The sequence below is a fragment of the Shewanella sp. ENK2 genome (genome assembly GCF_043568515.1).
GTDB classification, from domain to species: Bacteria; Pseudomonadota; Gammaproteobacteria; order Enterobacterales; family Shewanellaceae; genus Shewanella; species Shewanella japonica.
The window spans coordinates 4,548,299-4,605,969 of sequence record NZ_CP171406.1; the positions used below are offsets into that span (position 1 = coordinate 4,548,299).

54 protein-coding genes and 4 pseudogenes (2 of these 58 running past the window's edge) are annotated in these 57,671 nt (G+C 39.4%); 36 read left to right on the forward strand and 22 right to left on the reverse strand.

Features of this window, described 5'->3' with window-relative positions:
* The 7 genes from ACGEDC_RS19800 to ACGEDC_RS19830 form a co-directional block, all read left to right on the forward strand.
* Nucleotides 1-423 carry the 3' portion of a M15 family metallopeptidase gene (locus ACGEDC_RS19800; protein WP_394495293.1) on the forward strand. The gene continues 276 nt to the left of window position 1, outside the view, so 423 of the gene's 699 nt are visible here — the last part of the coding sequence; the start codon falls outside the window, past its left edge; its stop codon occupies nt 421-423.
* A gap of 92 nt (nt 424-515) precedes the next feature.
* The gene (locus tag ACGEDC_RS19805) at nt 516-1,403 is read left to right on the forward strand and encodes an alpha/beta fold hydrolase (protein WP_394495294.1); all 888 of its coding nucleotides are present in this window, start codon (nt 516-518) and stop codon (nt 1,401-1,403) included.
* Nucleotides 1,404-1,636: 233 nt separating this feature from the next.
* Complete coding sequence (can, locus tag ACGEDC_RS19810) at nt 1,637-2,251, forward strand: carbonate dehydratase (RefSeq protein ID WP_055025998.1); 615 nt, start codon at nt 1,637-1,639, stop codon at nt 2,249-2,251.
* A gap of 356 nt (nt 2,252-2,607) precedes the next feature.
* Nucleotides 2,608-3,792 carry an 8-amino-3,8-dideoxy-alpha-D-manno-octulosonate transaminase KdnA gene (kdnA, locus tag ACGEDC_RS19815; protein ID WP_055025997.1) on the forward strand — a complete coding sequence of 395 codons (1,185 nt, stop codon included), beginning with the start codon at nt 2,608-2,610 and terminating at the stop codon, nt 3,790-3,792.
* Nucleotides 3,793-3,886: 94 nt separating this feature from the next.
* Nucleotides 3,887-4,957, forward strand: a complete 1,071-nt coding sequence (gene kdnB, locus ACGEDC_RS19820; protein WP_394495295.1) for a 3-deoxy-alpha-D-manno-octulosonate 8-oxidase KdnB — start codon at nt 3,887-3,889, stop codon at nt 4,955-4,957.
* Between the two features lie 73 nt (nt 4,958-5,030).
* A complete protein-coding gene (kdsB, locus tag ACGEDC_RS19825) occupies nt 5,031-5,768 on the forward strand; it encodes an 8-amino-3,8-dideoxy-manno-octulosonate cytidylyltransferase KdsB (RefSeq protein WP_394495296.1) in 738 nt (245 codons plus the stop codon).
* A 25-nt stretch (nt 5,769-5,793) separates the two neighbouring features.
* Nucleotides 5,794-5,991 carry a DUF2897 family protein gene (locus ACGEDC_RS19830; RefSeq protein ID WP_065107974.1) on the forward strand — a complete coding sequence of 66 codons (198 nt, stop codon included), beginning with the start codon at nt 5,794-5,796 and terminating at the stop codon, nt 5,989-5,991.
* Between the two features lie 104 nt (nt 5,992-6,095).
* Here ACGEDC_RS19830 and ACGEDC_RS19835 read toward each other — a convergent pair whose 3' ends face one another.
* Complete coding sequence (locus tag ACGEDC_RS19835; protein WP_055025993.1) at nt 6,096-7,181, reverse strand: AI-2E family transporter; 1,086 nt, start codon at nt 7,179-7,181, stop codon at nt 6,096-6,098.
* A gap of 54 nt (nt 7,182-7,235) precedes the next feature.
* Complete coding sequence (locus ACGEDC_RS19840; protein WP_394495297.1) at nt 7,236-7,484, reverse strand: sulfurtransferase TusA family protein; 249 nt, start codon at nt 7,482-7,484, stop codon at nt 7,236-7,238.
* A gap of 128 nt (nt 7,485-7,612) precedes the next feature.
* Here ACGEDC_RS19840 and ACGEDC_RS19845 point away from each other — a divergent pair, with 128 nt between their 5' ends.
* The 4 genes from ACGEDC_RS19845 (at nt 7,613) to ACGEDC_RS19860 (ending at nt 12,105) form a co-directional block, all read left to right on the forward strand.
* Nucleotides 7,613-9,082 carry a M48 family metalloprotease gene (locus ACGEDC_RS19845; protein WP_055025991.1) on the forward strand — a complete coding sequence of 490 codons (1,470 nt, stop codon included), beginning with the start codon at nt 7,613-7,615 and terminating at the stop codon, nt 9,080-9,082.
* 95 nt (nt 9,083-9,177) lie between these two features.
* A complete protein-coding gene (gene arsC, locus ACGEDC_RS19850) occupies nt 9,178-9,528 on the forward strand; it encodes an arsenate reductase (glutaredoxin) (RefSeq protein WP_055025990.1) in 351 nt (116 codons plus the stop codon).
* 7 nt (nt 9,529-9,535) lie between these two features.
* Nucleotides 9,536-9,916: a DUF2069 domain-containing protein gene (locus ACGEDC_RS19855; RefSeq protein ID WP_394495298.1), complete on the forward strand. Its 381-nt coding sequence runs from the start codon at nt 9,536-9,538 to the stop codon at nt 9,914-9,916.
* A 233-nt stretch (nt 9,917-10,149) separates the two neighbouring features.
* Complete coding sequence (locus ACGEDC_RS19860; protein ID WP_394495300.1) at nt 10,150-12,105, forward strand: PKD domain-containing protein; 1,956 nt, start codon at nt 10,150-10,152, stop codon at nt 12,103-12,105.
* 113 nt (nt 12,106-12,218) lie between these two features.
* On the opposite strand, the gene hda is transcribed toward ACGEDC_RS19860, so the two are convergent.
* Together hda and ACGEDC_RS19870 are read right to left on the reverse strand one after the other, a co-directional pair.
* Nucleotides 12,219-12,929 (reverse strand): DnaA inactivator Hda, encoded by a 711-nt coding sequence (hda, locus tag ACGEDC_RS19865; RefSeq protein ID WP_394495302.1) that lies wholly within the window; start codon nt 12,927-12,929, stop codon nt 12,219-12,221.
* 152 nt (nt 12,930-13,081) lie between these two features.
* Entirely contained in the window at nt 13,082-14,200 is a 1,119-nt protein-coding gene (locus ACGEDC_RS19870) for a DUF2066 domain-containing protein (protein WP_394495304.1), read from the reverse strand.
* Between the two features lie 205 nt (nt 14,201-14,405).
* Here ACGEDC_RS19870 and ACGEDC_RS19875 point away from each other — a divergent pair, with 205 nt between their 5' ends.
* Nucleotides 14,406-15,635: a uracil-xanthine permease family protein gene (locus tag ACGEDC_RS19875; protein ID WP_394495306.1), complete on the forward strand. Its 1,230-nt coding sequence runs from the start codon at nt 14,406-14,408 to the stop codon at nt 15,633-15,635.
* 152 nt (nt 15,636-15,787) lie between these two features.
* Here the strand turns inward: ACGEDC_RS19875 and ACGEDC_RS19880 are convergent, their stop codons facing one another.
* On the reverse strand, nt 15,788-16,129 hold the full coding sequence (locus ACGEDC_RS19880; RefSeq protein ID WP_065107970.1) for a Grx4 family monothiol glutaredoxin: 342 nt from the start codon (nt 16,127-16,129) through the stop codon (nt 15,788-15,790).
* A 237-nt stretch (nt 16,130-16,366) separates the two neighbouring features.
* On the opposite strand from ACGEDC_RS19880, the gene sodB reads away from it, so the two are divergent.
* From sodB to ACGEDC_RS19900, 4 genes and pseudogenes are all read left to right on the forward strand, one after another.
* Nucleotides 16,367-16,951 (forward strand): superoxide dismutase [Fe], encoded by a 585-nt coding sequence (sodB, locus tag ACGEDC_RS19885; protein ID WP_065107969.1) that lies wholly within the window; start codon nt 16,367-16,369, stop codon nt 16,949-16,951.
* A gap of 333 nt (nt 16,952-17,284) precedes the next feature.
* Nucleotides 17,285-19,218 (forward strand): annotated as a pseudogene (locus tag ACGEDC_RS19890) (PrkA family serine protein kinase).
* Between the two features lie 94 nt (nt 19,219-19,312).
* Nucleotides 19,313-20,583: pseudogene (locus ACGEDC_RS19895) on the forward strand (YeaH/YhbH family protein).
* Nucleotides 20,584-20,593: 10 nt separating this feature from the next.
* Nucleotides 20,594-22,135: a SpoVR family protein gene (locus ACGEDC_RS19900; RefSeq protein WP_394498423.1), complete on the forward strand. Its 1,542-nt coding sequence runs from the start codon at nt 20,594-20,596 to the stop codon at nt 22,133-22,135.
* Between the two features lie 77 nt (nt 22,136-22,212).
* Here the strand turns inward: ACGEDC_RS19900 and fadR are convergent, their stop codons facing one another.
* Entirely contained in the window at nt 22,213-22,929 is a 717-nt protein-coding gene (fadR, locus tag ACGEDC_RS19905) for a fatty acid metabolism transcriptional regulator FadR (RefSeq protein WP_372036970.1), read from the reverse strand.
* A gap of 458 nt (nt 22,930-23,387) precedes the next feature.
* On the opposite strand from fadR, the gene nhaB reads away from it, so the two are divergent.
* Nucleotides 23,388-24,980: a sodium/proton antiporter NhaB gene (gene nhaB / locus ACGEDC_RS19910; protein WP_055023197.1), complete on the forward strand. Its 1,593-nt coding sequence runs from the start codon at nt 23,388-23,390 to the stop codon at nt 24,978-24,980.
* 82 nt (nt 24,981-25,062) lie between these two features.
* On the forward strand, nt 25,063-25,578 hold the full coding sequence (gene dsbB, locus ACGEDC_RS19915) for a disulfide bond formation protein DsbB (RefSeq protein WP_394495310.1): 516 nt from the start codon (nt 25,063-25,065) through the stop codon (nt 25,576-25,578).
* 99 nt (nt 25,579-25,677) lie between these two features.
* Here the strand turns inward: dsbB and ACGEDC_RS19920 are convergent.
* The 3 genes and pseudogenes from ACGEDC_RS19920 to ACGEDC_RS19930 all read right to left on the reverse strand — a co-directional run bounded on the left by ACGEDC_RS19920 (nt 25,678) and on the right by ACGEDC_RS19930 (nt 27,595).
* Nucleotides 25,678-26,117, reverse strand: a pseudogene (locus ACGEDC_RS19920) (YcgN family cysteine cluster protein).
* A gap of 41 nt (nt 26,118-26,158) precedes the next feature.
* A complete protein-coding gene (locus ACGEDC_RS19925; RefSeq protein ID WP_394495312.1) occupies nt 26,159-27,133 on the reverse strand; it encodes a lytic murein transglycosylase in 975 nt (324 codons plus the stop codon).
* A gap of 183 nt (nt 27,134-27,316) precedes the next feature.
* A complete protein-coding gene (locus tag ACGEDC_RS19930; RefSeq protein ID WP_055023200.1) occupies nt 27,317-27,595 on the reverse strand; it encodes a YcgL domain-containing protein in 279 nt (92 codons plus the stop codon).
* 120 nt (nt 27,596-27,715) lie between these two features.
* Here ACGEDC_RS19930 and minC point away from each other — a divergent pair, with 120 nt between their 5' ends.
* Genes minC through minE form a run of 3 tightly spaced genes read left to right on the forward strand, consistent with a single transcriptional unit; the run spans nt 27,716 to nt 29,482 of the window.
* A complete protein-coding gene (minC, locus tag ACGEDC_RS19935) occupies nt 27,716-28,381 on the forward strand; it encodes a septum site-determining protein MinC (RefSeq protein ID WP_394495315.1) in 666 nt (221 codons plus the stop codon).
* Nucleotides 28,382-28,409: 28 nt separating this feature from the next.
* Complete coding sequence (gene minD, locus ACGEDC_RS19940) at nt 28,410-29,219, forward strand: septum site-determining protein MinD (RefSeq protein ID WP_055023202.1); 810 nt, start codon at nt 28,410-28,412, stop codon at nt 29,217-29,219.
* Nucleotides 29,220-29,221: 2 nt separating this feature from the next.
* On the forward strand, nt 29,222-29,482 hold the full coding sequence (gene minE, locus ACGEDC_RS19945) for a cell division topological specificity factor MinE (protein ID WP_055023203.1): 261 nt from the start codon (nt 29,222-29,224) through the stop codon (nt 29,480-29,482).
* A 126-nt stretch (nt 29,483-29,608) separates the two neighbouring features.
* On the opposite strand, the gene rnd is transcribed toward minE, so the two are convergent.
* The 8 genes and pseudogenes from rnd to ACGEDC_RS19985 form a co-directional block, all read right to left on the reverse strand.
* Nucleotides 29,609-30,721, reverse strand: coding sequence for a ribonuclease D (gene rnd, locus ACGEDC_RS19950; RefSeq protein WP_211028833.1), 1,113 nt, complete (start codon nt 30,719-30,721; stop codon nt 29,609-29,611).
* 80 nt (nt 30,722-30,801) lie between these two features.
* Complete coding sequence (gene fadD / locus ACGEDC_RS19955) at nt 30,802-32,475, reverse strand: long-chain-fatty-acid--CoA ligase FadD (RefSeq protein WP_080915858.1); 1,674 nt, start codon at nt 32,473-32,475, stop codon at nt 30,802-30,804.
* A 233-nt stretch (nt 32,476-32,708) separates the two neighbouring features.
* On the reverse strand, nt 32,709-33,626 hold the full coding sequence (locus ACGEDC_RS19960) for an alpha/beta fold hydrolase (protein ID WP_394495319.1): 918 nt from the start codon (nt 33,624-33,626) through the stop codon (nt 32,709-32,711).
* Between the two features lie 26 nt (nt 33,627-33,652).
* A pseudogene (locus ACGEDC_RS19965) lies at nt 33,653-34,527 on the reverse strand (class I SAM-dependent methyltransferase).
* Nucleotides 34,528-34,597: 70 nt separating this feature from the next.
* The gene (locus ACGEDC_RS19970) at nt 34,598-35,284 is read right to left on the reverse strand and encodes a M50 family metallopeptidase (protein ID WP_055023208.1); all 687 of its coding nucleotides are present in this window, start codon (nt 35,282-35,284) and stop codon (nt 34,598-34,600) included.
* Nucleotides 35,277-35,708 carry a hypothetical protein gene (locus ACGEDC_RS19975; RefSeq protein ID WP_394495322.1) on the reverse strand — a complete coding sequence of 144 codons (432 nt, stop codon included), beginning with the start codon at nt 35,706-35,708 and terminating at the stop codon, nt 35,277-35,279. The genes ACGEDC_RS19970 and ACGEDC_RS19975 overlap by 8 nt, the downstream gene beginning before the upstream one ends.
* Nucleotides 35,709-35,861: 153 nt before the next feature.
* On the reverse strand, nt 35,862-36,569 hold the full coding sequence (tsaB, locus tag ACGEDC_RS19980; RefSeq protein ID WP_394495324.1) for a tRNA (adenosine(37)-N6)-threonylcarbamoyltransferase complex dimerization subunit type 1 TsaB: 708 nt from the start codon (nt 36,567-36,569) through the stop codon (nt 35,862-35,864).
* Between the two features lie 53 nt (nt 36,570-36,622).
* Entirely contained in the window at nt 36,623-38,548 is a 1,926-nt protein-coding gene (locus ACGEDC_RS19985) for an ATP-dependent DNA helicase (protein ID WP_394495326.1), read from the reverse strand.
* Nucleotides 38,549-39,090: 542 nt separating this feature from the next.
* Between ACGEDC_RS19985 and hisG the strand changes: the two genes are divergently transcribed.
* Genes hisG through hisIE form a run of 8 tightly spaced genes read left to right on the forward strand, consistent with a single transcriptional unit; the run spans nt 39,091 to nt 46,329 of the window.
* Entirely contained in the window at nt 39,091-39,990 is a 900-nt protein-coding gene (gene hisG, locus ACGEDC_RS19990; RefSeq protein ID WP_055023212.1) for an ATP phosphoribosyltransferase, read from the forward strand.
* Between the two features lie 47 nt (nt 39,991-40,037).
* The gene (gene hisD, locus ACGEDC_RS19995) at nt 40,038-41,324 is read left to right on the forward strand and encodes a histidinol dehydrogenase (protein WP_394498426.1); all 1,287 of its coding nucleotides are present in this window, start codon (nt 40,038-40,040) and stop codon (nt 41,322-41,324) included.
* Between the two features lie 13 nt (nt 41,325-41,337).
* A complete protein-coding gene (gene hisC / locus ACGEDC_RS20000; protein ID WP_394495329.1) occupies nt 41,338-42,420 on the forward strand; it encodes a histidinol-phosphate transaminase in 1,083 nt (360 codons plus the stop codon).
* 47 nt (nt 42,421-42,467) lie between these two features.
* The gene (gene hisB, locus ACGEDC_RS20005) at nt 42,468-43,535 is read left to right on the forward strand and encodes a bifunctional histidinol-phosphatase/imidazoleglycerol-phosphate dehydratase HisB (RefSeq protein WP_394495331.1); all 1,068 of its coding nucleotides are present in this window, start codon (nt 42,468-42,470) and stop codon (nt 43,533-43,535) included.
* 12 nt (nt 43,536-43,547) lie between these two features.
* Entirely contained in the window at nt 43,548-44,174 is a 627-nt protein-coding gene (hisH, locus tag ACGEDC_RS20010) for an imidazole glycerol phosphate synthase subunit HisH (protein WP_065107954.1), read from the forward strand.
* Nucleotides 44,171-44,908 (forward strand): 1-(5-phosphoribosyl)-5-[(5-phosphoribosylamino)methylideneamino]imidazole-4-carboxamide isomerase, encoded by a 738-nt coding sequence (gene hisA / locus ACGEDC_RS20015; RefSeq protein WP_055023216.1) that lies wholly within the window; start codon nt 44,171-44,173, stop codon nt 44,906-44,908. Before hisH ends, hisA begins: the two co-directional genes overlap by 4 nt.
* Nucleotides 44,890-45,663, forward strand: coding sequence for an imidazole glycerol phosphate synthase subunit HisF (gene hisF, locus ACGEDC_RS20020; protein ID WP_394495334.1), 774 nt, complete (start codon nt 44,890-44,892; stop codon nt 45,661-45,663). The genes hisA and hisF overlap by 19 nt, the downstream gene beginning before the upstream one ends.
* A 36-nt stretch (nt 45,664-45,699) precedes the next feature.
* On the forward strand, nt 45,700-46,329 hold the full coding sequence (hisIE, locus tag ACGEDC_RS20025) for a bifunctional phosphoribosyl-AMP cyclohydrolase/phosphoribosyl-ATP diphosphatase HisIE (RefSeq protein ID WP_394495336.1): 630 nt from the start codon (nt 45,700-45,702) through the stop codon (nt 46,327-46,329).
* Nucleotides 46,330-46,425: 96 nt separating this feature from the next.
* On the opposite strand, the gene ACGEDC_RS20030 is transcribed toward hisIE, so the two are convergent.
* Nucleotides 46,426-46,872 carry a DUF4826 family protein gene (locus ACGEDC_RS20030; RefSeq protein ID WP_055023219.1) on the reverse strand — a complete coding sequence of 149 codons (447 nt, stop codon included), beginning with the start codon at nt 46,870-46,872 and terminating at the stop codon, nt 46,426-46,428.
* 264 nt (nt 46,873-47,136) lie between these two features.
* On the opposite strand from ACGEDC_RS20030, the gene ACGEDC_RS20035 reads away from it, so the two are divergent.
* From ACGEDC_RS20035 to ACGEDC_RS20055, 5 genes are all read left to right on the forward strand, one after another.
* Entirely contained in the window at nt 47,137-48,168 is a 1,032-nt protein-coding gene (locus ACGEDC_RS20035) for a Glu/Leu/Phe/Val dehydrogenase dimerization domain-containing protein (protein WP_055023220.1), read from the forward strand.
* A gap of 403 nt (nt 48,169-48,571) precedes the next feature.
* A complete protein-coding gene (locus tag ACGEDC_RS20040; RefSeq protein WP_119968587.1) occupies nt 48,572-49,504 on the forward strand; it encodes a UDP-2,3-diacylglucosamine diphosphatase in 933 nt (310 codons plus the stop codon).
* Between the two features lie 40 nt (nt 49,505-49,544).
* Nucleotides 49,545-51,272 carry a GNAT family N-acyltransferase gene (locus tag ACGEDC_RS20045; protein ID WP_394495340.1) on the forward strand — a complete coding sequence of 576 codons (1,728 nt, stop codon included), beginning with the start codon at nt 49,545-49,547 and terminating at the stop codon, nt 51,270-51,272.
* Between the two features lie 116 nt (nt 51,273-51,388).
* Entirely contained in the window at nt 51,389-51,820 is a 432-nt protein-coding gene (locus tag ACGEDC_RS20050) for a CBS domain-containing protein (RefSeq protein WP_394495342.1), read from the forward strand.
* A 219-nt stretch (nt 51,821-52,039) separates the two neighbouring features.
* Entirely contained in the window at nt 52,040-52,384 is a 345-nt protein-coding gene (locus ACGEDC_RS20055) for a hypothetical protein (RefSeq protein ID WP_055023223.1), read from the forward strand.
* Between the two features lie 87 nt (nt 52,385-52,471).
* Here ACGEDC_RS20055 and ACGEDC_RS20060 read toward each other — a convergent pair whose 3' ends face one another.
* The 4 genes from ACGEDC_RS20060 to ACGEDC_RS20075 all read right to left on the reverse strand — a co-directional run bounded on the left by ACGEDC_RS20060 (nt 52,472) and on the right by ACGEDC_RS20075 (nt 56,640).
* Nucleotides 52,472-52,900 carry a PliI family lysozyme inhibitor of I-type lysozyme gene (locus ACGEDC_RS20060; RefSeq protein WP_394495345.1) on the reverse strand — a complete coding sequence of 143 codons (429 nt, stop codon included), beginning with the start codon at nt 52,898-52,900 and terminating at the stop codon, nt 52,472-52,474.
* Nucleotides 52,901-53,060: 160 nt separating this feature from the next.
* The gene (locus ACGEDC_RS20065) at nt 53,061-54,251 is read right to left on the reverse strand and encodes a class I SAM-dependent rRNA methyltransferase (protein WP_065107949.1); all 1,191 of its coding nucleotides are present in this window, start codon (nt 54,249-54,251) and stop codon (nt 53,061-53,063) included.
* 364 nt (nt 54,252-54,615) lie between these two features.
* The gene (locus ACGEDC_RS20070) at nt 54,616-54,999 is read right to left on the reverse strand and encodes a DUF2057 family protein (protein ID WP_394495347.1); all 384 of its coding nucleotides are present in this window, start codon (nt 54,997-54,999) and stop codon (nt 54,616-54,618) included.
* 708 nt (nt 55,000-55,707) lie between these two features.
* Nucleotides 55,708-56,640, reverse strand: coding sequence for a LysR family transcriptional regulator (locus tag ACGEDC_RS20075; protein WP_394495349.1), 933 nt, complete (start codon nt 56,638-56,640; stop codon nt 55,708-55,710).
* Nucleotides 56,641-56,792: 152 nt separating this feature from the next.
* Here ACGEDC_RS20075 and ACGEDC_RS20080 point away from each other — a divergent pair, with 152 nt between their 5' ends.
* Entirely contained in the window at nt 56,793-57,497 is a 705-nt protein-coding gene (locus tag ACGEDC_RS20080; protein ID WP_394495351.1) for a type 1 glutamine amidotransferase domain-containing protein, read from the forward strand.
* A gap of 64 nt (nt 57,498-57,561) precedes the next feature.
* Nucleotides 57,562-57,671 carry the 5' portion of an iron-containing alcohol dehydrogenase gene (locus ACGEDC_RS20085; RefSeq protein WP_394495353.1) on the forward strand. 1,048 nt of this gene lie beyond the right edge of the window, so the window shows 110 of its 1,158 coding nt (coding positions 1-110); its start codon is at nt 57,562-57,564; its stop codon lies off the right edge, out of view.

The following is a 57,671-nucleotide window of genomic DNA, read 5'->3' on the forward strand; positions in this document are numbered from 1 at the left end:
GAAAATGAACTCATAGATTGTATTTTAACCTGGTCAGCCCTGCCTGGTGCCTCCCGCCATCATTGGGGGACTGATATCGATGTATTTGATGCCAACAATATCCAAAAAGCTGACTTAGCTTTGATTACGGATGAATATACGGGCAATGGACCATGTGCTCAGTTAGCCAGCTGGTTAACGCAACATGCTCATGAGTTTGGTTTCTACCTACCGTATCAGCCTAATAAGAGTGGTGTTAGCCCAGAGCCTTGGCATTTAAGTTATTATCCAGAATCGTCGCAATTTATGTCACATTATCAGGTAGAATCTTTAAGACAGCTCTTGTCTCAATCAGAAATCGCTTTACAATCTGCGCTACTTAAAAGACTAGATGAACTTGTAGAAGAATATGTTTTTTACGTTGCGCAGCCGCCAAATCAATAAACATTGATAATGTTTATTGATTCCAGTAACGATAGCTGCTCATGGCCGTATTCAAATAATCAAACACTATCGCTAAAAACATCGAGAACCACATGACAAAGCCGCTACATTACTTAACTGCCACAATTGATGGCCAATCTATGTATTACTCAGATAGTGATAAACACAATACAGATTCACAACCTATTGTATTCATTCATGGCTTTTTAACAGACAGTAGTATGTGGCAAGCTCAAATCGATGCACTTAAATCACAACATCGGTGTATCGCCATTGATTTATGGTCACATGGTCAATCAGATCCAATGCCTAAGGGAACAACATCACTGGTCACCATCGCTGAGCAATGTTTATCACTGTTATCATCACTTAGCCTTAACCAGTTCAGATTAGTTGCTAACGGTTCAGGTTGTGCAATTGCCGCAGAGATGGCGTTGATATCGCCCACATCGGTTACAAAAATGGTGATGTCGAACGGCTTTATTGGTTTTGAGCCACAAGTTAACTGCATCAAATATCAGCAATGGATTGATCAAATTAGTCAACAACAAAGCTGCTCTAAAGAGATGGCTGACCTTATTACAGAGCAGTATTTCGCTAATCTTGCAATTGAGAGCCATAACAATGAGGTGATTCATTCGGATAATAGCAGTGATGCAAACACGAATAACTCATTAACTCCAGAAAGGTTTTCTCAAGCGCTTCAAAATCTCAGCCCAAATAACATTGCTGAGCTTGTATTGATGGCGCCACTTTTTCTATACAAGCGAGACACACTCGAGTTAGCGGAGCAATTAACTTTGCCTTGCCTCATTTTAGTTGGCGAGCAAAACAAGTTAAGAACAGTTTTAGAAGCTTACTTAATGCAGGATTGCATTACAGGAAGTACCTTAAAACAACTTACTGCAGCAGGCCACTTAGCAAATGTTGAACAGGCTGCCATGTTTAATCAACATTTGATCAATTTTTTCGAAAGCTAACCTAACGGTTAGTCTTGTACGCTGTGCCTCACACTCGTCAATCAATGAAAAATGCGCTTAATAACTCAGCTGTAGTGGCTGAGTTCGCTATTTCTAAATCAGTATTCTCAATCTATTACGAATGGATAGACCAGCATAACAATAAATACTGATATACTCTAAAAATGATATTAATCAGACAGTTTACGAATCTGAATTAGCATACTTTTATTTATTAGGGTCTACCAAACACGATGAAATTACTTAAACCACTTTTTGATAATAACCGCCGCTGGGCCGAACGCATTAACGAAGAAGACCCTGAATTCTTTAAACAGCTAGCACAACAACAGAGCCCTGAATATTTGTGGATCGGTTGTTCTGATAGCCGTGTTCCATCAAATCAAATTATTGACCTAATGCCAGGCGAAGTCTTTGTTCATCGTAATATCGCTAACATGGTCATTCACACCGACTTAAACTGTTTGTCAGTTATTCAATATGCGGTTGAAGTACTAAAAGTCAAACATATCATGGTGGTAGGTCATTACGGTTGTGGTGGTGTTAAAGCATCAATGACTACTGAGCGCTTTGGTTTAATTGATAACTGGTTGGGACATTTAAAAGATATTTATCGTATTCACCGTAGCGATTTAGAGCAGCTTGATGACGAAAAACGATTCGACAGATTGTGCGAATTAAATGTGATGGAACAAGTCGCCAATGTAAGTAGCACCTCAATTGTTCAAGATGCATGGGATCGTGGTCAAGAACTGGCTATTCACGGCTGGATTTACGGCATTAATAATGGATTATTGACTGATTTAGATGTCACGGTATCAAGTGAGCATGCTGACAATAAAGCGTAATAACCAGTAATAATCAATCATAGAGTAAACTTAACGTCCATTTACACATTTACAATAATAGGTATATGGACTTGTTTGCTTTGTATTTAACCCTCTCGTATCGCTAGATACTCAATAAACCCCTTCAAATTTGTCATCTTTAGCTATTATTGAACAACATCAATCTTTAATAACGTCGGTTAAATATTAATCGAAATAGAGAAGGTTTAGCTGTTTATGCATTCTTGAGCAAGTAAACTCACCTACTTCGCTCAGATAAGGTCATATTGTTAATGCATTTAGTTGCCTAACACAGTTATAATCTTCGGGTTTATTTAGCGCGACCTCGCGCACTGCATTTTTAGGAGATAATTTCCATGCCAGGTTTTGAATTATTTGGACCAGAGGAAAAGCAAGAAGTCGCTGACGTGATGGAAAACGGTTTTACCTTTCGCTACAACTTCGATCACATGCGTAACGATCGTTGGAAAACACGTGAAATGGAAGCGCTTCTTTGTGAAAAGATGAACGCAAAACATGCGCATCTTGTTTCTAGTGGTACCGCTGCATTACAAACGGCAATGGCTGCTGCAGGTATTGGCGCAGGCGACGAAGTTATTGTTCCACCGTTTACTTTTGTTGCATCTGTAGAAGCAGTATTTATGGCTGGTGCCGTACCTATTTTCGCTGAAATTGATGAAACACTATGTCTATCACCAGAAGGCATTGAAGCTGCAATTACTCCACGCACTAAAGCAATTAACCTTGTTCATATGTGTGGTTCTATGGCTAAAATGGATGAAATTTTAGCGGTATGTAAAAAACATAACCTAGTGATCCTTGAAGATGCATGTCAAGCTATCGGCGGCAGCTACAAAGGTAAAGCATTAGGCACAATCGGTGATGTTGGTTGTTATTCCTTTGATTCTGTTAAAACCATCACCTGTGGTGAAGGCGGCGCTATCATGACTAACAATGAAACCATCTATAACCATGCGCACATGTTCTCAGATCACGGTCATGACCATGTTGGTAATGATCGCGGCGCTGAAGGCCACCCTATCATGGGACTGAACTTCCGCATCTCAGAAATGAACTCAGCGATGGGTCTGGCACAGCTTCGTAAGCTTGATAAAATTATTGATATCCAGCGTACTAATAAAAAGCTAATCAAAGATGCAATGGCCGAAATCCCTGAAGTCACATTCCGTGAAATCCCAGATCCTGAAGGTGACTCAGCAGGTTTCTTAACCTTCTTAATGCCGACCGAAGAGCGCACAATTGAAATCAACAAGAAGTTAGCAGAAAACGGCGTTGATGGTTGTTTCTATTGGTATGTTAACAACTGGCACTACTTAAACAACTGGAAGCATATTCAAGAGCTTAAATCGCCAGCTGCTTTACCGATCACATTAATTCAAGATCGTCCAGATTACACTAAAGTGGAAACGCCAAAGTCTGATGCAATCATGAGCCGTACTATCTCTATGTTAATCAAGTTATCTTGGACAGAAGAAGAAATTGCTCAACGTATTGAAAACATCAAGCGTGCTTTTGCTTAATTAATCCTACTCTTTCTATTGAGCTAAAGCTTACCAAGCAAGTAATAGCTCAATAGTACTTTTTACAGTACTAATCTCAACGGAGAATGTTGTAATGAGTTTCAAAAATTTTAAGTGTGTGCCAAAAATGATTTTTGGTCGCGGTTCTTTTGCTCAACTTGATGCCGTACTTGCAGAAGAGCGTAAAGAAGCAAACGATTTCGTGGTTTTTTTAGTTGATGATGTGCATCAAGATAAGCCACTTGCAGGCCGTGTCCCTGCAAAGGACCATGATTTATTAATCTACGTGAATGTAGATGATGAGCCGACAACGAAACAAGTTGATGACTTAACCGCACAAGTTCAAGCATATAATTCGAAAGCACCTGTAAGTGTGATTGGTTTAGGTGGTGGTTCAACACTTGATTTAGCTAAAGCTGTGTCACTTATGCTGACCAATGAAGGCGGTAGTGCTGAATACCAAGGTTGGGATTTAATTAAGAACCCTGCTATTCATCATATTGGTATTCCAACTGTATCAGGTACTGGTGCAGAAGCATCACGTACAGCTGTACTTTGTGGTCCAGTACGTAAGTTAGGTTTGAACTCAGATTACACTGTGTTTGACCAAATTATCATGGATTCAGAGTTAATTGCTGGTGTACCAACTGATCAATGGTTCTACACGGGCATGGATTGTTATATCCATTGTGTTGAGTCATTAGAAGGCACTTACTTAAATGAATTTGCTAAAGCATTTGCTGAAAAATCAATGGATTTATGCCGCGAAGTGTTCTTAGACAATCATGAAGAAAAAGATGACAAGCTCATGATGGCTTCATACATGGGTGGCATGAGCATCGCATACAGCCAAGTAGGTGCATGTCATGCGGTATCTTATGGTCTAGGTTACGTGTTGGGTTACCATCACGGTATAGGTAACTGTTTAGCATTTGACGTACTTGAAGAGTTTTACCCTGAAGGCGTTAAAGAGTTCCGTAAAATGATGGAAGTTCACAACATCACTTTACCTAAGAATATCTGTAAAGACTTACCAGATGAAACCATTGCTAAAATGGTTGCTGTAACTAAGAGCATGGGTCCATTATGGGACAATGTTTATGGCGAAGGCTGGGAAGAGAAAGTAACAGACGAAATGCTGACTAAACTTTTCCGTCGTATTTAATAGCCCCCCTCGCTATAATTAAGGGCTCTTTTGAGCCCTTTTGTTTATCGAATAATGATAAGTAGGTTTTTTAATGAAAGTTACCCTTTTAATCCCTGCTAGATATGGTTCTAGCCGTTTTCCTGGCAAACCACTAGCACCTATTAATGGTAAGCCAATGATCCAGCACGTTTTTGAGCGAGCATCATTAGCCAAAGGATTAGATAATATTTACGTTGCGACAGATGACGACCGTATCAAAGAAGCGGTTGAATCATTTGGTGGACAAGTCGTCATGACAAGCCCAGAAGCTGCGTCGGGTACTGACCGTATCAATGATGCCATTAGTCAATTGGGTCTTGATAATGACGATTTAGTCATTAACCTTCAAGGTGATCAACCGCTAATTGATCCTATTTCAATTGAACAAATCATTAGTTTGTTTGAACGTCACCCAGGTGAGTTTGAAATGGCGACATTAGGTTTTGAAATCATTGATAAGCAAGAAAGAGACGACCCACTACACGTGAAGATGGTATTCGACAATGAGTTTAATGCCTTATATTTCTCTCGTTCTTGTATTCCGTTTGGCCGAGATACAGACGACTATCCTGTATACAAGCATTTAGGCGTATATGCTTACACTCGCCGTTTTGTAAATGCTTTTGCAAAGCTTCCTCTAGGTAGATTAGAAGACTTAGAGAAATTAGAGCAACTTCGAGCGCTTGAGTACGGTCACAAGATTAAGGTTGCAATCAGTGCATTTGATTCGCCTGAAGTAGATACGCCTGAAGATATTCGTAAGTGTGAACAACGTTTAGCTGTTGATTAACTGAACATCAAAATTTGAGGCAACTATGGATTTATCTGGATTAGAAGTTTGGATCATTATCATTTTGGTGGTTGGTATTATTGCGAGTAATTTAGCCGTATTGAAATACAGTGCTAAATTTAAAATGCCGCAGTTTGGCGATCCTAAAAAGCCTTCTGACAGCCAAGGAAAATCTAACACTGAGCATTCAGCATCAGATTCAGAGACTCAAAAAGATAAGTAATATTATCTTCACTATCAGTAAAAGTATCCCAAGAAAAAGGTGACATTATGTCACCTTTTTTTATATTCGATTGTTAAGGCCGTTATGAGTGCAAACTCGTTGGCTCAATCGGCCTTGACTATGGGTTCGCTTTCAGCAGGCTGGCTGTCTGGCCAAGCATTAATAACCGCTTTAACTAGCGATGCTAATGGAATCGCAAAAAAGACTCCCCAAACGCCCCATAAGCCTCCAAAAACCAGCACAGCGGCAATAATAAGTACAGGATGTAAATCAACAGCATCTGAGAACAATATAGGTACTAAGACATTACCATCAAGCGCCTGAATAATTCCATAACCAATCATCACATAGCCAAATTCAGGGCTCACACCCCACTGAACAAAAGCGACAAGTGCAATGGGTAAAGTCACTAAAGTGGCGCCAACGTAAGGAATTAACACTGACAATCCTGTTAACACTCCTAAAAGTGCTGAATACCTCAAGCCCATAACGGCAAAAAAGATATAACTCACTGCCCCAACAATAACGATTTCAATCACTTTACCGCGGATATAATTAAAGATTTGCTGATCCATTTCAAACCAGACTTTACGTGCTAAATCGCGGTTATTAGGGAAAAATCGTTTGCTGCTTTTAATCAGTTGTTCTTTGTCTTTTAAAAAGAAGAACACAAGTAAAGGAACTAAAATGACGTACACCATTAACACAAGTAAAGATGCTGAATAGCCCAGAAGTTGCTTACCGATATCCAGCAAGTGCTGAGTATCCAGTAGTTTTTTAAGCTCAATCACCATCGCATCAATTTGTTCAATACTGATGTATTGTGGGTACTTTTCACTCAGTGACACTAAAGATTGCATGCCTGTATCAATCATTACAGGTAAATCAGTGGCTAAAGCGATACCTTGTCGCCATAGACTTGGCACTAAACCAAATGCGATCAGCACCATCAAGCCGATAAATAAAACTAAAATTAACGAGGCCCCAACACTTCGATTAATGCCAAAACGAGAAATTTGAGCCACTGGCCACTCAAGCAAAAACGCTAAAACTAATGCGACCAATAAAGGCGCTAGCAAGCCACCAGCAAAATACAGTAGTAATCCAATTCCGAGTAAGATAAACAAAAGCGTGATAGCTTGTGGGTCGCTGAATCTCGCTTTATACCAATCGCCTAAATAAGAGAGCATGTAAAATACCTAAAAAAATGTCGCACTTTGAATTCACTATTTAATGATATTAAGTTAACTATACACATAATTAAACTTAGAAAGTGTTACCTTTCGTAATGACCATCGATAGCTTTTTTGGGTTATCATCAGTAATCTCAACCTGATGACCAATTTTTTTAAAAATGGCGGAACATCTCGACGTGAACCAGAGTCAGAGATACTAATCCCGAGCAATTCTCCAGGCTGCATTTTTTTTAATGCGAGCTTGATTTGCACTAAAGGATAAGGACAATGATGAGCAGTTAAATCAATAATTTTCATTCTAAACTTGCTTTACATATTCTCTGGCTATTATCCTAGCAAGGAAGATAAACCACAAGCCAAACTGTGTGAGTATTATTGTCATTTTACACACCACCCTATTGAAATAATTATAATAAAGGTTTCATTTGCGCAAATTATCGTTTTCTCAGTTTTCCAAAGGTGTTATCACTACTGCAGTCTCCTTAATACTGACGGCAGGAGTTGCGAAAAGTTTCGCCAATAATGACCTTCCAGATCTTGGCACTGCCGCAGTTAATACCTTCAGCCTTGAAAAAGAAATGATATATGGCGATGCCTACATGCGTGTCATTCGTTCTTCGGCGCCAGTTATTAGTGATCCTGTCTTAAATCAATACCTATCAGAGCTAGGGAATAAGCTAGTTGCGCACGCAACAGGGGTAAAAACCCCTTTCTATTTCTTTTTACTGAGAAATGATGAAATTAACGCGTTCGCTTTTTTTGGTGGTCATGTTGGCGTTCATACAGGGCTATTTTTACATGCCGATACGGAAAGTGAGTTAGCCTCGGTTCTTGCCCATGAAATTACTCACGTAACCCAACGACATTTAGCTCGGTCATTAGAAGCCCAAGACAAAAGCTCAACAGCAACAATTGTTGGTATGTTAGGCGCTATTTTGTTAACAATTGCAGCCCCACAAGCTGGTATGGCAGCACTAGCAACCACGCAAGCATTATCGACTCAAGCTCGAATTAACTTTACTCGATTACATGAGCGTGAAGCAGATAGAATCGGCATGCAAATTTTAGCTGATGCAGGCTTTGATCCTAACGGCGCTTCTGATTTTTTCTCAAAGCTGGCCATTCGATATCGTTTTACGAGTACGCCACCACAAATGTTGCTTACTCACCCATTACCTGAATCTCGGATCACGGATGCTCGAAATCGTGCAGCGCAATATCCGCATCGCTATATTCCAGATCAGCTTAATTACCAACTAGCAAAAGCCAGAATACAAGTAAGATTTTCAAATTACAGCGACCAAGCCGCAATGTCTTTATTTGATGATCAATTGCGTAAAAAGACCTACACATTTAAGAGTGCTGCTGAGTATGGTAAAGCACTGGCTTTATTCAGAGTTAAACGTTTTGACGAAGCAGAGCAGATCATTGATAAATTATTAGAACAAGATAGAAATAACTTGTTCTATATCGATACTAAAACCGATTTATTGGCGCAAAAAGACGATTATGATGAAGCCATTGCAATGCTTAATCATCACCTTAAATTAAAACCAACATCGTCAGTCATTGCTGCCAATTTAGCGAATATTTATGTAGAAGCCGATCAACCTAGAAAAGCAATTCCTTTGTTAGAAGATTTAATTTTCCTCGACAAACAAAATACCTTGCCTTATCAAATCATGACGCAGGCTTATCGTAAATTAGGTAATAAAGCCCTAGAACACTACAGCAATGCAGAAGCCATGGCACTTGCAGCAAATTATGATGGCGCCATAGACCAGCTTAATTATGCTTATCGTCATTCAGAGGGGCAAGCTTTACAGATTGCCAGAATTGAAGCTCGCATTAGGCAATTTAGACAAGCTAAACGCTCATTAGACGCATTAAAATAACCGCTAAATGAATTAGCCACTTCCATTAGAAGTGGCTAACTTTTTGAAAGATTATTTGCTAGACTGTCGCCAAAATATAAATAGAAGTGAAGCCCATGACTACTGTGACTTTGTACCATAACCCTCGCTGTTCAAAAAGCCGTCAAACACTTGCATTACTTGAAGAAAATAATGCCTCTATTCAAATTGTTGAATATTTAAAACAAGCGCCGACGGTTGAAGATATCCAACAAATTCTCTCCTTACTGAATCTTACTCCGCGCGAATTGATGCGAACTAAAGAAACGGAGTATAAAGAACAGAATTTAGCAGACTCAGCGCTCACTGAAGCAGAACTAATTCAAGCGATGGTTGCAACACCAAAACTGATTGAACGTCCTATCGCGCTTGCAAATGGCAAAGCGGCAATAGGTAGACCGCCTGAAAATGTACTAGCGATTTTATAGGATCATCATGAGCACACATTCTTTGTTTCAGCTGTGCCGGCTAGGATATGTTGCATTGCTAATGCTATTAACAGGTTGGTTTATTCAACAAGGTCTTAGTGGCGTATATTCAATGGCGTTTAGCATATTATGGATTGTTCCCCTATTGCTCCCTATTAAAGGGATCCTAACAGGCAAGCCTTATACTTATGCTTGGGCGAGTTTCATTCTCTGCTTATACCTATTACATGGGTTAACTTTAGTCTGGGTCACAGAAGACGCATTATACTTTGCCATTATTGAGTCATTATTAATTAGTGCCCTACTCATAGGCTTTCCGTTTTATGCCCGTAAACGCGGTAGAGAGTTAGGCTTAGGCTTAAAGAAAAAGTCCCAACAAGAAAAATAACATCGTCATAGTTGATTTTTAAAGCGCCTCATGGCGCTTTTTTATTATTTTTATTCCAAGTTTCTCGGTTTATTTTATAAGTGAATATATATTTACACTAAAGTTACCAATGGGTTAACACAATCTTTAGGTAACTTAATTCCCATGCTATAGTGAATTATAATAACTTTGCACTAGCCTTTAGTGCTTAAAAGGTCGTCGAAGTAAGTAGTAATAAGCAACGGAGATTGTGCATGAAACTTGGCCCTATTAATTCGCTTTCAATATCTTCAACACTCGCTGTGAGTATTACAGCATTGGTTCTATCCGCCTGTGGAGGTTCATCTAGCGACTCAGAAAGTAATGGAACCCCTGACAATTCATTGCCAATTAACGCTTGTGAAACCAGTTTAGGCTTAGTTCAAGTCGAAACGGCATCAAATCTGATTTTTAATGTTGAGCAGCAATACACGGCTGGGCAATCAGCAACAATTATCGCAGGTATGAACGCTGGTCAGTCATCTGGAATGAGCTTCAAGTGGCAACAACTATCAGGCCCTATCATTAGTACGGTTTCTGAAAACAGCCCTTTGCTATCATTTGTTATACCTGAACCAGGCAGTTATTCATTTTCAGTTACTGTTACAGGCAATCAAACCGAGCTTACTGAAACTGTCAATATTGATGCAGGCGCTGCTATTGCCCAATTAAACATCAATAGCGACCATCAAGTCGTAGAAGGTAACGGCGTGAGTTTGAGACTACAGCGGATCAATGGTCAAGTCGCAAATGATATTGAATGGTGTTACTTCTCAGGACAAGAAATCAACCTTGATTTAACCAACGAGGAACGTCCATTATTTACCGCCCCAACTGTCAGCACCGACAGCATTATTGGTTTAAAAGCAACGGGTCAAGTTTCTGGTCAAAGCTTATCTGATGAAGTGTTTGTTTTGGTAACCAATGAACCATCAATTACCTCGCCTTACTTTGATCAACCCGTAGCACGAACTTATTCATATAATACTGAATCAAGTTATGCAGATATTGCCAGTTCATGTGTTTACTCAACTCAATTACAGCAAACTTGTGAGATTGTAGATTTACCTTTAATTGGCCAACTGAATAATGCTGAAAACATCAGTTCTGTGATGGATCGTGTTGTTGTTTCACACGATTGGATGGGTAAAAATTTCGAAACATTTTTAACTCAAGCTGACCCCAATAGTGATTTTATTAAACTGTTACAATCAGTCACAGCCGTCGTAATAAGCTACGATGTTAGACCGTCATTTTATTGGGTAGCGACAGGCGCCATTTACCTAGATCCTGAATATTTATGGTTAACACCAGAGCAACGAGATTCAATTAACGAAGCACCAGATTACCGTAGTGATTTTGGTAATGAGTTACAATTTATAATGCCTTGGCGATATGTAAAGGATAATAATTACGCTTACTCCAGTGTAGAGCGAACAGAGCGCCAAACACGTAGCATTGCAGATATCACCCCCAGTCTAGCCAGTTTGCTATATCATGAATTAGCTCATGCGAATGATTTTTTCCCTCGCTCAGTACATGACACTTTAATAGGGCCAACTCTCATTGATGACTTTTATCGAAGAACCGATAGTAATTCATTGGTGTCAGACCAACTTCAAAATGTCGACCCACTCACCAGCAGTGAAATGTATGGTTTAGCCAGTGTTAGCTTTCAAGGAACTGACGCTAATGCAACCCAAAAAGCCTATTTACCGAGCGACATTACCAGCTTCTTTTTAACAGATCATGCAAATGACTTTTATGCATACTCTTCAACTCGTGAGGATGCAGCAAAGCTGTTTGAAGAATCCTTCATGAGTCATAGATATCAAATCCAACGTGATGTTGCAGTAACTGATACAACGGACTTAATCGTTGATTGGGGACAACGTGGCAGAGTTGGCTCAGCTGAACTGTTAAATAGAGCAGCCTTCGTTATTGATGAAATCATGCCAGAGGTTGACGGTAAAACACTGCTTAATGCATTACCTGAACCCATTAATATGGCTACAGGTATAAATTGGTATGATAATATTGCCATTACGCCAGTAAATTCAAGTAACCCAGCAAGAGTGAGCGGCTTAGAAGCAATATCGACAGAAGTTGAACGTCGTCCAGTTCAAACGGGAAGAGAGCACAAAAAACTGCCACCACTCATTCGTCAATAAATATGTTACGAGTTAATTTAAAATCAATACAATGATAAAAAGCCACCTAAATGGTGGCTTTTTTATGTGAAAAATGACGTTGACAATGACAAGCTAGTGGCTGAAATTATTTATTATAGTCTCAGCATTTCTTTGATAAATGGAATCGTTAATTTTCTTTGATGTACCATCGAGGCTTTATCTAACTTATCTAATACATCAAACAAGGTACGTAAATCGCGTGCCATTCTAGTCAACAAAAAACGCCCAACTTCATCAGATAATTGCAATCCACGCATTGCAGCACGACGCTGGAGTGCGACTAACTTTTCTTCGTCAGCCATGGGCTGTAATTGATAAATAAGCCCCCACTGCATTCGAGATATTAAATCTGGTAATGCAAAGCCAGCTTCTGTGGGTGAAGAACTGCCGCTAACAATTAATCGACAGTCAGGCTGCTCAACGACACGATTGTATAAATGAAATAACGCTTCTTCCCAGATAGGGTGACCCGCAATAGCATCTATATCATCAATACAAATTAATTGAAGCGATTCCACACCTTCGAACAAAGCAGGAGAAATACTGGCATGAATACCTAAGGGAATATACAGGGTTCGTCTATCAAGCTCATTGGCATGGGCACAAGCAGCGTGCATCAAATGTGTACGACCTGACTTAACCGGTCCAAACAAATACATACTTGACGATAAACTGCCTTCTGCAGTCGCTTGCAGTTTTTGAATCAATTCATCATTCCCCACAGCGGGGTAATAACTTTGAAAAGTTTCATCGTCAGGTAAATATACAGGCAATGATAATTGTTTTGGTGAGTTTTGGGTCACTCAAAAATTCTCTAATAATAAAACAAGCAAAGTAAAGTATAACACAGCCAAGTTAATAACTGCTGTTGAATAACTAAGCGTTAAAGGTTCCCTAAACACACTAAGATCAACTTTCCCACTTCAACGCTGAATAAATCAGCAATTGCTAACACTTAATGCCACTGATATATCAATGTTTCTGTTAGTTCCGTCTTAAAATCGTCCTCTGATTCTAGGCTTGGTAACACAGCGTCAACAGGTTCAGACTGATTTAGTGTATCAAGTTGGGTCAATCTTTTATTGATATTCAATAATTTCTGTAAATCATCAGCAGTACCAAATAGTGATAATTTATAAGTCACTGTATCTGCTTTAAACTGATGTAAACTGACAGATTTTATTGCACTTAATTGGTTTAAATAAGCTTCAATTTCCACTAACTGAGCCATACTTTGGACACCAACTAACGACAAATGTGTTGTTGCACTATTACCACTATCAGCAAAGGCATATTGGCTAACAAAGTACTCGGCAAGTGTTGACAATATTTGATTAGTAGCCGTTTCATAATCAAGCACTTCAGCCTGATGGTGAATAAGCGGTTGCATTACAGCTGAGTCACTTTCTTTATCAAATAACGAAACTTGAAAGCGAACAAATCCACCGACTTGATCCATATCCGCCATAGCAAAATAGTCTGCGCGGTAACGCTTTGAGGCTTCAGAGACAACATCAGTAAACATACCTCGGACGTCAGAAACATTGATTTTCATCACATCATCTAAGTCCATCAAAGGCAAAATGACGGGAATGCCTTTATTGCTTGATTCCAGCTCAATTTGAGTACGAGTATCCATATCAGAAATGTCAGACAAGATATGACGCTCGCCATTGTCTTCAATTGACACCCACAATAGGGTTAAAGGACGTTGCTTGCCCCAAACAGGTAACTCAGCCTGACGAAGTGTTGAAATAATTCTTTTATGATCAAAGTTAGCTTTTAGGACTAACTCATCGTCAATTTCACTGTAACCATATTGAGTCAATAACACTTCAGGCTGGTTAATCTGAGCCTTTACTAAAGGATGTGAAACTGCAGAAGGTAAACCGGAATTTTTTACAAATACAGCGGAAAGTGCCGTTTTTAATGCTTGTTGACGTTCAGATTTAGCACGTGAAGAGACAACAATATCCGCTTCATCTAATAAGCCGACTTCAGCAGACATGCTACTTGTTGTTAATCCTACTGAAAGCAAGACAAATAACAAAATTTGTAATAAAAATTTTGGCATATAAAAATCATAAAAAAGTAATAATGATCAGAAGTGTAGCATATTATTTTTATGACTAGAATGAGATAACCAAGACAATATAAGCAGATTTATTATTGTAATTATTCGAATAACTCTGATTAAACTTGATTTGTATTACAGACATTTACCCCTTTATGGCCTATCTTACTGAATAATTAAAACGAGACAGGATACCCACCGGCTTATGAACCGTTTATTCATTCCTTTACAAGGTGCGCAAATGTTATTTGTGGCCTTTGGTGCATTAGTATTGATGCCATTACTGAGTGGTTTAGATACGAGTGTTGCCCTTTTCACTGCGGGTATCGGTACCCTAATCTTTCAGGTCATCACTAAAAGACAAGTTCCAATATTTCTCGCATCATCCTTTGCCTTTATCGCCCCGATTATGTACGGCGTACAAACCTGGGGAATACCTGCAACCATGGGCGGGCTGATGGTAGCTGGTTTTGTTTATGTCATTTTAGGTGCTTTAGTTAAAGTGAAAGGCAGCGGTTTTATTCATAAACTCTTACCGCCTGTCGTTGTCGGTCCGGTGATTATTATTATCGGTTTAGGCCTTGCACCTATGGCTGTGAATATGGCATTGGGTAAAACGGGCGATGGGAGTACAGTGCTGGTCGAGCCTAACATCGCACTGTTTATTGCATTAATGTCATTGGCAACCACAGTCGCTGTAGCAGTATTTGCCAAAGGGGTATTGAAATTAATGCCAATCCTAGCAGGTATTCTTGTTGGTTATGGTCTTAGTTTATTTTTCGGAATTGTAGACTTCTCCCCGGTTCATCAAGCTGCTTGGCTTGCCATGCCAAATTTTGTCGCACCAGAGTTTCACTGGCAAGCCATCCTCTTTATGATCCCAGTTGCTATTGCTCCAGCGGTTGAACATATCGGTGATTTGTTAGCAATATCTAACGTAACTGGCAAAGATTACATGAAGAAACCTGGGTTACATCGCACGCTTACTGGCGATGGTGTTGCAACAATGGCAGCGTCTGCTTTTGGTGGACCACCGAATACAACCTACTCAGAAGTGACTGGTGCAGTGACACTTACTAAAAACTTCGATCCTAGAATTATGACTTGGACATCGATTACCGCTATCTGTTTAGCCTTTATAGGAAAATTAGGTGCGCTCATGCAAACCATTCCATTACCCGTGATGGGCGGCATTATGTGTTTGCTTTTCGGTTCTATCGCAGCTGTGGGGCTCGGTACGTTAATTCGTAACCAAGTTGACTTAAATGAACCACGTAATTTAAGTATTGTGGGAGTGACATTAGTATTTGGTATTGGTGGTATGGCTTTCGGTATCGGAGAATTTAGTTTAACTGGGATAAGTTTATGTGGCTTAGTTGCCATTGTAATGAACCTTATTTTACCTAAAACCCCCGAAACAACTAAAGCGCCATAAAAGAGAAAACAAACAGTAAAATAGACAATAAAAAAACCTAAAGTGAAAACACTTTAGGTTTTTTTGTATCTGGTTAATAACGGCAACCGATATGAACCAAGCATAGAAACTATAATTTATGCAATAGTGCGGGCTATAGCATAATCTGAAGCTTACTCAGCGCCTTCTTCAGTACGGAACTTATCAGCAGTTTCTTTGATAATTGGCTGTAATTCGCCTTTTTGGTACATTTCAGTGATGATGTCACAACCACCAATTAATTCACCTTCAACCCACAATTGTGGAAATGTTGGCCAGTTAGCAAATTTTGGTAATTCAGCACGGATATCTGGATGCTGTAAAATATCAACGAATGCAAACTGCTCTCCACAGTTAATCATAACTTGAGCGACTTGAGATGAAAAACCACAGCTTGGTAACTTTGGAGAACCTTTCATATATAAAATAATTGGGTTTTCACTGATTTGCTGTTTAATCTTGTCTACTGTTTCCATTGTAATTCCTAAGTGCAACTTAATAATCTTGACCCATTGTACTCGACCCTGAGCCATAACAAAATCCCACAGTTTGTAGGGTTATAATAAAAAACGCTTTTTTAGATGGTCACTATCGACATTATTCATCAAACAATGATTCACATCACAAAAATTTTAAGTACAATGTCGGCAGAGCAATGATGCCTAAGTGGTACTCATAAAATAACGATAACCTATGTCCATGGAGAGATAATAATGGCTTTCGAATTACCAGCATTACCATATGCTAAGAACGCACTTGCACCACACATTTCTGAAGAGACTATTGAATATCACTACGGTAAGCATCACAACACTTACGTTGTTAAGCTTAATGGTCTTGTTGAAGGTACTGAATTTGCTAACAAAACATTAGAAGAAGTTGTTAAAACTTCTACTGGTGGCATGTTCAACAACGCTGCTCAAATCTGGAACCACACTTTCTACTGGAACTGTTTAGCTCCAAATGCTGGCGGCGCACCTACTGGCCCTATCGCTGATGCAATTAACGCAGCTTTCGGTTCTTTCGAAGAGTTCAAAGCTAAGTTTACAGATTCTGCTGTAAACAACTTCGGTAGCGCTTGGACTTGGTTAGTAAAAAATGCTGACGGTACTGTTTCTATTGTTAACACTAGCAATGCTGCTACTCCGTTAACTGACGAGTCAGTAACATCACTACTAACAGTTGATGTTTGGGAACATGCTTACTACATCGATTACCGTAACGTTCGCCCTAACTACATGGCTGCGTTCTGGGAACTTGTTAACTGGGATTTCGTTAACGCAAACTTCGCGGGTTAATCTACCCACAAAGTAACAATTGAGATGAAGTAAAAGGAGCCTAATGGCTCCTTTTTTATTACTCAAAATGAGATATTTTTCATTTACCCATCTAATACCAAACACATTTATAGTTAAATAAAACTTTTGCAACAGTTGCAATTGCAACTGTTTATCATTGTTTTTATTGATAATTTTTATTTCTAATTTCTCGCCAAGTTCAAATCTCTAGCCTAGACTTAATTTAGCAAGTGGGTTTATTTACTCATTTAAGACAGTCAAATGTCACCGTAAAAACAAACCAAACATGCGCTATCACATACTTTCTTTCAGCTAAGTTTCAAGGGGTTTCTTATGGGCATATTCGAACATTACCAACAACGTTATGAACAAAAGCTAGATGAAGAATATTCATTACAACAGTTTCTTGAAATCTGTAAGGAAGACAGAAGTGCGTATGTTTCAGCCGCCGAAAGAATGCTAATGGCAATTGGTGAGTCTGAAACAATTGATACATCAAAAGATCCTGTTTTAAGTCGTATTTTTTCAAACCGACTTATTACTCACTATCCAAGTTTTAAAGATTTCTATGGGATGGAAGAATCAATTGAACAAATTGTTTCTTACTTAAAACATTCAGCTCAAGGATTAGAAGAGTCTAAACAAATACTTTATCTACTAGGGCCAGTTGGTGGCGGTAAGTCATCTTTAGCAGAAAAACTTAAGTCACTCATGCAAAAGGTACCGATTTTTATTTTAACGGCAAATGGCGTGCGTAGTCCTGTTAACGATAGTCCACTGTGTTTATTTGACGCAGAAGAAGACGGAGAACTACTAAGCAAAGAATATAATATTCCTACTCGATACATTAAAACCATCATGTCACCTTGGGCAGTGAAAAGGTTACATGAGTTTGGTGGCGATATTACTAAATTTAAAGTCGTTAAAGTATATCCTTCTATACTTGATCAAACTGCAATCGCTAAAACTGAACCAGGAGATGAAAATAACCAAGATATATCGGCATTAGTCGGTAAAGTAGATATTCGTCAGCTTGAACACTTCTCACAAGATGATGCCGATGCCTATGCCTATTCTGGGGCTTTATGTCGAGCAAACCAAGGTGTGATGGAATTCGTTGAGATGTTTAAAGCACCGATAAAGGTACTGCATCCACTATTAACAGCCACTCAAGAAGGTAATTATAACGGAACAGAGGGATTATCGGCCCTTCCCTACAACGGTATGATATTGGCTCATTCGAACGAATCAGAGTGGACAACGTTTAGGAACAATAAAAATAATGAAGCATTTTTAGATAGGGTGTATATCGTTAAAGTGCCATATTGTTTACGAGTATCCGAAGAAATTGAAATTTATCAAAAACTGTTATCAAACTCCGAGTTATCTAAAGCGCCTTGTGCACCAGGTACACTAGAAACCTTAGCGCAATTTAGTATTTTATCCCGTCTAAAAGCACCAGAGAACTCGTCAATCTATTCCAAAATGCGCGTGTATAACGGCGAGACATTGAAAGATACCGATCCCAAAGCAAAATCCTTTCAAGAGTATCGTGATTATGCAGGCGTCGACGAAGGCATGAACGGGTTATCAACCCGCTTTGCGTTCAAGATACTATCTCGAGTATTCAACTTCGACGATACAGAAATTGCAGCTAACCCTGTGCATCTGTTTTATGTCCTCGAAAAACAAATCGAGCAAGAACAATTCCCTAACGAAATCAGTGAAAAGTATTTAGAGTTTTTAAAAGGGTATCTAATCCCTAAATATGTCGAATTTATCGGAAAAGAAATTCAAACAGCCTATTTAGAATCTTATTCCGAATATGGCCAAAATATTTTCGATAGGTACGTTACCTATGCTGATTTCTGGATTCAAGATCAAGAGTTCAGAGACCCAGAAACAGGCCAACTGTTCGATAGATCAGCTTTAAATGCCGAACTTGAGAAAATTGAAAAGCCTGCGGGAATAAGTAACCCTAAAGATTTTCGAAATGAAATCGTTAACTTTGTTCTTCGTGCACGTGCCAATAATGAAGGCAACAACCCACTTTGGACAAGTTACGAAAAACTGCGAGTGGTGATTGAGAAAAAATGTTTTCTAACACCGAAGATTTGCTCCCCGTTATTTCATTTAATGCGAAAACATCTGCTGACGATCAACGTAAGCATGATGATTTTATCAACCGAATGATGGAAAAAGGCTATACCCAAAAACAAGTAAGACTGCTATCAGAATGGTACTTAAGAGTCCGTAAGTCATCATAAATGTCGCTTAGTGAGCCTATTCGTTGTGGGCGATTTTCATCTGAAAATTGCCCTCATAAGGCCATCTTTTAACGAGCTACATTAGGAGCTGTGTATGGCAAATTTTATTGATAGACGCCTAAACGCTAAAGGTAAAAGCACTGTAAACCGTCAACGATTTATTGAACGATATAAAAAACAAATCAAAAAGTCTGTCAGTGAAGCAGTGACACGCCGCAGCGTGACCGACATTGATAAAGGCGAGAAGATCAGTATTCCGACACGAGATATCAGTGAGCCCATTTTTCATCAAGGACAAGGTGGTATAAGAGAAAGAGTCCACCCAGGCAACGACCAATTTAATCAAGGCGATCAAATCGAGCGCCCTAAAGGTGGTGGTGCAGGTGAAGGAAGTGGCGAAGGTGATGCATCAAATTCTGGTGAAGGTAAAGATGAGTTTTTATTTGAGATATCAAATGACGAATACCTAGAATTGCTATTTGAAGATTTGGCTCTGCCTGACTTGCAGCAAACCAACGCCAAACAAATGGTGGAATTTGAAACCTACCGCGCCGGTTTTACCAATGTCGGTGTACCTGCCAATATAAACATCGTTCGTTCTTTACGGTCTTCACATGCAAGACGCATTGCAATGACCGCAGGAAAAAGAAAAAACTCGCACAATTAAAAGCTGAGTTATCAAATCTTGAAAACACCCCCGGTACCCAAGCTGAAGTTATAATCGATTTAAAACAACAAATTGACGACTTACAGAAAAAAATTGATAGCATTCCTTTTATCGATAGTTTTGATTTACGTTTTAATAATTTTGCTAAGCGTGAAAAGCCTTCAAGCCAAGCGGTAATGTTCTGTCTAATGGATGTCTCAGGTTCTATGGATCAAGCAACTAAAGACATGGCAAAGCGATTTTATATCTTGTTATATCTTTTTCTAACGCAAACATACAAAAACTTAGAAGTCGTTTATATACGCCATCATACTCAAGCTAAAGAAGTCGATGAGCATGAGTTTTTTTATTCACAAGAAACAGGCGGCACAATTGTATCAAGTGCATTGAATTTAATGCATGAAATCCAACAGGAACGTTACCCTGCCGATGAATGGAATATCTATGCAGCACAGGCATCAGACGGCGACAATTGGGCTGATGACTCCCCTGTCTGTAAACAAGTTTTAGCAGAAAAGATATTACCAGTATCACGTTATTTCAGTTACATAGAAATTACCCGACGCGCTCACCAAACCCTTTGGCGCGAATACGAAAACCTACAACAAGATTACGCAAATATTGCAGTGCAACATATCCGTGAGGTGGATGATATCTACCCTGTTTTCCGTGAGTTATTTAAAAAGCAGCCTAGCTAAGGAGAACATGATGACGAATCATAAAGCCAAAGCAAAACAGCCATTAAGTGATGGGCCAGATTGGAGCTTTGATTTACTTGAAGCTTACATGACTGAAATTGAAAAAGTGGTTGCTTTTTATAAACTGGATAGCTACCCAAATCAAATTGAAGTGATCACTGCTGAGCAAATGATGGATGCATATGCAGGTATTGGTATGCCCATTGGTTACACTCATTGGTCTTTTGGTAAACGTTTTATAGAAACTGAACAAGGTTACCGTCGTGGCCAAATGGGATTAGCCTATGAAATTGTAATTAACTCAGATCCTTGTATTGCTTATTTGATGGAAGAAAACACCATCACAATGCAAGCTTTGGTGATGGCTCATGCAAGCTTTGGACATAACAGTTTTTTTAAAAATAACTATTTGTTCAAAACTTGGACTGATGCAAGTTCAATTATCGACTATTTAGTTTTTGCTAAAAACTACATTCATGAGTGCGAGCTTAAATACGGAGTGGAACAAGTCGAGTTAACTGTAGATTCTTGCCATGCACTAATGAATTATGGTGTGGACCGATATAAGCGACCCGCTGAGGTGTCGTTTAAAGAAGAGCAAATGCGTCAAAAAGATCGTGAGAGCTACTTACAAAGTCAGGTGAATGACTTATGGCGAACGGTACCTAAAAACCTCGATGAAAACCAACAAGAAAACAGTGCGTCCTTTCCTGATGAACCACAGGAAAACATTCTCTATTTTATTGAAAAAAATGCGCCACTGCTTGAGCCTTGGCAGCGAGAAATTGTAAGAATAGTTAGAAAAATGGCGCAATATTTTTACCCGCAAAAACAAACCCAAGTCATGAATGAAGGCTGGGCAACATTCTGGCATTACACCATCCTAAATCACATGTTTGATGAAGGTACTGTTACCGATAGGTTCATGCTTGAGTTCTTACAAAGCCACACAGGGGTTGTAGCACAACCTGCGTATAACAGTCCGTATTATAGTGGGATAAATCCTTATGCTTTAGGCTTTAACATGTTTGTAGATATCCGACGAATGTGTGAATCTCCTACTGAAGAAGATATAAAGTGGTTTCCTGATATCGCTGGCAGTGACTGGCTTACAACTGTTACCTTTGCGATGGAAAACTTTAAAGATGAAAGTTTTATCAGCCAATACCTTTCGCCTAAAGTGATCCGTGATTTTAAATTATTCAGTATTCTTGATGATGACAGCTGTAATCGATTATCAGTATCAGCTATTCACGATGATCGAGGTTACCACCTCATTCGTGAAAAACTATCGCAGCAGTATAATCTATCCAACCTTGAACCAAACATCCAAGTTCAACGAGTAGATATAAATGGTGATCGGTCATTAACATTACGGTATGTGCCAAACAATCGAATACCGCTAGCAGGGAGTCATGAAGAAGTGTTAAAACATTTACATCGTTTATGGGGCTTCGATGTCAGCATAGAACAAGTTGATGCAAGCGGTAAAACAACAGTCTTAGCTCAATGTCCCACAAAGGAAGAACAGCAAAAAATGACTACACTATAGATAGCAATGGTTGATGGTTCACCTTTTTCATCACCAACAAAAAACCAACCTCTCGGTTGGTTTTTTAATTGCTATTTTTATTTATCGTTTTTTGCAATTTCTGCAGGCATGTCATCACGTAGCTTTTGCCACATTATGCCACTGTTAATGCCGTTGGACTTCATCAGCGCAGGTACTTCAGTATATTTACCTTCCTGAGCTAATTTTTCTAGCGCTTTATAAAAATCCAGCGCAATAGTGCGTGCTTCTTGGCTTGAAAAGTAATAACGACCAACACGACTGTATAAGCCTTTAAAGCCGTTAAGAATTAATACATAAAGTGGGTTTCCGGATGAAAAAGCCAAAGCATGATGTAATTCATAGTCATAATCAGCATACGCTTCAGCTGTTTCTTCTAACTCATGAATTTTGGCTAATACTTCCTGCGCTTTTTCAGGGTTATTTCGAACAGCACCACGAAAATAAATCGCACTGACGTTCGCTCTTGCTGATAACAATTGATCGACCAATAACGGAAAACCATCCGGATTAAGATCGGCAATTGTCTCAAGAATATTAAGCCCTGATGTTTCCCAAAAGTTATTTACTTGGGTTGGTTTACCATGCTGAATCTTAAGCCAGCCATCACGTGCTAAACGTTGAAGTACTTCACGTAACGTGGTTCTAGTGACACCAATTAACTCTGATAGTTCTCGCTCAGCAGGTAAAATTGAACCTGGTGGGAATTTATTTTCCCAAATAGAACGGACGATATACTTCTCTGCAAAACTTGCAGGACCTTTTGCATTGATAATTGTCAACTTGAACATCCTGTGATTACTCAATGAACTGATCATACCAGAGGTATTCCAAATAGGCACTATTGATAAAGGTCAAACACACTGTTCTACAACGTTATTGGTGAATAAACAGACGATACAAGTAAAGAATGTGAGATAGGAGTTATATTCGTTATTTTTTTCGTCCCAAAAATTAATTCGCATTACAATAGAAACCGTTTGCGCTAAACTAGCGCGAAAATTAATGGATGTAAGTTAGTGGTACAACTAACGAATTTTGAAACATCAAATAAAAGCAATATAAAACAACAACATAAATAGAGTTAAGCTTTGTCATTTTGCAATCATTAGACAAAATAGTTTAGGGGCAAAATCACCAACCATAACAGCAGTTTTTGTTTTGGCTTAAATTGGTCTACAAAATTCCTTCCTCAAAAATTCACTATCGTAAATTCATAACTGGAGAGGCTATTATGCCGTCAACCACTGGTGCTGCGTTTTTTAGTAACTTTTTGGGTAACTCCCCAAAATGGTACAAATACGCAATATTATCGTTTCTTGTAATAAATCCCCTTTTATTCTTTTTAGTCAGTCCGTTCGTTGCCGGGTGGGTATTAGTAATAGAATTTATTTTTACCTTAGCTATGGCATTGAAGTGCTACCCACTTCAGCCTGGTGGTTTACTAGCGATACAGGCAGTCATGATTGGCATGACTTCCCCAACACAGGTACTGCATGAGATAGAAGCAAACTTAGAAGTTTTATTGCTGCTCATATTTATGGTTGCTGGTATTTACTTCATGAAGCAGTTGCTTCTTTTTGTATTCACCAAAATGATCACTAAAGTACGCTCTAAAATTATTGTTTCATTGATGTTTTGCGTATCTTCCGCTTTCCTTTCAGCATTTTTAGACGCTTTAACTGTTATTGCCGTCATCATTGCGGTCGCAGTCGGGTTCTACTCTATTTATCATAAAGTTGCCTCAGGCAAAGACTTTAGCTGTGACAAAGAGCATGACCATACTTCAGAAGAGCGTGAACAACTTAACGATGAAGAACTTGAAGCTTTCCGTGGTTTTCTACGTAACTTGCTGATGCATTCAGGTGTTGGTACAGCACTTGGTGGTGTATGTACTATGGTTGGTGAACCACAAAACTTGATCATTGCAGCGCAAGCACACTGGCAGTTTAGTGAGTTTTTCCTTCGCATGTCACCAGTCACTATGCCTGTGTTTATTGCTGGGATAACAACCTGTTTCTTGGTCGAGAAATTTAAATTATTCAGCTATGGTGCACAATTACCAGATGCTGTTCATAAAATTCTAAGTGACTATTCAGATTACGAAGATCAAAATCGTACTAAAGCGGATAAAGTGAAGTTACTTGTTCAAGCATTGGTAGGGGTTTGGCTAGTTATTGGTCTTGCATTCCATTTAGCTTCTGTCGGACTGATTGGTTTATCTGTGATTATTTTAACCACAGCATTTAATGGCGTTACAGATGAACATGCATTGGGTAAAGCATTTGAAGAAGCCTTACCCTTTACAGCACTATTAGCCGTGTTTTTTGCTGTTGTCGGCGTAATCATTGACCAACACTTATTCGCGCCAGTGATTCAATGGGCATTAAGCTTTGAAGGAAACGCGCAACTGGTTATCTTCTATATTGCCAACGGCTTACTGTCCATGGTGAGTGATAACGTCTTTGTCGGAACAGTTTATATTAACGAAGTTAAAGCCGCTCTTATCAATGGTCAAATCACCCGCGATCAATTTGACTTACTTGCCGTTGCAATTAACACAGGTACTAATTTACCTTCAGTGGCAACACCAAACGGCCAAGCCGCATTCTTGTTCTTATTAACGTCTGCATTAGCACCATTAGTTAGATTGTCATACGGCCGTATGGTTTGGATGGCTTTGCCTTATACGATTGTGTTATCTATCGTCGGTATTATTGCAATTGAATCAGGTTTCTTAACCGATATGACGCAATACTATTATGATAATCAAATCATTATTCACCATTCAGCCAAAGATATTGGTGGAATTTCGGTTGGACATTAATGCCAATTTGAATTAAGTTTGACCTGAAAACACCCTCAATCGAGGGTGTTTTTTTATCGTCATAAATCGACAGGAGATTGATTTGACTGGTTTACAGGAATTTACTCGTTCGCGTACTGCATGGTTAATGCTACTTTTATCCGCAATAGGCCTAGAAGCAGCAGCATTATTCTTTCAGTACGTAATGGAATTAGACCCTTGTGTCATGTGTATCTATGTACGTGTGGCTGTATTAGGGTTAATCATTGCAGGAATTATAGGCGCCTTAGCACCGAAATACTGGTTAACTCGCTTTCTTGGTCTCATTGGTTGGGGAGTCAGCGGCGTTTGGGGCTTATCGTTATCACTTGAGTTAAATGAATTACAAGTTAATCCATCACCATTTTCTACTTGTTCATTTTTCCCAGAATTTCCAACTTGGATGCCATTAGATCAGTGGCTGCCTTCGGTCTTTTCTCCAACGGGTATGTGTAGCGATGATCCTTGGACATTTTTGTCAGTGAGTATGGCGCAGTGGATGGTTGTCACTTTTGTTATCTATTTACTCGTTTTAGCGGTGATGCTACTTCCAGCAATAAAACCATTAAAACGCAGCTAACACCACGAAGTTGATTAATTTATAAAAGAAAAAGCACTCAATCAGAGTGCTTTTTTTGTGGTCAATCGAACCTAACTTCACTTGTTCTACCCCGTAGCGTTAATCTAGGTCTTTCAAGGGCCACAGAACAATATGGTCAAAGACATCTTTAACTCGTTTCTCGTTAATGGTTTTCCCCTTAACTGAGATACCCGCTGCGTGCATTGCCTCTTTTGAACCGGTTAATAATGGATGCCAAGAAGGAAGCTCCCTGCCATCATGCAGACGCTTATAAGCACAAGAGTCAGGCAACCAAGTTAACTCTGCAATATTATCGACGGTAATCGCTGTACAAGCTGGCACATATTTAAATCGTTCAGGATAATGACGACAGGCGCACGTATCATCATCGAGTAGATGACAAGCAGCGTCTGTGTAATACAGATCCTCGGTTTCATCATCAATTAACTTATTCAGACAACACTTACCACAACCATCGCACAATGACTCCCATTGCACGGTGGTAAGTTGGTTAAGCTTTTTTCAACCCAAAAAGACATAGTTCAATACGGTAATAACTTACAATTCCTGTATTGTATCATTATTTAATCGGAGGATTTTTGATTCGTTCAGATAGATAGGTCACAGTCAGTAAGAAATGTTCTTTCTTTGACCAAGCTTGCAGCAGTCGGAAATTATTATAAACCAGATACTCACGGCCCTTCTCGCCATCAGGCATTAAGAAAGACACTTGCATGTCATCACGTTTAGGTAAATCATTGCCGTTGTATCGACGAACGCCCAGCTCTTGCCACTCATTAAATGTTTGAGTGTGGTCAGCACCAATCAGATACTGCGGAACTGGATTAACTGAACTAACTTGTCTTCCCCAAGTTTCATCGTTTTTCCATCCGGTATCTTTAAGCATTGCAGCTGCAGTAGCAAAAGCGTCAAATTGGTTGTTCCAAATATCTTTTTCTCCATCTCCATTGCCATCCTGGGCATAGGCTAGATATTGAGATGGCATTAACTGCATATGACCCATAGCACCTGTTGAGGAACCAATTAATTGCTCATAGGTAACTTGTTGTCTATCGATAATTTGCAGCGCTGCGATAAACTCATCGATGTAAAACTGTTCTTTTACACCTGAATAAGCGTTAGAAGCAGTGACAGATAAAATAGGAAAATTCCCCTTCTGTTCACCAAATTCTGATGTCATACCCCATAAGGCGACGAGAAAACGAGGCTGAACACCGTAACGGTCCCCCAGCGTAATTAACGCATCTTCTTGTTCTTTAAACATCGCCCTAGCAGTGCTGACTGTTATTTCAGGTGCATTTTGTGGAATATAACTCTCTAGATTAATACTCTTATCTGCGCCGTTAACAGTGGCACGTTTAAACACTTTTATTTTCGAAAAGTGTTTATTAATAGTATTTTGTGAAACACCAGCCTGTATTGCTTTGTCTTTTAATGAAGCTAAATAATCATCGAAAGTAACGGTTTGCTGTGCATGAGCAATGTTAAAAGTAATCAGAGAGATGACTACTGATGAAATGATCTTCCCAATCATAAAATGTCCTAAGTTAACTCATTACTGCTGTTTTTGTTCTTATTAACTAAACGTTAACACATTTGTGCTAACGTCGAAATACTAAAATTGATAACCGTATTAAAAACAAGCTATTGTAAATTTAATATCATTTAAAAAAACGCTTTTCAGGCCAATAAACTATCACTGTAATAACAGGCGACGCTAGTCTTTTATCCCTAAACTTTTTCTGTGTTCATCTAACAAATTCGTGACTGGTGGCGGGATTTGTAAATAAAAGCCTTTATCTGCTAATTCTGATTTGACCTTCTCAATATCAGCCATCGCTAACTCAGTACGTTTGGATAAAGGCACCATCATAACCAATTTTGGAGTGCCAAACATTTGCATTAATGCTTCAGGTACAGCGTCAAAAACATCACGTTTTTCAACGAATAAGTAAGTATCAATTTTTCGGCTGCTTTTATATACTGCGCATATCATTTTGAAGTTAAATTCCTATGTTTCTTGCTTGATAGTCAACAACGCACACTATAACATGGACAGTCATAATTTAATTGCAAATCAGTTCACACACTGAAATTTTTGGAGATTAACGCCTGGATGGCCACACAAAGTCTTGAGCTCAAAGCGACCTCTTTTACTCTTTCAGTTCTTCATATCAATACACACGATATAAGTGCGATAGCTGCTGATTTAGACAGAAAGCTATCTCAAGCACCGCAATTCTTTATCGGCGCACCATTAATTTTAAATTTAAGTGCGATAGAACAACACGACGTTAATCTTGCTGCATTAAAACAACTTCTTACTGATAACCAATTAATCATCGTTGGTGTAACATCTGCAAACGATGATATTAGTAAACAAGCAAAATCGTTAGGCCTTGCGGTCGTTAAATCGGGCAAACAAGCCAAGAATATGCCAGCCCCAACCAAAGAAACCAAAATCATTAAACAAAATGTACGTTCAGGCCAGCAAATTTATGCAAAAAATGCTGACTTAGTCATTTTTGGTGCGGTTGGTAATGGCGCAGAAGTGATTGCGGATGGTAGCATTCATATATATGGCGCTTTACGAGGTAAAGCAATGGCGGGAGCTTCAGGTGATCGCAATAGCATCATCATAGCCAAGAGCCTTGACGCCGAATTAGTATCAATTGCTGGACAATATTGGCTAGCAGAACATTTGCAGCAGCATTGTAGCGATCAACGCGGTTGTGTTCGTCTTAATGACGAAACACTCATGGTTGAATCATTGCCTCAATAGTTGGCAACATAAAAGGATATAATAACAAATGGCACAAATAATTGTTGTCACATCAGGTAAAGGTGGCGTAGGTAAAACAACTTCGAGTGCAGCTATTGCGACAGGTTTAGCACTTAAAGGAAAAAAGACTGTTGTTATCGATTTCGATATCGGTTTACGTAACCTTGATTTAATTATGGGTTGTGAGCGCAGAGTTGTTTATGACTTCGTCAATGTTATCAACGGTGAAGCTAATCTCAATCAAGCACTAATTAAAGATAAACGTTGTGATAAGCTATTTATTTTACCAGCGTCACAAACCCGTGATAAAGATGCACTAACTAAAGAAGGTGTAGGCGGAGTGCTTGATGAACTCAGCAAAGACTTTGACTATATTGTTTGTGACTCACCAGCGGGTATTGAACAAGGTGCAATGATGGCCTTGTATTTTGCAGACATCGCTATTGTAACGACTAACCCAGAAGTGAGTTCTGTACGAGATTCAGACCGTATTCTTGGTATGTTACAAAGTCGCTCTCGTCGTGCAGAACAAAATCTTGAACCAATTCAAGAGTTTTTATTATTAACTCGCTATTCACCTGCTAGAGTTAAAACAGGTGAAATGTTAAGTGTCGAAGACGTATCAGAAATTTTAGCCATTAAGTTAGTCGGTGTTATTCCTGAATCACAAGCAGTATTAAAAGCATCAAACTCTGGTATTCCAGTCATTAACGATGAAGAAAGTGATGCAGGTTTAGCCTACGCTGACACTGTGGCGCGTTTACTTGGTGATGAAGTACCATTTCGTTTTCTGACAGAAGAGAAAAAGGGATTCTTAAAAAGGATATTTGGTAGCTAACTATGTCTATACTTGATTATTTTAGAAGCAATAAAAAAACCAACACAGCGGTAACAGCCAAAGAGCGCCTGCAAATTATCGTTGCACATCAACGTGGTGAACGTGATGCGCCTGATTACTTCCCAAAAATGAAACAAGAGATCATTGAAGTTATTCGCAAATACGTTCATATCTCTGAGGATCAGGTATCAGTTCAGCTTGACCAAAATGATGACAAGCTGTCGGTACTTGAGTTAAACGTCACCTTACCTGATGGCAAATAACGTTTTTCAGGTCATAGCTTACTAAGCTGAACCTCACTATAAAAAAGCCAAGATAAACACATATCTTGGCTTTTTTAATATCGTTAACTCAATAGCCTTGCTGACTATATAAAAGTTCCTTTCGTGTTAACCAAACTTTATTCCTTCTAGACTATCTTTAATGATACTCGCTCGCCAGCCGGTTAATAATAATGGCGTGTCTGTTTGTTTTTTATGATAGAGCCACAGTAAAAATTCATGAATGAGACGTTTAGAGCCAATAAACTCAATCGCGACATCATGTTGCTCAGCCAGTTGCGTGAGGATGACTTTAACTTCTTTAAATGAGGCTTTATAACCATTTTTAAGGGCTATCACGTCCACAGCTTCTGGTAAGTTTTCTAAATCTGCTGTTTGAAGCAGTTTGATGATCTCTTTACCATGGAAACGCTTTTCATGATCGGTTAAGTCATTTAATTGATTCAACTCGACTACCGTTTTCGGCTGTTTTTTTGCTAAAGCAATCAAGGCATGATCTTTAATGATAAAGCCAAGTGCAGAATCTTTCTTTAATGCTTTTTGTAAACGCCAAGTGGCCAATACTTTCAAGTAAGCCAATTGTTTTGGGAATAACTGAAACGCATTTTTCACCTTTAAATAAGCAAACTCTTCATCAGGCGGCGTTAAACGCCCTTCTGTCATCCGCTCACCCTCTTCTAGTAACCAATCCATGCGGCTGGCTTGATTAACTTTTTCAAGTAATTGTGGGTAAAGGTTATATAAATAGTAAACGTCATTCGCGGCATATTGTAATTGTGCATCGGTTAACGGACGTTTCATCCAATCAGTTCGAGACTCGCCTTTATCAATCTCAATGTCTAAAAACATATTAACTAATTTTGCGTAACCAACCCCATGTCCCAAACCACATAAGCTAGCGGCAATTTGGCTATCAAATAAAGGACTTGGCTGACATTGTCCGTAACGTGCGAACACTTCTAAATCTTCACTACAAGAATGCACAAGTTTAGTAATTGAAGTATTTGTTAATAACTCCCAAAAACACGATAAATCAGGCAGAGCAACGGGATCGATTAGCGCCAATGTTTTGCCATCATAGGCTTGAATAAGACCCAACTTCGCGTAGTAGGTTCTTGTTCTTACGAATTCAGTGTCTAAGACCAGTAATTCACTTTGTTGATATTGTGCCACTAACGCTTCTAAACTTGCTTGGTCACTAATGTATTCGAACGATAACAAAATTCACTCCAGTATTAACTTATCGCCAATGAAAGGTCTAAATAGGATGCATTAAAAAGCCGGCAACTGCCGGCTTTACTTTACGCTGATTTAACTTCGTCTCGAAGCTCTCGTCGTAAAATCTTACCTACATTGGATTTTGGTAACTCATCTCTGAATTCTACCAGCTTTGGTACCTTATATCCTGTTAAATGATGACGACAATGTTTAATAATATCGCTATCAGTTAAGCTGTTATCTTTTGCGACGACAAATACTTTAACTAATTCACCGCTGGCTTCATTTGGAACACCAACAGCCGCAACCTCAATGACTTTAGGATGCAGTGCAATGACATCTTCAACTTCATTTGGAAATACATTAAAACCTGATACCAAAATCATGTCTTTTTTACGGTCAACAATGAAAAAGAATCCTTTTTCATCCATGTAGCCAATATCACCAGTCGCTAGCCAACCGTCTTTGTCGATGACTTTTGCAGTTTCCTCTGGACGCTGCCAGTAGCCTTGCATAACTTGCGGGCCTTTCGCAAATAGCTCACCAGTTTCACCTTGGGCTAATACATTACCTTCATCATCACGCACTTGTATGTCAGTTGACGGCGCAGGGAAACCAATCGATCCGTTATAACCGTCAAGGTTATAAGGACAACACGTCACCAGTGGCGATGCTTCAGTTAACCCATAACCTTCAAGTAATCGTGTCTTAGTAATGCTTTGCCATTTGTCAGCAACGGCTTTTTGTACGGCCATTCCGCCCCCAATAGAAAGCTTTAAGCGGCTGAAATCAAGACTATTAAAGTCTTCATCATTAACTAGGGCGTTGAATAACGTGTTAACCCCTGTCAGCGCTGTAAAAGGATACTTCTTCAACTCGCCAACGAACGCTGGTAAATCACGAGGGTTAGTAATTAATAAGTTTTTACTGCCTTTATGTAAAAACAGCAAACAGTTAACAGTGAGTGCGAAGATGTGATAAAGCGGCAATGCAGTAACGACAAATTCGGTACCATCTTTCAAAGCTGGCGAATATGCACCATTGGCTTGCAAAACATTACTCACAACGTTTTTATGACTCAACATCGCGCCTTTCGAAACACCCGTAGTACCACCGGTATATTGCAAGAAAGACAAATCCTCTGGTGAAATCTCAGGTTTTACGTATTGTAAACGACGGCCTTTACTTAAAGACTGCCTAAAAGACAATGCATGGGGCAAGTTGTATTTAGGCACCATCTTCTTGATGTACTTAACCACGAAGTTGACTAAGGTTCTTTTTGGTGCACTCAGTTGATCACCTAACCCAGTGATGATCACCGATTCTACAGGCGTTTCTGAAACTACTTCTTCCAATGTACGTGCAAAATTCGACACAACGACAATGGCTTTAGCACCAGAATCAACTAACTGATGTTTTAATTCTCTTGGGGTATATAGAGGGTTAACATTAACCACGACCATGCCCGCACGTAATACACCAAATAATGCAATTGGGTATTGCAGTAAATTAGGCATCATCAAGGCGACTCTGTCGCCTTTTTCTAACTTGAGTTCATTTTGTAAATAGGCTGCAAATGCACGACTTCTTTCTTCTAACTTCCTATAAGTCAGTGTCGCCCCCATATTGATAAACGCAGGTTGGTCAGCATATTTAGCTACCGCAGATTCAAACATATCGACAAGGGTTGAAAATTGTGCTGAGTCAATTTCTGCCGGTACGTGTTCTGGTAAATTATTAATCCAAGGCTGGTCCACAAAATTCTCCTATTTATCCTGACCATTGCTAAGAAGACGGGCTTCAATTTTTACAAGGTCGAAGATCACTGCACTTAAAACTAGCTGATATTTTTATTATTGTTATGAGTTGCAGTAAAAACGTTATTGATAGTTATTATTCTTGAGCCGCAAAAAATCATACGACCGTTTTAATTGAGACCATAATCACATAAATAAATTAAAAATCCTAGTGATTTTAAAACAAAGAAAGCTTAATTTAGAATAAATGTTCTAATCGTGTTAGCAACTTGTGCTGCGCTTCCCATATGTAAATGGTGATCGCCTTTAATCTGCACATTCGTAAGCTGTGTAAACCACAGCTTAGCTTGCGGTATTGCCAATTTTAACTGTTTATAGCCCTCTTCGGCTAATATTAATAAACAAGGGGTATCACTGACGCTCATTAAAACATCAACCTGTTCAAAGGTTAATCTATAAGGAGAATCCAGTTTCAAACGAGGATCACTTTTCCAACAATATTGATGATCTTTGATTTCAAGATTTCGCTTTATAATTAACTCACACCACTTAGGATCCATACCAGTGAGCTTATGACGGGCATTTACGGCCCGCTCAAGCGTTAAGTTTGATGAAGACTCAGGTTGTTTTTGCCCCTGAATCCCAGCTTGATTGAATCTGATATGCTGCTGAAAGCTTCTATTGACTCTTACTTTAGATTTCGACACATCTTCAAATAATGGCGATAAAGCTTCAATTAATATGAGTTGCTTTAAGCTATCAGGGAAAGCCGCATTATAAGCTGCCGCAACTATCCCACCTAAAGAGTGTCCGATAACGGTTACAGGCTGGTCTTGCTTAAGTAATAAAACGAGTTCGTGCAAATCATAGAGGTAATCAATCCAATGCAATGGATATTGCCCTGGACGATGTTGAGATAAGCCATGACCAGGCCAATCTACGGCAATAATTTGATAATCTGTAAATACTTGCTGCTCAGATAGCGCATTAACTAACGGTACGAAGCTGTCGGCATTATCTAACCAACCATGTAAAGCCAGTAAAACGGGTTTGTTACTACTTCCATATCGCTTTGCTGCTAAACGAATATGAGCCAATTGAAAATCGACATCTTCAAATTCTAATGCCGCATCAATTGGCTCATTCATCATTATCTTCTATATCAGTTATAGCGTGGTTATTTCGCTTTTTTAACAAATTTTAAAGTCATACGATCACTTTCACCAATCGCGAGATATTTATCTTTGTCCTGATCTTCAAGGGCTAAACGTGGCGGTAATGTCCAAACACCTTTTGGATAATCTTTTGTATCCTTAGGGTTGGCATTCACTTCCGATGACGCCGCTAATGTAAAGCCGACTTTTTCAGCCAGTGCAATCATTTCAGCCTGATCCATATAGCCGCTATCAAATGACATACCAGGGTTTGCACGATGTTCAACCACACCAAAAACGCCGCCATCTTTTAGTACATTAAAAGAAGCTGTAAAAGCATTTTCAAGTTGTTTCTGGCCAGCCCAATTATGTAAATTACGGAATGTTAATACATAGTCAGCACTGTTATCTTCACCTAAAACAACAGATGCAGGTGGCTGAAAAGTCACGGTTTTAGCATTACCTACAGCATCTTTGTTATCAGCTAACCAGCTTTGAAACTTTTTACCTGCTTTAGCGTAATATTGAGTGCGCTTAGTATCTTCTTTTGGATTGGTTTCAAAAATACCACCAATGTACTGACCTTTTTCTGCAAGGTAAGGTGCCAAGATTTCGGCATACCAACCGCCGCCAGGCCAAAGCTCAATAACGGTATCATCCGCTTGAACACCTAAAAAAGCTAAGGTTTCAGCAGGATGACGATATCCATCACGGGCTGAATTTTTTCGCTTCTGAAGCTACTTGCTACAGCTTCTGCGAGTTGAGGGTTAACTTTAACAGCTTGTGCTTTGTCACTTGTTGAATGACCGTGCTCATGTGCAACCACATTTGTACTGATGGTCGATAGACCAATCGAACTTAAACCTAACATTGTGGTTAACAATAACGTACGTTTCATTGTCTTCTCCCTGAAGAAATTGTTTTAAAAAACAGCAACTGATACGGCAAAAATTGCTAAGTTGATCACTCTAAACTGTTTCTGGCTTTTTGTCGTCTACTCTTCGCCAACACATCCATAACATAGTGCAGCTAAACACTAACCAGATTATTACCCAAAGCCAAGCTGGTAGCCATGTTAACTGTGATAGCTTAGCCGCATCTCCTTGAGTTGATAAACCAAAAAGAATTGTCGGGCTCGCCATAGCATTAAGCACAATCATCAAACCCAGTGTTCGTAACAAACTGTTAAGCCATGCAAAATTATTAAATTTAAGCGGCATTAGAAACACAACGGCTAACGAAATTAAAATGAATATGGTTAATAAATCTCTCGCCCAGAAAATTAATGATGCGAGGACTGTTGTACCAAGAATGCCTAAGGTAAATTTAATGCCCGCTCGCCAAGTCGCCAATAAGAAGATGATATACCCCCACAGCGCAGCACCAAAATAGCCACTAAAAGTGATGAAAGGTGCAAAGCCCCCTTGGGTAAAACATAAGCCCGCACCATTAGGAAATAATTGAATTTGAGTGACAATGCCTCCACTGGCTATAGCCGCTAATCCATGGGAAATCTCATGAAAATAGCTTTCAAACCATTTAAAAGGAATACTGATAATAGGCAGTTTAGTAATCAGAAAAGCAATCAGTAGTTCAAAAAAGAAAAGCCCTTTAGAAGGAATAGCGGATAAGCGAGCAGGCTTAGGATCATGCATATAAATCAATACCCACCATTTGTTGAATTTGCTCTCGTTGAGCAGCATGTTGGTTTAATAGGTATTCTTTAATCGCACCTCCACTTCCTTGAACATGCTGTTGCTGTGATGCGTTAAAATGTGTTTGCTTGTCGTACTGCAGTTTTGCATCGACGGCATCGTTAATAACAGATTGCTCAACAAAGACAACGTGCGCATTAGTCGGTTCAGCAGCCGTGGTCAAGGTTTCTTGTTTTGCCGCAGAAGTATGATTCACTTCAGAGACTTGACGAGAACGAGTTAACCTATCAACTGTCGATTGTTGATTATTTACCGCTTGGTTATTTTGACTATTATTATCAGCAATCTTGTTTGTGTCAGTTCTTAATGTAAATGGATTATAAGAAGACAAAGGCTGAATTGATGATTGCATTGTATGAAGCAAATTGTCCTCCTATTTAACTAAACACATATTTAACTACACACATACTTAACTACATTATTAGAAAGCTAATATTAAGCCCATACTTAGCTAATACTAAGCTAATAATAAGCCAAGAGTTAAACACAAACTCATCAAGCAAATAAAGCTAATCTATTATTCGCGCCCTGGTAATTTTTTCCAAGTCACCGTATCACGCAAATACACGGGAGCAAGCTCATCCACAGGAGTCGATAAACCTTGCTTATATCCCAATTGCGCAAGTGTTAACATCGCTTTGGCATCGGGTAATTTGATATCACTCATTTGTGCAGAATCAAGATTTGACAATAAATCAGGATATGCATCAAACCCAGTGCCACACAGTGTGATCGTTTGCTCAGTATCTAACAGTATATTTACTTGCTCTGGAGTAGATACATGTTCTTCGCCAACTAACGTTGCAATTCCATCTGAATTAGTAAACTGTCCCCAGTATATTTCATTCATTCTTGCATCAATGGCTACAAATACTTGTTTAGCACTGTCAGTGTCAATAGCCATTTGTGCCATAGCTGCCAAAGTAGAAATACCGATAACAGGTATATCATGTCCTAGTGCTAAGCCTTGAGTCATACTTGTACAAATTCGAATTCCAGTAAAACTACCTGGCCCACGCCCATATGCAATCAAGTTTACATCTGCAATCTTAATATTTGCTTCTTTCAATACTTCATCAACCATTGGCAATAAACGCTGGCTATGTTCTCTTGGCGCATTTGCCGAACGACAATGTAAATCTTGGTTATGCAACAGCGCTGCCGAGCAAGATTCTGTGCAAGCATCTAATGCAAGTATTGTTATATCTGAATCAATGTGAGCCATGTAAGACGTGTTAACCCTAGAGTAATTCGGTAAATAATGATCGCTATAATAACTTATGGGATACTTTTTAAAAAGCGTAACGCAGTATCTAAATCACGAGTCCTGCTCATTGGCGGTAATGAATTGATGAATGCTTCGCCATAGCGTCTATTTACAATACGGTTGTCACACAGTATTAATACCCCTCTGTCTTTCTCGTCCCTAATAAGACGACCTACACCTTGCTTTAAGCTAATAACGGCTTGAGGTAATGATATAGACGTAAAAGGATCGTTATTACTTCTCTCAGCATTTGCCGCTCTAGCGCGATATAACGTGTCATCAGGAGAAACAAAAGGCAGTTTGTCGATGATTACGCAGCTAAGTAACCGCCCTCTCACATCAATACCTTCCCAAAAGCTACTTGTCCCCAGCAATACACCATTTCCGAGTTGGCGAAATTTATTTAACAAGCTTTGCTTACTCGCCTGTCCTTGTACCAACAAAGGATAATTCACTTTACGTTGAAGCATTATCGCAACTTGCTGCAGCATATGATGACTGGTGAATAAAATAAAAGTCCGTCCTTGTGCTGCATTAATTGCTTGCGTACAGACATCCACGAGTTGATTAACATTAGCTTCAGTTTGACCTGACTTAGCAAGATGTCTTGGCACACAAAATAATGCTTGGTTTGGATAATCAAACGGACTATCTAAGATAATTTGCTTTGCTTTACCCAACCCCAACTCGTCAGCAAAATGTTTAAGCTGTCGGTTCACTTGTAACGTCGCCGAGGTAAAAATCCATTGAGTTTGTTTATCAAACAATTGCTGACATTGCTTGGCGATATTAATCGGTGCAATTCTTAACATAGTAAATCGACCACTAGGTTCAACACTGTAAGCGGCATTTTGATCATTACATTCAAAGTACAGTTGAAGCTGTGCAACGATTGAAGAGAGTTGACCTACTACATTATCTAACGTTTCACTGCGGCCAACATGTTCTGTTGTCACAGCAAGCAACGTCGTCAGTTCATTCAATAAATCCCAAGATTGTGTGGCTAAATCTTTATTTGAAATAACGTGGCGCCAATCTGTGACATCCCCCTCAAGCAATGCATTTTGCCAACGAGATAACTTCACTAATAGTCGTTGACTCAGCTGCTCCAATTGAATGCTGTCTCTTAGCTCTGTTCGATACACATCAATAATTTGATTTAGCACTCTGTCGATATCACGCGTCGCAATTTGTTGACCAAAATAGTTAATGCAAACATCAGGAACCAAGTGAGCTTCATCAAAAACGACGACATCGGCTTCTGGTAATAATTCTGCAAATCCTGTGTCTTTTAGTAATCGGTCAGCAAAGAATAAATGATGATTAACCACAACAATTTTCGCATCTTGTGCTTTAACCTTTGCTTTACGACTAAAACAGGCATCGTAATAACTGCACTTTTTACCAGTGCAGCTTTCTTTGGTGCTGGTGACTGTGGCAATGGTCGCCGAATGTTCTGCTACTGAGGTTAAGTTACCAGTATCACCATCTTTGGTCATACTAGCCCATTGATTTATCTTGATCAGCTCATCAACCACTTGCGGTGACAATTGACTTATTTTTTGTAAGTTCTTTTCCAACCTAAGTTGACATAAGTAATTACTGCGACCTTTTAGTAGCGCCGTTTTGGGCGCGACAGAAAACATGGTTAATAATAGTGGTAAGTCTTTGAAGAAAAGCTGTTCTTGCAGGTTTTTACTCCCTGTACTAATGATAACTTGCTTACCACTTAATAATGCAGGGATCAAATAAGCAAACGTTTTACCTACACCTGTACCTGCTTCTAAAATTAAATTGTGTTTATCACTGATGGCACTCGTCACAGCCAAAGCCATGTCGTACTGACTTTGCCTTGGACGATATTGATGAACACTTTTTGCTAAAGCGCCCTGAGGAGAAAAAGCCAAGTCGACTTCTTTGCGTAATTTGCTGCTCACTATGATGCTTAATCTTGCCTTTTTAGTGGAAAAAACAAATAACCGTACTCGGTCATCTATCAAGCTTTTCATTATCCAATGATTTACAACAGTAAACAATGAAATAAAGTTTCTTTGAGTTAAAGCTCTTCATTGATGATTGCGACGATAAATATTGATTTATCAGAATTAAACACCTTACTTGTATATACAAACAGAGTAAAAATAAGCCTAGAAATCATACTGATATAAGATATATTTTTTATTTAGCAAAAAAATGCAAATAGTGTTTATTCTGTATTGCAAACAAAATTAAAAGGGGTTAGATTGTTCGTAATGAAATTACACAAGCTAATTTAATAGAGAATTTATTATGTTCATCCGAATCAATACAAACCATCATCATCACCATTTGCGGTAGCCTTCGGATGCTTACTGCCGGAGGACTATTTCCTTCAGGCGGTTGTAAAAACATACACAAACCCCTGAAAGAAATTTCAGGGGTTTTTTAGTTTTAGGCTTTAAATAATTGTTTTTATATCAAATTTAATAGGAAATACATCATGAGCGAAAATAACAGACTGCGTATTGCAATTCAAAAATCAGGTCGCCTTTCAAAAGAGTCACAGAAATTACTTAAAAGTTGTGGCGTAAAGTTCAACGTAAACGAACAACGTTTAATTGTACACGCTGACAACATGCCAATCGATTTACTGCGTGTACGTGATGATGATATCCCTGGCTTAGTTATGGATGGTGTCGTTGATTTAGGTATTATTGGCGAGAATGTTCTTGAAGAAGAACAAATAGAACGTCAAACACTTGGTAAGCCAGCTGACTGTGTAAAATTACGTGAATTAGATTTTGGAGCATGTCGCCTTTCCCTCGCTGTTCCAAATGAATTTAGCTATGAAGATGCAAGCTCACTAGAAGGTTTACGTATTGCGACTTCTTATCCAAACCTTTTACGTCGTTACATGCAACAAAAAGGCATTAACTATAGCGACTGTATGTTAAAAGGTTCGGTTGAAGTTGCCCCACGTGCAGGATTAGCTGACGGTATCTGTGATTTAGTTTCAACAGGTGCGACTCTTGAAGCGAATGGTTTATACGAAACAGATATCATCTATCAATCAATGGCATGCATTATTCAATCAGCTGAGGAGCAAGTACCAGCAAAACAAGCACTCATCGATAAAATCCTTTCACGCATGAACGGCGTCGTACGAGCTCGTGAAAGCAAGTATATTCTACTGCACGCACCAAGAGAAACTCTTGATCAAATCGTTGCACTATTACCGGGTGCTGAAAACCCAACCGTATTACCACTCAATGATGATACTGATCGGGTCGCAATCCACGCCGTTAGCACTGAAGATTTATTCTGGGACACAATGGAAGAGTTAACCGCACTGGGTGCGAGTTCAATCCTTGTTATGCCTATCGAAAAAATGGCCGGTTAACTAACACATTTGTCGTAGTGGAGCTGCACATGCAAACACAGCAAACAATGCAAATTCTAGATTGGAATGAATTAAGTTCAACAAAGCAACAAACTGCGCTAAATCGCTCGCCATTAGTTGGTGACAATAGTGTTGAGCGTTCAGTTAGAGACATCATCAACACTGTTGTGGCTGATGGTGACAGCGCTTTAGTCAAATATAGTCAGCAATTCGATGGGGTTAGTATCGATTCCATTGCTATGTCTGATGATGATATCTCACTAGCTTGTACCAGAGTATCTGAAGATGTTAAGTCTGCTGTTGCTAATGCCGTGAATAATATTGAAACGTTTCACCAAGCACAAACATTCCAAGCAATTGATGTAGAAACGCAACCCGGTGTTCGCTGTGAGCTTCGCTCTGAGCCAATTCAGAAAGTCGGTTTATACATACCAGGCGGCAGTGCGCCGCTAATTTCTACGGTAATGATGCTGGCTTTACCAGCTAAAATTGCAGGCTGTGAGCAACGTGTTTTAGTCAGTCCTCCACCAATTAATGATGCAATTGTTTATGCAGCAAAGGTCTGTGGCATCACAGAAATTTATCAGGTTGGTGGTGCACAAGCTATCGCTGCCCTCGCCTTTGGTACTGAATCGGTGCCAAGTGTTGATAAAATCTTCGGCCCCGGTAATCGCTTTGTCACTGAAGCTAAACGTTTAGTTTCACAAGATGGCCGCTGCAGCGTCGCAATTGATATGCCAGCGGGCCCATCGGAAGTGCTTGTCATTGCAGACGAACTCGCAAATCCAGCCTTCATCGCGGCTGATTTGTTATCCCAAGCAGAACATGGGCCTGATTCACAGGTTATGTTAGTCACAGATTCTGAATCAGTGGCTAATGAAGTCAACCTAGAGCTCAGTAAGCAACTTAACGTCTTATCTCGACAAGATATAGCCGCACAAGCACTCAGTTGCAGCCGGTCTATCATTGTTGATGATATGTCTCAAGCAGCCATGGTATCTAACCTTTATGGTCCTGAGCACTTAATCATACAATCTGAAAAACCTCGTGATGTATTAACCAATATTCGAGCCGCAGGTAGTGTTTTTCTAGGGGCATATACGCCAGAATCAGTTGGCGATTACGCGAGTGGAACCAACCATGTATTACCAACTTACGGATATAGTCGCAGCGTTTCTAGTTTGTCATTAGCTGATTTTTCTCGCCGATTTACCGTACAAGAATTAACTCCACAAGGCTTACAAGGTCTTGGCGAAACAGTCATGGTACTAGCAGAAAATGAGTTACTTGATGCTCATAAAAATGCCGTAGCCATTCGCTTAAATAGCTTATAAAGAGTAAAGATAGATGACAAATAACAGTGAATCCTCATCAAAATCTGCGCTAACGTTAGCAGAATCGTTAGCTAGACCAGAGCTGTTAAGCCTTGTTCCCTATGAAAGTGCGAGACGCATTGGTGGTCGCGGCGATATTTGGATAAACGCCAATGAGTCGCCTTTTAATAATAGCGATTTAGATACATTAAATCGTTACCCTGAATGTCAGCCTGAGCCATTAATTAATGCTTACAGTCAATATGCTAAGGTGCCTGTTGAAAATATCGTTTCAACTCGTGGAGCTGATGAGGGGATTGAGCTACTTATTAGAACCTTCTGCACCCCAGGCGTTGATAAAATAGCTTGCTTTGGGCCAACTTACGGTATGTATGCGATCAGCGCACAAACATACAATGTAGGTGTCAACAATTTAAACCTAACTGATAGCTATCAACTCCCAGAAAATTATGCCTCGCAAATTGATGGCGCAAAAGTCGTCTTTATTTGCAACCCCAATAATCCAACTGGCACGATTATTCAAAAGCAGGATATTACAGCGGCCGTTGAAGCTATGCCAAATGCCATTGTGGTGGTTGATGAAGCATATATTGAGTTTTCTCCGCAATACTCAGTGGCTGACTTAGTGACTCAGTATCCTAACCTGGTCGTGTTAAGAACCCTTTCAAAAGCATTTGCATTAGCAGGAGCTCGCTGCGGTTTTTTAATGGCCAACAGCGATATTGTCAGTTTAATTATGCGGGTTATTGCGCCTTACCCAGTGCCTCTTCCCGTTGCAGAATTAGCCCAAAATGCACTGTCGATAACGGGTATTGAGTTAATGCAGCAGCAAGTTGCACAGCTCAGCACTCAAGGGCAGCGATTATCCAATGCGCTGCAACAAGCTGGCGCTAAAGTATTACCTGCCCACGGCAATTTTGTATTAGCTGAGTTTACTCAACCTGATACGGTCAGTAACGCTTTGCAGCAAGCTGGGATAGTTGCACGGGCTTATAAAGACCCACGTTTACAAAGTCGAATTCGATTTAGTTTTAGCCATGCATCAGACACAGACAGACTTATCGATGCAATCAATAGCCTAAACTCACCCGTTTGATAGATATTACCCAATTTAAAGAATAAAAATATTTTGAAGGAAAAGAGATGAAACAAAACATTTTATTTATCGACAGAGATGGCACCTTAGTTGAGGAACCAGCAATTGATAAGCAGTTAGATAGACTTGATAAGCTAGTGTTTGAACCACAAGTCATTCCTTCTTTACTAAAACTACAAAAAGCGGGTTACCGTTTAGTGATGGTGTCCAACCAAGATGGTTTAGGCACAGATTCATTCCCACAAGCAGACTTTGACGCACCGCACAATATGATGATGCAAATCTTTGAAAGCCAAGGTGTCAAATTTGATGATGTCGTCATTTGCCCACACTTTGACGCTGATAATTGCAGTTGTCGTAAGCCCAAATTAGGCTTGGTCAAAGAATACTTAACACAAGGTAAAGTCGATTTTACGACCTCAGCGGTCATTGGCGATCGTTATACTGATGTGGAACTTGCAAGTGCTATGGGGGTCCGTAGTTTTCAATATCAACGTGAAACACTCGATTGGGTTGCCATTACAGATGCAATCTTAAATCAAGGCCGTATCAGTGAAGTTGTTCGCACAACAAAAGAGACGGATATTAAAGTTAATATTAACCTTGATGATACTAGCAAAGGCAAAATTGATACAGGTATTGGCTTTTTTGACCACATGCTAGATCAAATTCAAACTCACGGAAATTTCAGAATGGATGTGACTGTTGATGGCGATTTAGAAATAGACGATCACCACAGCGTGGAAGATACCGCCTTAGCCATAGGCGACGCATTACGCAAAGCACTAGGTGATAAACGTGGTATTGCCCGTTTCGGCTTCAGTCTGCCTATGGATGAAGCAAATGGAGAGTGTCTAATGGATATTTCTGGTCGTCCATTTATTAAATTCAATGCTCAGTTCGATCGTGAAATGGTCGGTGAAATGGCCACTGAAATGGTGCCACACTTTTTCCGCTCATTTGCCGATGGCCTGCGTTGTACGTTACACATCAGCACCGATGGCGATAATGATCACCACAAAGTTGAAGCGCTATTCAAAGTTTTAGGCCGCACGTTACGCCAAGCAGTAAAAGTCGAAGGTGATTTGCTGCCTTCAAGTAAAGGTGTACTGTAAGGAGCGCAATTCATGTCAGATAACAACACAACCGTCATTCTTGATACTGGCTGTGCAAACCTAAGCTCGGTACGATTTGCATTTGAGCGACTAAACGCTGATGTCATTGTATCTGCTGACCATCAAGTGATTAAGTCCGCCGCAAGAGTCGTATTGCCTGGTGTCGGCACTGCTGGCGCGGCGATGGATGCGCTTGTGAGCCGCGATTTAGTGTCCATTATTAACAACCTAACCCAACCTGTCATGGGGGTATGTTTAGGGATGCAAATGCTCACGGAGAAATCCAATGAGCACGGTGGGCGCACAGAACAAGACATAGCCTGCTTGGGATTAATTCCTACTCAAATTAATGAATTAGACAGTCAAGGCTTGCCATTACCACACATGGGTTGGAACCAAATAACAGTATCTGACCATCCGTTGTTTAAAGGGATTGAAGACGGTAGTTATGTGTATTTTGTCCATAGCTTTAAGGCGCCACTCAGTCAGTACACCATCGCATCATCACAATACGGTGAAGCATTTAGTGCCGCCATTGCAAAAGATAACTTTTTTGGTGTTCAATTTCACCCAGAAAAAAGTGCAGCAATAGGCTCGCAGATATTACAAAATTTCCTAAACATGGGGAACCAAGCATGATCATTCCAGCAATTGATTTAATCGACGGCCAAGTGGTGCGTTTATATCAAGGCGACTACCAACAAAAAACGACTTTTGATTTAAGTCCATTAGCTCAACTTCAGTCTTATGAATCCCAAGGGGCTAAGCTACTTCATATCGTAGATTTAACAGGTGCTAAGGATCCCGAAAAGCGCCAAATAGCATTGATTTCACAATTGGTTGCAGGCTTAAACACCGATATCCAAGTCGGCGGCGGGATCCGTAGTGAACAGCAAGTAAAAGAGTTATTAGATAGTGGCGTTAAACGTGTCGTCATTGGTTCATTAGCAGTCAAAGAGCCCGAATTGGTCAAAAGCTGGTTTGTAAAATACGGCAGTGATGCCATTTGTTTAGCGTTAGATGTCAATATTAACGAGCAAGGCGAAAAAATTGTCGCAGTGTCAGGCTGGCAAACTGGCGGTGGTAAGTCGTTAGAATCATTAGTGTCAGAATACAGCACAGTTGGACTTAAACATGCATTGGTCACCGATATTAGCCGTGATGGTACTTTACAAGGCGCTAATACAGTTCTTTATGCTGAGCTTGCAAGTAAATACCCAAACATTACTTGGCAAGCCTCTGGCGGTATAGCAAGCCTTGATGATGTCGCGGCGGTAAGAGACAGTAACGCCAATGGTATTATCATTGGTAAAGCATTACTGATAAATAATTTTACCGTTGAGGAGGCAATCACATGTTGGCCAAACGCCTAGTCCCCTGCCTCGATGTTCGTGATGGACAAGTCGTAAAAGGGGTTCAATTTCGTAACCATGAAATCATTGGTGATATTGAACCATTAGCAGCAAGATATGCGGCAGAAGGTGCTGATGAGTTAGTGTTTTATGATATTACCGCCAGTGCCCATGATAGAGTGATTGATAAGTCTTGGGTAAGTCGAGTCGCAGCGCAAATCGATATTCCTTTTTGCGTCGCTGGTGGAATTAAAACCATCGAACAAGCACGACAAATGTTAGCTTACGGTGCCGATAAAATTTCAATTAACTCACCAGCACTCAGCGACCCGAGTTTGATTTCACGATTACAGGATGAATTTGGCCGCCAATGCATCGTGATTGGTATTGACTCATTCTATGATAACGAATCAGATAGCTACAAAGTAAAGCAATTTACTGGTGACGAAGCTGCAACTAAAGATACGCAATGGTTTACTCAAGATTGGGTTGAAGAAGTTCAAACTAGAGGTTGTGGCGAAATTGTACTGAACGTCATGAACCAAGATGGCGTGAGAGGCGGTTATGATATTAAACAGCTCAGCATGGTAAGAGCAATTTGTGATGTCCCATTAATTGCTTCTGGCGGTGCAGGCACAATGGCACATTTCAAGGAAGTGTTTCAGCAAGCGAATGTTGATGCTGCCCTAGCAGCCAGTGTGTTTCATAAGGGAATTATCGATATCGCTGAATTAAAGCAATATTTAGCCAATGAAAACATTGCGATTCGTATTTAACAGGCAAAGAAACTGAATAAGAAGTGAAACTGAATTATGACATTATCTGCAACTGTGACATTTGATACCTCAGCACTAGCATGGGATAAACAAAACGATTTATTACCAGCCGTGGTTCAAAACCACTTAACCGGTAAGGTGCTTATGCTGGGTTATATGAATAAAGCGGCGTTAGAACATACCTTAGAAACAGGCAAAGTAACTTTTTTCAGTCGCTCAAAACAACGCCTATGGACTAAAGGTGAAACGTCAGGCAACACATTAGATTTAGTTGCCATTGATAAAGACTGTGACAATGACAGTTTACTGGTTCAGGTTATTCCAAATGGCCCTACCTGCCACACAGGAACTGAAAGCTGCTGGCCTAACGGCAATGCTCACAGCTTCATTGACAACCTCACCAATGTGATCATTTCTCGAAAAGGCCAAAGCGCAGATTCAAGCTACACGGCATCGCTTTTTGAACGTGGTACAAAAAGAATTGCACAAAAAGTTGGCGAAGAAGGATTAGAAACGGCGCTAGCTGCTGCAACACATGATAAAGAAGAGTTAATTAATGAAGCTTCAGATCTTATGTATCACTTAATTGTGCTACTTGAAGATCAACAATTATCCATGGCTGAGGTTAATCAAAACCTAATGCAACGTCATTTAAACAGTCAATAGCGTTAATCTAAACCGACTATTTAAGCACATTGCATCCAATAAAAAAGGCACCTACTCGGTGCCTTTAATTTCTTACAAAAACTGATATCTATTTGATTACGCTTGGTCTTGCCAAAGCTTTTCATCGTTTTGCATGTTATATAGGCTCTCAGCGCGAGACACCAATAAGTTAGCAAATTTAAGTTGGGTCTCATCGCGAGTTGCGCCAGACTTATGTAAGTTTTCAGCTTTAATTTGCCACATCATTGAAAAGTGACGAATCGCCTCACGCGCAGTACCAGCAACTTTTACATCGACATAGTCAGAAGGTAAATCGCCTGACATTACCCAAAAAGTTTGCTTGGTAGGTTGTTTCGATTCCATTTTCCAAATTGCTAAATATGGCACTAAATAGCGGCTTTCATCAGCAAGGACTTTTGACGGGATAACGCCTTTTTCGGCAAGGAATCGATTGGCTTTTTGAAATTGTGCTTGGACCCATTGTTGTCTTAATACTTCTGGATCTTGTTGTTCTGTTTTAGGCTCAGCCACTGATTCAGTCATTCTTTCTTCCTATTTTATTGTTATATGTCGTCATCATAACACTTACATCTTTATATCAATTTGTGTGACAAATGCAACGAAACGCAAAAAAAGTTTACGTTTACGTAAAGTGGCAAGCTAAATTGCCACGTAGATCACAAAATTATATGAATCTAACTTTGTTGAGAGTATCGCTAAATGCTATCGTTCTGCAATAAATAATAACAAGCAGTCGTTATTCACTTTTATTCTGACGACTATTTAATCGCACAGCGGAGATCACAAGTGGCTCTATTTAATCATGTATCGTTTGATGACCACGAACAAGTCGTATTTTGTCACGACAAAGAAAGTGGCTTAAAAGCAATTATCGCTATCCATAATACTAACCTAGGCCCTGCAGTGGGCGGTTGTCGTATGTGGAATTATGACTCAGACGACGAGGCAATCAATGACGTGTTGCGTCTATCTCGTGGAATGACTTATAAAAACGCACTTGCTGGTTTAACAATGGGTGGCGGCAAGTCAGTTATCATCGCAGACCCTAAAACTACCGATCGTGAAGCCTTATTCCGCTCATTTGGTCGTTTTATTCACACTTTAGGTGGTAAGTACTACTCTGCTGAAGATGTGGGTACTACCACAGCTGATATTATGATTGCTCATGAAGAAACACCCTATATGGCTGGGCTTGAGGGCAAAAGTGGCGATCCATCTCCATTCACTGCTTTAGGTACGTATTTAGGTATTAAAGCCGCGGTAAAACATCAGCGTGGTCTAGATAGCTTAAAAGGCTTAAAAATTTCGGTTCAAGGCGTTGGACATGTTGGTTATTACTTATGTAAGCACCTTCATGAAGATGGCGCTGAACTGATCGTGACTGACATCCATCAAGCTTCTTTAGACCGTGTCGCCACGGAATTTGGCGCTACAGTTGTTGCACCACAAGATATCTATACCCAAGATGTTGATGTTTACGCACCATGTGCACTTGGCGCAACGATCAACGACACGACTATCCCGTTGCTTAAAGCAACAATTGTTGCGGGTTGTGCAAATAACCAGTTAGCTGAAGTTCGTCATGGTGAAGTATTAAAAGAGCTAGGCATTTTGTATGCGCCTGATTATGTCATCAATGCTGGCGGTATCATCAATGTTTCTTTCGAAAGTGACTATGATGTAGCTAAAGCCACTGCCAAAGTCGAAGAAATTTATAACACGTTAATCAAAATCTTCGAGCAAGCCGAAAAAGACAACCGCACCACCGGTGATGTTGCTGACGAAATGGCGCGTGAGATCATTAACGCCGCTAAATAATTAACGCACTCATTTTATAAGCCTATTTTTTATAAAATGAGTTACGGTTATGACCTCACTAAAGGGAGCCATCAGGCTCCTTTTTTATTGGAATTGAATCGCTAGTAATTCAGCGTTAACTTTGCTTTAGTTTCTTATATTAGTTTCTTATATTAGTTTTTATATTAGATACTTATATTAGTTACCTATATTCGTTTACTGCCAATGACCAAATTTTGGCTCTTATTGTCTCTTAGAGCCTTACTAAATCTTATCCAAAGTAGCATTGCCTTGCTTAGCCTTGCATTCATTTAACTCGGCTCCGTTCACTGTAAATTGTCATCCCTTTGACATATTGGCGTCATCTTGAGTTCAAAAACCGCTCCTATGCTAGTTTAGACATTCATCGTTGAGCGATATATCAATGACTCAAAATGCTAAAGATAAGACCGGTTTACATGAACTTACATCTAATCCCACTTCTCACTTCAGCCCTTTTGAACATGCGATTACAACCAGCAAATCCCCTAAATCTAGTGGCAAAGTAAAACAAACTTTCAATGCTTTATGGATTTCAGATGTTCACCTAGGCAGTGTCGATTGCAAAGCAGAATATTTATTGGATCTGCTTAATCAAACTCACACTAATAAGCTTTATTTAGTTGGCGACATCATTGATATCTGGGCACTAAAACGTAAAGTTTATTGGCCTGAAAGTCATAACCTAGTCCTACAAAAGTTAATCCAACTGGCGCAAAGCGGCATCGAAATCAAGTTTATACCAGGCAACCATGATGAAGAGTTTAAAGCTTATAGTAATTTCCAAATATGGGGCATTACCATCACCCGCCAATATATACATGAATGCATAACTGGCGATAAAATTTTAATGTTACATGGCGATCAATTTGATTCAGAAGTGTGTATAAGTCGCACCTACGCCAAACTTGGCGATCACTTATATGATGTTTTGTTATTACTCAATCGTAAATTACATCGTATTAGACACAGCTTAGGCTTTTCGTATTGGTCTTTAGCCAGTTACGTGAAACTCCGAGTCAATAAAGCACAACATGCCATCAGCATGTATCGAGATGCAGTATTGCGCTACGCACAAACACAGCAAGTACAAGCAGTAGTTTGCGGTCATATTCACCAACCAGAATTATCCCAACACAAGAATATCATTTATGCCAACGACGGTGACTGGGTCGAAAATTGTACGCTGATTGCTGAAACCCACAGTGGTGAATTACAGCTGCTTCGCTGGAGTGATGAAGCGTGCACGACCAAAGTCATCAATCAAATCACATTGAGTGAAGCCACTGCTACTCCAATGAAGCAAAAAGTCGCTTAGCACTGACTACTCACTTCTTATAACAATAAAGGCTATGGACATGATTTTTACAGTAGATAATGTGGTAGAAAAAAACTTACCCAAAATCCACCAAACACCTTGGCTAGCAACACCAACAAAAGCCATGTTGCGTTATTTATTAAACGAAAAACAATGTAATGAGATCGCGGCAGAATTCGCTTATTTGAAAGGGGTAGATTTTGTCGAGCATGTACTAGATTGTTTTGATTTCAATTACTCAGTGCCTAGTAATGAAATTGAAAATATTCCCATCGAAGGCAGAGTGGTTATTTATGCCAATCACCCTATCGGCTCCCTTGATGCACTCGCTCTCATCAAACTTATTAGCCAAGTTCGACCTGATATCAAAGTCGTCGCGAATGAACTGCTGATGGCACTTGAACCATTACATTCTCTGCTGCTTCCCGTGAATAACATGTCCGGTGGTACCCCAAGACAGCACTTAGAAAATATTCACTTGCACCTAAAAAATGAAGGCGCTGTATTAATTTTTCCTTCAGGAGAAGTATCAAGACTCAGACCCTCAGGTGTCACTGATTTAAAGTGGCATTCTGGCTTTTTAAAAATGGCCAACTCCTGCAATGCTCCGTTACTGCCAATGTTTGTTGATGCTAAAAACTCACTTTCATTCTATGGCGCTTCAATGATTTATAAGCCACTCGCTAGTTTATTGCTCGTCAAAGAAATGTTTAAACAGCAAAAGCGCACCATGCCAGTACGAATTGGACAGTTAATTCCTAAAGAAGCTATCACTGGACATGATTTTAATGTCAAAACCAAGGTTCAGTTACTTAAGAATCACCTTTATCGAATTGGAAAGAATCGTCGGCCATTATTTGCTACACAAAAAGCCATTGCCCATCCAGAATCACGAAGTGAACTGCAATCAGCTTTGCAACAATGTGAGATGCTCGGTGAGACTAATGACAATAAACAAATCTTTTTATATCAGCACCAAGGCTGCAATCCAATCATGCGAGAAATTGGCCGATTAAGAGAAATCGCATTTCGTGCCGTGGGGGAAGGTAGCGGCAACAGGCGAGATAACGATCAATATGATCCTTATTATCAGCACCTGGTGTTATGGGATAAGGATGATTTAGAAATTGTAGGATCATATCGTTTTGCAAGTGCTAAGTGGGTTCACGAGCATCAAGGTAAAACGGCCTTATATAGCCAATCATTGTTTCAATATAACGATGAGTTTGCCCCCTACTTTGAAAATGGCTTAGAGCTTGGCCGTAGCTTCGTGCAGCCAAAGTATTGGGGAAAACGAAGCCTAGACTACCTATGGCTTGGTATTGGTGCTTATTTAGCTAAGAATCCACAATTTCGCTATTTATTTGGTCCTGTGTCTATTAGTGACCAAATCCCCGAACAAGCGAAAGAAATGCTTGTCCATTTCTATCAGAAGCAATTCAGTAACCCTGAGGTGTTAGCAATCTCTAATTGCCCTTACCGCTTTACCCAAGATAAACGCCAACAACTCGATGCACTTTATTCCGCTGACGATTACGCATCTAATTTCAAAGTGTTAAAACACACAATGGCGAATATGGGGGCGGCAGTACCGCCACTGTTTAAACAATATGGCGAACTGTGCGAACAAGATGGCGTATCGTTTCTCGACTTTGGTATCGATACTGATTTTGGCAACTGTATTGATGGACTGGTACTTGTTGATGTCCATGCGCTGAAACCTAAAAAGCAGCAACGATACATTAATTACCACTTAACTAAACCATAAAGTAACTGTTGAAATAAGCAATGAACTAATCAATCACGATACATGACTCAATTATTCATCATTTGTCGGCTTTTCAATTGTCTGATATAAATAGATTAATTGAAAAGGAGAACAAGATGGTTACTGTTGAGCAAATAATGAGCCACAGAGTAGTCACCGTTGAAATGGATGATCGGTTAGCCACGGCTAAAGATATTTTTGACAATGTACCCTTTCATCACCTTGTGGTGTTAGATGAACATAATCAAGTCTCCGGTATCTTGGCGCGTGCCGATCTGGTTAATGCTATCAGTCCAAATCTTGGCACGGCCGCAGAACTAACTCGAGATATTGAAACCCTACAAAAACGTGTCCATCAAGTGATGGCTCACCACCCTATCACTATTCCTCCGGAATTGGATGTTAACAGTGCTTCAGAACTTATCTTATCTAAAGGGATCACCTGCTTGCCTGTATTAGTGGATAAGGAAATTGTCGGTATTGTGAGTTGGCGTGATCTACTTGCTCATTATTGTGGTTTAGAACCCTTGAATGACGAACAACCGTAACCGCCTGTTTTATATATAATTAAAATCATATAATTAATGACAAAAACTATTTTATGCGTTTCTGTCTAATAATTACTTGCTCCAAAAATAAAATAAAAAATTTTCTTCAATCTCAACAATCACATACTAATCCATTCAAAAAAACTTCATTTATCTTGGTGGAAAACGTCACATTTGTCTGCTTATCTTAAGGTAGGTTTACACGCCAAGGAGAGATTAATGACAAGTTTTAAATATCATTTAAATCATGAAAAAATCGAATTGCTTGCCAGTGATTGGTTTGGATTAGAGCGTGTTTTAGTTAATGATCAGCTTGTATCAAGTAAAATCAACTTTAGCCAAAGAAGTACTCACCGTATTGAGCTTAAAAATGGCAAACCTTGCCAACTTCAGTTACTCATTGACCCACAAACAGAGCAATTAACCTGTCGTTTATACAAACAAAACCAATTAATTGGGAGTTTAAAACAAGGTAAACAAAGCTTATTAAGCAGTAAGAAAGTATTTGAAGCCAGTGTCATGGTAACGTTTATGAGTGTTTTAGGTCTTTATTGGTTTAGTTAACGGTACCGAAATTACATTGAAGATACACATTAAAAAAGGCTGCGATATGCAGCCCTAGCGTAGCGATTATATTTGTTTTACTGTTTTTTAGTCGCATAAACTGACAGCGTTTTCTGCAATACACACCAACTGGCTTGTTTGATAGTTTCCACTTCCAGCAGTTACCGTAGTAATATTAAGTTGTTGGCCATCACTATTATCTTTAAGGACTTCTACCGATAAAATTGTGCCATCTCTAGGAATAATTATCCCATCAGCAAAATCACCTACATCCAAGTTTTTATATAGCTTAATGCTTATGGTACCAATAGAACGTGGCTCGATACGGCCTTCAGCAATCACCACACTTTGCTGGTTAGAAAAAGAAAATGCTTTAACATAAGTGCCACCATTTGATGTAGTTAACTCGTGTACTTCGTGGGCGTTAACCATACTTACGCTGCCATACAACAAAGGCGCAATCATCAAAAACGACAGCATATTGTTTACACGAGAAGTCTTTTTCATATTTTTCATTATTAGCCCTTCCTATCCATGGTACTTAAAAGTACATCAAGTTAACTATCAACAAAACCTTAGCTTAAGCATTGTTCATATTATTACAGTTCGCGAATTTTAAGCATTAAAAAGGCTGCCATATGGCAGCCTTAATCACGAGCGTCAGTGGCAATAGTCTTTAAAAGACTCTTGCAACCAAGCCTTTAAGGTAAAACCCTTCTGGAAACGCACTACCAATAGGATGATCACTTGCTTGGCTCAATCTATCAATAAATTGAACGTCACGCTTTGCATCAAGCGCCGCATCAGCAACCACTTTTTGGAATAAATCAGCGGCCATTAACCCTGAACAAGAGAACGTTAGTAATGTTCCACCCGGATTTAATAACTGCATCGCAATCATATTGATGTCTTTGTAACCACGGCAAGCACCATTCAGTTGTGCTTTATTGTCAGCAAACTTAGGTGGATCTAGCACAATGACATCAAAGGTTTTACCTTCATCACGATACTGGCGCAGTAACTTAAACACATCAGCTTCATGGTAATTAACGTGATCATCATTAAAGCCGTTTATTTCCATATTTAATCGCGCGGTATCTAACGCAAGTTTAGAGACATCGACATTTTCAATGCTCGCTGCGCCGCCTTTTGCGGCATACAAACCGAATGTACCTGTATAGCAAAAGCAATTAAGCACTGACTTATTTTTTACGAAGCGTGCTGCAATAGCGCGGTTATCACGTTGATCTAAATAAAAACCCGTTTTATGGCCTTTTGTCACATCAACAGAAATTTTGATACCATTTTCTTCAATTACCACTGGCATTACTGGTAATTCACCGTGCAATAAACCGGTGACAGGCTTTAAACCTTCTTTCTTACGAGAGTCGACATCAGAACGCTCGTAAATGGCACAATCAGGATAGAGTTCTGCTAATACCTCAACTAAAGTATCACGCCAGTAATCAGCCCCTGTGCTCAGTAATTGACAGACTAAAACATTCGCGTACTTATCAATGGTAATACCCGGTAAGCCATCTGATTCCGCAGCAATAAGACGATAGCCGGTAAGGCCTTGTTCTTCAATTAATGCATCACGCCCCAATTGAGCACGCTGAATACGACGAACAAAGAAGTCTTTATCGATTTGTTCTTCTTTATCAAACGTCCAAACACGCACTTGAATTTGTGATTCAGGTGACCAAGCACCACGGCCTAACCAATGACCATCATGAGCGACAACATCAACGGTTTCACCTGCTTGTGGTTTACCTTTAATGTTATGTATACCACTTGCAAATACCCAAGGGTGCTTACGTTCAAGTGATTTTTCACGCTTAGGTCTAAGCTTGATTCTGATTGCCATGATGCTGCCTTTTTAAAATTGGGATAAGGATAATAAGGATCCTGTATAGGGAACGCAAGTTAGAATCTAAAAATTATAGCTTGAAATTGAATGTCATACACTCGAGGTAACTCATCGAGAATCAGTAACATCAATTTGAAGTTAACTAAAAATCCAAATCAAATGGTTATTTTAACGTGGTGGGTAATTAAATATAAAAATGCTACTCATAATTGAGTAGCATTCTAAAGAAATATTTCACAGAGTTAACTATCTCAAACAGTGAAATAATTAAGGATGATATGTAAATAACCTTATAAGCAATATTTTATTAAAATCAATGGCTATTGTTTTAATAATAGTAAAGTAAATAACTGTGATTGACTCAATAATGTAATATCTTGAGGCTCGCCATCAACTGACAAAGATAGTACTGGATTTTGTAAAAGTCTTTTGCATCATCAGCTGAGTACAACTCAGGTAAATCTAAATGATACTGCTCATTACCTTCGACATTTAGCTTAAGATAAAGTGGTTCAGACTTAACCCAATGCCCTGAGTCATCGGCGTTATCTTGAAACAGATCGCTATAGCTCACTTCAATTAATTGCTCGCCAGGGATAAGATCCACTTCACGCTGAAATTCGATAACAACACCATTCACACTATCAACATCTAAATCATCATGAAACGTAATGCTTGATGACTGAGCCGTAAAACTGGTTAACATAAAACTAAAAGCGGTCAAAATCATTATTTTGGTATTCATATTTCACTCCAATTAATATCTTCTTGTCCCACTTGGCACAAAACACTGCACCGGTTAAATAAAGAGACCTTAAAATGAAAATTAAAATTTCATTTTTTAGAATTATTTTTAAATCTATAAAATATGAGGAAAAAGATATTATAAAAACCATCTATCTATATGAGTAAAAATCAAAAAATATTTTTTTATTTTTTAAAATTTAATTCTAATCCAGTATTCTTTGATTTAATGCAAAGAAATTAACAAGCATTAACACTAAAGTTACCTAGGTAACAAATATTCAAGATTGATAGAGGTAAGTTGTTGATGTTAAGTAATCACACGACAGCAGGTTCACGTGTAGCAGGTTCGAAATCAAATGAGTAAGTCATACAAAAGAAGAGTAACTTGCATTCATTGTGACGCAGAAATTGTGGATTTTTCATCCATGTGTCATTGCAAAAAACGTCATATCATGTTTTCCAAACTGACTATTACCGTACTGGGCACATTGAGTGTACTCATGGCTATTACCACAAGCCTTTTTTGGCTTGATGTAATTTGCCATCCTTTTAGCTTTCCTGAGCACAATTCAATCACTTATGTATTAGCTGCAGGTTGTTTTTTGGTTAGTTGGTACTGCTGTCTTAGATGGTGTAAAGACACAATTAAAACGGCCAAAAGATCGTCTTAAACTGACAGTGAAGTCTGCTTTACAAAACGTTTCATCTACTGATTAAAATGTGTTTTAGATAAGCTCATTTGACTAATCTGTTTATCAAAATACACCTTTAAAAAATCGAGTAATAAACGCAATTTTTTTGAGTCAGCCGCCCCAGGCGGGAATACACCATAAATATTAATATCGGATAAATGGTAATCATCGAGTACGGTTTCAAGGGTTCCTTGCTTAACTTTCGGCCAAGCATCGTAAGTCGGCACCCTACCTATACCATGTCCTCCTTCAATAAAGGCTGTTCGTGCTGAAGCATTATTTGTGGTTATCGAGCCTTTCATTTCAATGCTGAACGAGCGAGCACCTTTCTTCAGCTCCAAGACTTTTTTAAGAGGTTTATAGATAACCCAATCATGTGAGCTAAGATCAGCCGGCGAACTCGGGCGACCGTTACGCTCAAAGTAATCTGGAGAACCGCACAAACAAGTCGTTAATACACAGAGTTTTGTAGCTTGTAAACTTGAATCAACTAATGGCGCACCTCTAATCGCTAAATCAAACCCTTGATTTATGATATTGACAATTTCATCAGTCAACATGACATCAAGTTCAATTTTGGGGTACAGCACTTTAAATTCATTCAAGGCTGGCACTATGGTTTCAAGCCCAGCATTAACCGGACAAGTAATACGAATTAGCCCTACGGGTTCACTTTTCATATTTTCAATTTGTCGATTCGCATTAAAAGCTTGCTGAGCAATCACTTTACATGACTGATAATAGGCTTTGCCCTCTTCGGTTAGGCTGATGCTTCTTGTTGAGCGGTTAAGTAACTTTACTGATAAATGCGCTTCAAGCTTTTTTAAATGGTAGCTCACCACAGCACGAGATAAGCCGATGTGCTTTGCCGCGCCACTCAAGCTACCTTGCTCCACTACTTGTGAAAAAACCACCATGCTCTTTAACTGTTCAAACGATACGTTCACTTAACAATACTCCGCTTAAAACTTTCCGGCCATTGTATCAATTAATTAAACAATGAAGTCGAAAATATCTGCATTGTACGAATATAAATGTATTTCTATACTGTGTTGCATTATTCAGAGCCTCACTACACAAACTTGTTTAAGGGAATATCATGACTCAAGCAACACAAACCACCAAAAAAGTATTAATGGTGCTAACTTCACATGACAAGTTAGGCAATACAGGTGAAAAAACCGGATTTTGGATTGAAGAGTTTGCAGCACCTTATTATGTATTTGCCGATGCTGGCTATGAAGTCGTTTTAGCCTCTCCTCTTGGTGGACAGCCGCCTATTGATCCCAAAAGTGAATTAGCTGATTTTCAAACAGAGGACACTCACCGTTTTGACAACGACGAGCAGCTTAAATCATTGCTGGCTAACACTCGTGTATTATCTAGCTTAAATCCAGCAGAGTTTGATGGCGTATTTTATCCGGGCGGACATGGGCCATTATGGGATTTAGCTGACAATGCAGATTCAATCTCACTGATTAACCAATTTGTGGTTCAAAATAAACCTATCGCAGCAGTTTGCCACGCCACAGCTGTGTTATTAAATGTCAAAGACCAAAACGGTAAGCATATTGTCGCTGATAAAGCCGTAACAGGCTTCACGAACTCAGAAGAAGACGCTGTCCAATTAATGGATATTGTGCCATTTTTATTAGAAGATGAACTTATCGCCCGTGGTGCTGATTACCAAAAAGCGGCAGATTGGCATGCTTTCTCCGTACAAGATGGCTTACTCATAACAGGTCAAAACCCTGCTAGCTCATCATTAACAGCACAAAAGTTGATTAGCCAGCTCAATGCATAACCGTCAATTAGTCTTGATCCCCACTGTGTAATACAGTGCATCACTTTATTATCAGGAACGAAACATGTTAAATTTTTCTTTTCAAAACAATACAAAAATTTTATTTGGTGAAAACCAAATCAGCGCAATCAGCCAAGAAATCCCAGCAGATGCCAAAGTGTTAATGGTTTATGG

What these genes read in the sequence shown, in the direction of transcription:
- ACGEDC_RS19830 (WP_065107974.1), top strand. Translation starts at nt 5,794, where the DNA reads ATGGATTTATCTGGATTAGAAGTTTGGATCATTATCATTTTGGTGGTT.
- ACGEDC_RS19840 (WP_394495297.1), bottom strand. Translation starts at nt 7,484, where the DNA reads ATGAAAATTATTGATTTAACTGCTCATCATTGTCCTTATCCTTTAGTG.
- hisD (WP_394498426.1), top strand. Translation starts at nt 40,038, where the DNA reads ATGCAAATTCTAGATTGGAATGAATTAAGTTCAACAAAGCAACAAACT.
- can (WP_055025998.1), top strand. Translation starts at nt 1,637, where the DNA reads ATGAAATTACTTAAACCACTTTTTGATAATAACCGCCGCTGGGCCGAA.
- ACGEDC_RS19835 (WP_055025993.1), bottom strand. Translation starts at nt 7,181, where the DNA reads ATGCTCTCTTATTTAGGCGATTGGTATAAAGCGAGATTCAGCGACCCA.
- ACGEDC_RS20040 (WP_119968587.1), top strand. Translation starts at nt 48,572, where the DNA reads ATGACTCAAAATGCTAAAGATAAGACCGGTTTACATGAACTTACATCT.
- ACGEDC_RS20070 (WP_394495347.1), bottom strand. Translation starts at nt 54,999, where the DNA reads ATGAATACCAAAATAATGATTTTGACCGCTTTTAGTTTTATGTTAACC.
- tsaB (WP_394495324.1), bottom strand. Translation starts at nt 36,569, where the DNA reads ATGGCTCACATTGATTCAGATATAACAATACTTGCATTAGATGCTTGC.
- minD (WP_055023202.1), top strand. Translation starts at nt 28,410, where the DNA reads ATGGCACAAATAATTGTTGTCACATCAGGTAAAGGTGGCGTAGGTAAA.
- ACGEDC_RS20060 (WP_394495345.1), bottom strand. Translation starts at nt 52,900, where the DNA reads ATGAAAAATATGAAAAAGACTTCTCGTGTAAACAATATGCTGTCGTTT.
- ACGEDC_RS19930 (WP_055023200.1), bottom strand. Translation starts at nt 27,595, where the DNA reads ATGATATGCGCAGTATATAAAAGCAGCCGAAAAATTGATACTTACTTA.
- kdnB (WP_394495295.1), top strand. Translation starts at nt 3,887, where the DNA reads ATGAGTTTCAAAAATTTTAAGTGTGTGCCAAAAATGATTTTTGGTCGC.
- kdnA (WP_055025997.1), top strand. Translation starts at nt 2,608, where the DNA reads ATGCCAGGTTTTGAATTATTTGGACCAGAGGAAAAGCAAGAAGTCGCT.
- ACGEDC_RS19860 (WP_394495300.1), top strand. Translation starts at nt 10,150, where the DNA reads ATGAAACTTGGCCCTATTAATTCGCTTTCAATATCTTCAACACTCGCT.
- ACGEDC_RS19870 (WP_394495304.1), bottom strand. Translation starts at nt 14,200, where the DNA reads ATGCCAAAATTTTTATTACAAATTTTGTTATTTGTCTTGCTTTCAGTA.
- hisF (WP_394495334.1), top strand. Translation starts at nt 44,890, where the DNA reads ATGTTGGCCAAACGCCTAGTCCCCTGCCTCGATGTTCGTGATGGACAA.
- ACGEDC_RS19855 (WP_394495298.1), top strand. Translation starts at nt 9,536, where the DNA reads ATGAGCACACATTCTTTGTTTCAGCTGTGCCGGCTAGGATATGTTGCA.
- hisC (WP_394495329.1), top strand. Translation starts at nt 41,338, where the DNA reads ATGACAAATAACAGTGAATCCTCATCAAAATCTGCGCTAACGTTAGCA.
- arsC (WP_055025990.1), top strand. Translation starts at nt 9,178, where the DNA reads ATGACTACTGTGACTTTGTACCATAACCCTCGCTGTTCAAAAAGCCGT.
- minE (WP_055023203.1), top strand. Translation starts at nt 29,222, where the DNA reads ATGTCTATACTTGATTATTTTAGAAGCAATAAAAAAACCAACACAGCG.
- kdsB (WP_394495296.1), top strand. Translation starts at nt 5,031, where the DNA reads ATGAAAGTTACCCTTTTAATCCCTGCTAGATATGGTTCTAGCCGTTTT.
- hisG (WP_055023212.1), top strand. Translation starts at nt 39,091, where the DNA reads ATGAGCGAAAATAACAGACTGCGTATTGCAATTCAAAAATCAGGTCGC.
- minC (WP_394495315.1), top strand. Translation starts at nt 27,716, where the DNA reads ATGGCCACACAAAGTCTTGAGCTCAAAGCGACCTCTTTTACTCTTTCA.
- hisIE (WP_394495336.1), top strand. Translation starts at nt 45,700, where the DNA reads ATGACATTATCTGCAACTGTGACATTTGATACCTCAGCACTAGCATGG.
- ACGEDC_RS19900 (WP_394498423.1), top strand. Translation starts at nt 20,594, where the DNA reads ATGACGAATCATAAAGCCAAAGCAAAACAGCCATTAAGTGATGGGCCA.
- hisA (WP_055023216.1), top strand. Translation starts at nt 44,171, where the DNA reads ATGATCATTCCAGCAATTGATTTAATCGACGGCCAAGTGGTGCGTTTA.
- ACGEDC_RS20050 (WP_394495342.1), top strand. Translation starts at nt 51,389, where the DNA reads ATGGTTACTGTTGAGCAAATAATGAGCCACAGAGTAGTCACCGTTGAA.
- ACGEDC_RS20045 (WP_394495340.1), top strand. Translation starts at nt 49,545, where the DNA reads ATGATTTTTACAGTAGATAATGTGGTAGAAAAAAACTTACCCAAAATC.
- hisB (WP_394495331.1), top strand. Translation starts at nt 42,468, where the DNA reads ATGAAACAAAACATTTTATTTATCGACAGAGATGGCACCTTAGTTGAG.
- ACGEDC_RS20065 (WP_065107949.1), bottom strand. Translation starts at nt 54,251, where the DNA reads ATGGCAATCAGAATCAAGCTTAGACCTAAGCGTGAAAAATCACTTGAA.
- ACGEDC_RS19880 (WP_065107970.1), bottom strand. Translation starts at nt 16,129, where the DNA reads ATGGAAACAGTAGACAAGATTAAACAGCAAATCAGTGAAAACCCAATT.
- ACGEDC_RS20080 (WP_394495351.1), top strand. Translation starts at nt 56,793, where the DNA reads ATGACTCAAGCAACACAAACCACCAAAAAAGTATTAATGGTGCTAACT.
- ACGEDC_RS20055 (WP_055023223.1), top strand. Translation starts at nt 52,040, where the DNA reads ATGACAAGTTTTAAATATCATTTAAATCATGAAAAAATCGAATTGCTT.
- ACGEDC_RS19960 (WP_394495319.1), bottom strand. Translation starts at nt 33,626, where the DNA reads ATGATGAATGAGCCAATTGATGCGGCATTAGAATTTGAAGATGTCGAT.
- ACGEDC_RS19970 (WP_055023208.1), bottom strand. Translation starts at nt 35,284, where the DNA reads ATGCATGATCCTAAGCCTGCTCGCTTATCCGCTATTCCTTCTAAAGGG.
- nhaB (WP_055023197.1), top strand. Translation starts at nt 23,388, where the DNA reads ATGCCGTCAACCACTGGTGCTGCGTTTTTTAGTAACTTTTTGGGTAAC.
- hisH (WP_065107954.1), top strand. Translation starts at nt 43,548, where the DNA reads ATGTCAGATAACAACACAACCGTCATTCTTGATACTGGCTGTGCAAAC.
- ACGEDC_RS19875 (WP_394495306.1), top strand. Translation starts at nt 14,406, where the DNA reads ATGAACCGTTTATTCATTCCTTTACAAGGTGCGCAAATGTTATTTGTG.
- ACGEDC_RS19805 (WP_394495294.1), top strand. Translation starts at nt 516, where the DNA reads ATGACAAAGCCGCTACATTACTTAACTGCCACAATTGATGGCCAATCT.
- ACGEDC_RS19925 (WP_394495312.1), bottom strand. Translation starts at nt 27,133, where the DNA reads ATGATTGGGAAGATCATTTCATCAGTAGTCATCTCTCTGATTACTTTT.
- ACGEDC_RS20030 (WP_055023219.1), bottom strand. Translation starts at nt 46,872, where the DNA reads ATGACTGAATCAGTGGCTGAGCCTAAAACAGAACAACAAGATCCAGAA.
- sodB (WP_065107969.1), top strand. Translation starts at nt 16,367, where the DNA reads ATGGCTTTCGAATTACCAGCATTACCATATGCTAAGAACGCACTTGCA.